Annotated in this window: 50 protein-coding genes and 1 tRNA gene (2 of these 51 cut by a window edge); 13 read left to right on the top strand and 38 right to left on the bottom strand. The window is 37.7% G+C overall.

Annotated features, from left to right (window positions below; all coding sequences use genetic code 11):
* The 3 genes from ACYVM0_RS11650 to purB form a co-directional block, all read right to left on the bottom strand.
* Positions 1 to 2,900 carry the 5' portion of a PKD domain-containing protein gene (locus ACYVM0_RS11650; RefSeq protein WP_460557199.1) on the bottom strand. Its footprint begins 2,614 nt before the window's first position, so the window shows 2,900 of its 5,514 coding nt (coding positions 1-2,900); it begins with the start codon at positions 2,898 to 2,900; its stop codon lies beyond the left edge, outside the window.
* Between the two features lie 175 nt (positions 2,901 to 3,075).
* Positions 3,076 to 4,251 carry a LamG domain-containing protein gene (locus ACYVM0_RS11645; protein ID WP_460557197.1) on the bottom strand — a complete coding sequence of 392 codons (1,176 nt, stop codon included), beginning with the start codon at positions 4,249 to 4,251 and terminating at the stop codon, positions 3,076 to 3,078.
* A gap of 34 nt (positions 4,252 to 4,285) precedes the next feature.
* Positions 4,286 to 5,620 (bottom strand): adenylosuccinate lyase, encoded by a 1,335-nt coding sequence (gene purB, locus ACYVM0_RS11640; RefSeq protein WP_460557195.1) that lies wholly within the window; start codon positions 5,618 to 5,620, stop codon positions 4,286 to 4,288.
* Positions 5,621 to 5,655: 35 nt separating this feature from the next.
* Here purB and ACYVM0_RS11635 point away from each other — a divergent pair, with 35 nt between their 5' ends.
* Positions 5,656 to 6,393, top strand: coding sequence for a menaquinone biosynthetic enzyme MqnA/MqnD family protein (locus ACYVM0_RS11635; RefSeq protein WP_460557193.1), 738 nt, complete (start codon positions 5,656 to 5,658; stop codon positions 6,391 to 6,393).
* Here the strand turns inward: ACYVM0_RS11635 and ACYVM0_RS11630 are convergent.
* Both ACYVM0_RS11630 and ACYVM0_RS11625 read right to left on the bottom strand, forming a co-directional pair.
* Positions 6,380 to 7,882: a lipopolysaccharide biosynthesis protein gene (locus ACYVM0_RS11630; RefSeq protein ID WP_460557191.1), complete on the bottom strand. Its 1,503-nt coding sequence runs from the start codon at positions 7,880 to 7,882 to the stop codon at positions 6,380 to 6,382. The two genes, ACYVM0_RS11635 and ACYVM0_RS11630, sit on opposite strands and share 14 nt — an antisense overlap.
* Entirely contained in the window at positions 7,879 to 9,012 is a 1,134-nt protein-coding gene (locus ACYVM0_RS11625; RefSeq protein WP_460557189.1) for a glycosyltransferase family 9 protein, read from the bottom strand. Before ACYVM0_RS11625 ends, ACYVM0_RS11630 begins: the two co-directional genes overlap by 4 nt.
* 83 nt (positions 9,013 to 9,095) lie before the next feature.
* Here ACYVM0_RS11625 and ACYVM0_RS11620 point away from each other — a divergent pair, with 83 nt between their 5' ends.
* Entirely contained in the window at positions 9,096 to 9,815 is a 720-nt protein-coding gene (locus ACYVM0_RS11620; protein WP_460557187.1) for a class I SAM-dependent methyltransferase, read from the top strand.
* A gap of 29 nt (positions 9,816 to 9,844) precedes the next feature.
* Positions 9,845 to 10,753 (top strand): hypothetical protein, encoded by a 909-nt coding sequence (locus tag ACYVM0_RS11615; RefSeq protein ID WP_460557186.1) that lies wholly within the window; start codon positions 9,845 to 9,847, stop codon positions 10,751 to 10,753.
* Here ACYVM0_RS11615 and ACYVM0_RS11610 read toward each other — a convergent pair.
* From ACYVM0_RS11610 to ACYVM0_RS11570, 9 genes are all read right to left on the bottom strand, one after another.
* Positions 10,750 to 11,640 (bottom strand): hypothetical protein, encoded by an 891-nt coding sequence (locus tag ACYVM0_RS11610; protein ID WP_460557184.1) that lies wholly within the window; start codon positions 11,638 to 11,640, stop codon positions 10,750 to 10,752. The two genes, ACYVM0_RS11615 and ACYVM0_RS11610, sit on opposite strands and share 4 nt — an antisense overlap.
* A complete protein-coding gene (locus ACYVM0_RS11605) occupies positions 11,634 to 12,311 on the bottom strand; it encodes an FkbM family methyltransferase (protein WP_460557182.1) in 678 nt (225 codons plus the stop codon). The genes ACYVM0_RS11610 and ACYVM0_RS11605 overlap by 7 nt, the downstream gene beginning before the upstream one ends.
* Before the next feature lie 21 nt (positions 12,312 to 12,332).
* The gene (locus tag ACYVM0_RS11600) at positions 12,333 to 13,289 is read right to left on the bottom strand and encodes a Rossmann-fold NAD(P)-binding domain-containing protein (protein WP_460557180.1); all 957 of its coding nucleotides are present in this window, start codon (positions 13,287 to 13,289) and stop codon (positions 12,333 to 12,335) included.
* 10 nt (positions 13,290 to 13,299) lie between these two features.
* Positions 13,300 to 14,436 carry a glycosyltransferase gene (locus ACYVM0_RS11595; protein WP_460557178.1) on the bottom strand — a complete coding sequence of 379 codons (1,137 nt, stop codon included), beginning with the start codon at positions 14,434 to 14,436 and terminating at the stop codon, positions 13,300 to 13,302.
* A complete protein-coding gene (locus ACYVM0_RS11590) occupies positions 14,429 to 17,098 on the bottom strand; it encodes a hypothetical protein (protein WP_460557176.1) in 2,670 nt (889 codons plus the stop codon). Before ACYVM0_RS11590 ends, ACYVM0_RS11595 begins: the two co-directional genes overlap by 8 nt.
* A gap of 34 nt (positions 17,099 to 17,132) precedes the next feature.
* Positions 17,133 to 18,068 (bottom strand): GDP-L-fucose synthase family protein, encoded by a 936-nt coding sequence (gene fcl / locus ACYVM0_RS11585; RefSeq protein ID WP_460557174.1) that lies wholly within the window; start codon positions 18,066 to 18,068, stop codon positions 17,133 to 17,135.
* A gap of 75 nt (positions 18,069 to 18,143) precedes the next feature.
* Entirely contained in the window at positions 18,144 to 18,935 is a 792-nt protein-coding gene (locus ACYVM0_RS11580) for a glycosyltransferase family protein (RefSeq protein WP_460557172.1), read from the bottom strand.
* A 135-nt stretch (positions 18,936 to 19,070) separates the two neighbouring features.
* Positions 19,071 to 21,749, bottom strand: a complete 2,679-nt coding sequence (locus ACYVM0_RS11575; protein WP_460557170.1) for a TonB-dependent receptor — start codon at positions 21,747 to 21,749, stop codon at positions 19,071 to 19,073.
* A gap of 163 nt (positions 21,750 to 21,912) precedes the next feature.
* Entirely contained in the window at positions 21,913 to 22,521 is a 609-nt protein-coding gene (locus ACYVM0_RS11570) for a DUF445 domain-containing protein (protein ID WP_460557168.1), read from the bottom strand.
* Positions 22,522 to 22,626: 105 nt separating this feature from the next.
* On the opposite strand from ACYVM0_RS11570, the gene ACYVM0_RS11565 reads away from it, so the two are divergent.
* A tRNA-His gene (locus tag ACYVM0_RS11565) sits at positions 22,627 to 22,705 on the top strand.
* On the opposite strand, the gene ACYVM0_RS11560 is transcribed toward ACYVM0_RS11565, so the two are convergent.
* From ACYVM0_RS11560 to ACYVM0_RS11475, 18 genes are all read right to left on the bottom strand, one after another.
* Positions 22,697 to 24,205: a recombinase family protein gene (locus ACYVM0_RS11560; RefSeq protein ID WP_460557166.1), complete on the bottom strand. Its 1,509-nt coding sequence runs from the start codon at positions 24,203 to 24,205 to the stop codon at positions 22,697 to 22,699. The two genes, ACYVM0_RS11565 and ACYVM0_RS11560, sit on opposite strands and share 9 nt — an antisense overlap.
* Positions 24,206 to 24,376: 171 nt before the next feature.
* Entirely contained in the window at positions 24,377 to 24,646 is a 270-nt protein-coding gene (locus ACYVM0_RS11555; RefSeq protein WP_460557164.1) for a hypothetical protein, read from the bottom strand.
* A 34-nt stretch (positions 24,647 to 24,680) separates the two neighbouring features.
* Entirely contained in the window at positions 24,681 to 25,439 is a 759-nt protein-coding gene (locus ACYVM0_RS11550) for a hypothetical protein (RefSeq protein ID WP_460557162.1), read from the bottom strand.
* 37 nt (positions 25,440 to 25,476) lie between these two features.
* Positions 25,477 to 26,703, bottom strand: coding sequence for a hypothetical protein (locus ACYVM0_RS11545; protein ID WP_460557160.1), 1,227 nt, complete (start codon positions 26,701 to 26,703; stop codon positions 25,477 to 25,479).
* Positions 26,700 to 27,461 (bottom strand): DUF4138 domain-containing protein, encoded by a 762-nt coding sequence (locus ACYVM0_RS11540; protein WP_460557158.1) that lies wholly within the window; start codon positions 27,459 to 27,461, stop codon positions 26,700 to 26,702. Before ACYVM0_RS11540 ends, ACYVM0_RS11545 begins: the two co-directional genes overlap by 4 nt.
* A 25-nt stretch (positions 27,462 to 27,486) precedes the next feature.
* A complete protein-coding gene (traM, locus tag ACYVM0_RS11535; RefSeq protein ID WP_460557156.1) occupies positions 27,487 to 28,761 on the bottom strand; it encodes a conjugative transposon protein TraM in 1,275 nt (424 codons plus the stop codon).
* Positions 28,762 to 28,764: 3 nt separating this feature from the next.
* Entirely contained in the window at positions 28,765 to 29,262 is a 498-nt protein-coding gene (locus ACYVM0_RS11530) for a hypothetical protein (RefSeq protein WP_460557154.1), read from the bottom strand.
* A gap of 2 nt (positions 29,263 to 29,264) precedes the next feature.
* Positions 29,265 to 29,882, bottom strand: a complete 618-nt coding sequence (gene traK / locus ACYVM0_RS11525) for a conjugative transposon protein TraK (protein WP_460557152.1) — start codon at positions 29,880 to 29,882, stop codon at positions 29,265 to 29,267.
* Positions 29,883 to 29,906: 24 nt separating this feature from the next.
* A complete protein-coding gene (traJ, locus tag ACYVM0_RS11520) occupies positions 29,907 to 31,061 on the bottom strand; it encodes a conjugative transposon protein TraJ (RefSeq protein ID WP_460557150.1) in 1,155 nt (384 codons plus the stop codon).
* Positions 31,062 to 31,075: 14 nt separating this feature from the next.
* Positions 31,076 to 31,699: a TerB family tellurite resistance protein gene (locus ACYVM0_RS11515; protein ID WP_460557148.1), complete on the bottom strand. Its 624-nt coding sequence runs from the start codon at positions 31,697 to 31,699 to the stop codon at positions 31,076 to 31,078.
* Between the two features lie 29 nt (positions 31,700 to 31,728).
* Positions 31,729 to 32,346 (bottom strand): hypothetical protein, encoded by a 618-nt coding sequence (locus ACYVM0_RS11510; RefSeq protein ID WP_460557146.1) that lies wholly within the window; start codon positions 32,344 to 32,346, stop codon positions 31,729 to 31,731.
* A 6-nt stretch (positions 32,347 to 32,352) separates the two neighbouring features.
* Positions 32,353 to 33,021 (bottom strand): conjugal transfer protein TraI, encoded by a 669-nt coding sequence (locus ACYVM0_RS11505; protein ID WP_460557144.1) that lies wholly within the window; start codon positions 33,019 to 33,021, stop codon positions 32,353 to 32,355.
* A 52-nt stretch (positions 33,022 to 33,073) separates the two neighbouring features.
* Positions 33,074 to 33,466, bottom strand: coding sequence for a hypothetical protein (locus ACYVM0_RS11500; RefSeq protein WP_460557142.1), 393 nt, complete (start codon positions 33,464 to 33,466; stop codon positions 33,074 to 33,076).
* A 17-nt stretch (positions 33,467 to 33,483) separates the two neighbouring features.
* Positions 33,484 to 35,919 (bottom strand): TraG family conjugative transposon ATPase, encoded by a 2,436-nt coding sequence (locus ACYVM0_RS11495; protein WP_460557140.1) that lies wholly within the window; start codon positions 35,917 to 35,919, stop codon positions 33,484 to 33,486.
* A complete protein-coding gene (locus ACYVM0_RS11490) occupies positions 35,903 to 36,238 on the bottom strand; it encodes a DUF4133 domain-containing protein (protein ID WP_460557138.1) in 336 nt (111 codons plus the stop codon). The genes ACYVM0_RS11495 and ACYVM0_RS11490 overlap by 17 nt, the downstream gene beginning before the upstream one ends.
* A gap of 68 nt (positions 36,239 to 36,306) precedes the next feature.
* Positions 36,307 to 36,642, bottom strand: a complete 336-nt coding sequence (locus ACYVM0_RS11485; protein ID WP_460557136.1) for a DUF4134 domain-containing protein — start codon at positions 36,640 to 36,642, stop codon at positions 36,307 to 36,309.
* 98 nt (positions 36,643 to 36,740) lie between these two features.
* Positions 36,741 to 37,001 (bottom strand): hypothetical protein, encoded by a 261-nt coding sequence (locus ACYVM0_RS11480; RefSeq protein ID WP_460557134.1) that lies wholly within the window; start codon positions 36,999 to 37,001, stop codon positions 36,741 to 36,743.
* 299 nt (positions 37,002 to 37,300) lie between these two features.
* A complete protein-coding gene (locus tag ACYVM0_RS11475; RefSeq protein ID WP_460557132.1) occupies positions 37,301 to 38,455 on the bottom strand; it encodes a hypothetical protein in 1,155 nt (384 codons plus the stop codon).
* 329 nt (positions 38,456 to 38,784) lie between these two features.
* On the opposite strand from ACYVM0_RS11475, the gene ACYVM0_RS11470 reads away from it, so the two are divergent.
* From ACYVM0_RS11470 to ACYVM0_RS11460, 3 genes are all read left to right on the top strand, one after another.
* Entirely contained in the window at positions 38,785 to 39,789 is a 1,005-nt protein-coding gene (locus ACYVM0_RS11470) for a type IV toxin-antitoxin system AbiEi family antitoxin (RefSeq protein WP_460557130.1), read from the top strand.
* Positions 39,776 to 40,609 (top strand): nucleotidyl transferase AbiEii/AbiGii toxin family protein, encoded by an 834-nt coding sequence (locus ACYVM0_RS11465; RefSeq protein WP_460557128.1) that lies wholly within the window; start codon positions 39,776 to 39,778, stop codon positions 40,607 to 40,609. The genes ACYVM0_RS11470 and ACYVM0_RS11465 overlap by 14 nt, the downstream gene beginning before the upstream one ends.
* 478 nt (positions 40,610 to 41,087) lie before the next feature.
* On the top strand, positions 41,088 to 45,770 hold the full coding sequence (locus ACYVM0_RS11460; RefSeq protein ID WP_460557126.1) for an AAA domain-containing protein: 4,683 nt from the start codon (positions 41,088 to 41,090) through the stop codon (positions 45,768 to 45,770).
* 119 nt (positions 45,771 to 45,889) lie between these two features.
* Here ACYVM0_RS11460 and ACYVM0_RS11455 read toward each other — a convergent pair whose 3' ends face one another.
* Positions 45,890 to 46,225: a helix-turn-helix domain-containing protein gene (locus tag ACYVM0_RS11455; RefSeq protein ID WP_460557124.1), complete on the bottom strand. Its 336-nt coding sequence runs from the start codon at positions 46,223 to 46,225 to the stop codon at positions 45,890 to 45,892.
* Between the two features lie 361 nt (positions 46,226 to 46,586).
* Between ACYVM0_RS11455 and ACYVM0_RS11450 the strand changes: the two genes are divergently transcribed.
* The 4 genes from ACYVM0_RS11450 to ACYVM0_RS11435 all read left to right on the top strand — a co-directional run bounded on the left by ACYVM0_RS11450 (position 46,587) and on the right by ACYVM0_RS11435 (position 52,825).
* Positions 46,587 to 46,844, top strand: coding sequence for a hypothetical protein (locus ACYVM0_RS11450; protein WP_460557122.1), 258 nt, complete (start codon positions 46,587 to 46,589; stop codon positions 46,842 to 46,844).
* A gap of 139 nt (positions 46,845 to 46,983) precedes the next feature.
* Positions 46,984 to 48,261, top strand: coding sequence for a TlpA family protein disulfide reductase (locus tag ACYVM0_RS11445; protein WP_460557120.1), 1,278 nt, complete (start codon positions 46,984 to 46,986; stop codon positions 48,259 to 48,261).
* A gap of 5 nt (positions 48,262 to 48,266) precedes the next feature.
* Complete coding sequence (locus ACYVM0_RS11440; RefSeq protein ID WP_460557118.1) at positions 48,267 to 51,452, top strand: SusC/RagA family TonB-linked outer membrane protein; 3,186 nt, start codon at positions 48,267 to 48,269, stop codon at positions 51,450 to 51,452.
* Positions 51,453 to 51,469: 17 nt separating this feature from the next.
* Positions 51,470 to 52,825, top strand: a complete 1,356-nt coding sequence (locus ACYVM0_RS11435; protein WP_460557116.1) for a RagB/SusD family nutrient uptake outer membrane protein — start codon at positions 51,470 to 51,472, stop codon at positions 52,823 to 52,825.
* A 66-nt stretch (positions 52,826 to 52,891) separates the two neighbouring features.
* Here ACYVM0_RS11435 and ACYVM0_RS11430 read toward each other — a convergent pair whose 3' ends face one another.
* The 5 genes from ACYVM0_RS11430 to ACYVM0_RS11410 all read right to left on the bottom strand — a co-directional run bounded on the left by ACYVM0_RS11430 (position 52,892) and on the right by ACYVM0_RS11410 (position 57,072).
* On the bottom strand, positions 52,892 to 53,197 hold the full coding sequence (locus ACYVM0_RS11430) for a hypothetical protein (protein ID WP_460557114.1): 306 nt from the start codon (positions 53,195 to 53,197) through the stop codon (positions 52,892 to 52,894).
* 97 nt (positions 53,198 to 53,294) lie between these two features.
* Complete coding sequence (locus tag ACYVM0_RS11425) at positions 53,295 to 53,723, bottom strand: DoxX family protein (RefSeq protein WP_460557112.1); 429 nt, start codon at positions 53,721 to 53,723, stop codon at positions 53,295 to 53,297.
* A 59-nt stretch (positions 53,724 to 53,782) separates the two neighbouring features.
* The gene (locus ACYVM0_RS11420; RefSeq protein WP_460557110.1) at positions 53,783 to 54,106 is read right to left on the bottom strand and encodes a helix-turn-helix domain-containing protein; all 324 of its coding nucleotides are present in this window, start codon (positions 54,104 to 54,106) and stop codon (positions 53,783 to 53,785) included.
* Positions 54,107 to 54,145: 39 nt separating this feature from the next.
* Entirely contained in the window at positions 54,146 to 54,529 is a 384-nt protein-coding gene (locus tag ACYVM0_RS11415) for a helix-turn-helix domain-containing protein (RefSeq protein ID WP_460557108.1), read from the bottom strand.
* A gap of 74 nt (positions 54,530 to 54,603) precedes the next feature.
* Positions 54,604 to 57,072: an aminotransferase class I/II-fold pyridoxal phosphate-dependent enzyme gene (locus ACYVM0_RS11410; protein WP_460557106.1), complete on the bottom strand. Its 2,469-nt coding sequence runs from the start codon at positions 57,070 to 57,072 to the stop codon at positions 54,604 to 54,606.
* A 157-nt stretch (positions 57,073 to 57,229) separates the two neighbouring features.
* On the opposite strand from ACYVM0_RS11410, the gene ACYVM0_RS11405 reads away from it, so the two are divergent.
* Together ACYVM0_RS11405 and ACYVM0_RS11400 are read left to right on the top strand one after the other, a co-directional pair.
* On the top strand, positions 57,230 to 57,604 hold the full coding sequence (locus tag ACYVM0_RS11405; protein ID WP_460557104.1) for a DUF7793 family protein: 375 nt from the start codon (positions 57,230 to 57,232) through the stop codon (positions 57,602 to 57,604).
* Between the two features lie 16 nt (positions 57,605 to 57,620).
* Positions 57,621 to 57,671, top strand: the beginning of a protein-coding gene (locus ACYVM0_RS11400; RefSeq protein WP_460557102.1) for a PAS domain-containing sensor histidine kinase. Its footprint extends 1,095 nt past the window's final position; the window shows 51 of its 1,146 coding nt (coding positions 1-51); its start codon is at positions 57,621 to 57,623; its stop codon lies beyond the right edge, outside the window.

Below are 57,671 nucleotides of genomic sequence, written 5' to 3'. Positions count from 1 at the left end.
GTACCACCTGCAATGGGGCCGGTCATGTCGGCACCTTTGCCACCCTTTTCTTCAACAATAGTACTGTTTAAAACCTGGGTTACATTCAGCAAAACTGTTCCTCCTGCACCACCGCCACCCATTCCATCATGACAAGTAATACCAGCGCCTTGAGTACAAATATTGGCGCTATCTCCGCTGGCAATTATTTTAAACCCATTATTTTTTATTTTTTGTGCATTGATCATAATAATGCCGCCGCCATTTCCTCCCGCCGGTACAGTACCGGGATTATTGGCGTGGCCACTACCGCCGCCGCCGCCCATAAAAATTTTATTTGCAGTATTGTTATATGTTAAAGCCCTGCCACCAATGCCCCTGTTATCAAAAGGATCGTTGCCGCATTCCTTTAATTGATAACCTCCAAAACCGCCGGCACCTCCATTGGCACCACCACCACCACCACCATTATGATCCAGGCCGGCACCGCCGGCAGATGCCAATGCTCCTTTTCCCCCGGTAATATTATTGCTGATAGAGGTAATACTCTCTCCCTTATTGCCGGAATATATACTTCCTAACGGGTATACATATTCGTTTTGAAAACAGTTTGACGTGCTGCCCAGGTTATTATTAAAACCTGCACCACCCCTGAAGCCTTTTCCTTTTACATCTATATCAGCATTTAACGTAACACTATCTGCGGCATTTAAAACCAATACGCCACCGGTACTGCCATTCCATGGAGGGCAGGTGAGGGTAGAGGCAATAGTAGCATTCTGGTAATAAGGCACCCTTATCAATTGCACTTTGCCATTGGGCAGATCATAATTCCTGGTAACAACATTTTTTAATTCAATGGTATTACCTGTTTTTGACTTTACGTAATTGAATTCATAATTACCCGAGTTTTTATAATCGGTTATTGTGCCAAAAGCAGCAGTGTTGGTACTGTCAATAACAGCTCCTTTCATTTGAATTACCAAAACTGTATCGCCGGGGTTAAAAGCTGTGGCATCGCCAACCGTTAAAATATTTTTGCAGGGATCAAAAGCAAGCACAGGGGTGTAATCATTAATGATGTTACCAATGCCGCTGCAACCGGTGGGAGATACTGTAATTACAACCGTGTCTTTGCCAATACAACCCAGAGCTGTTGTACCTGTAACAATATATTGTGTGGTTACAGATGGGTTGGCTATTGGGTTGGCTATATTAGGATTAGATAATCCGGTTGCAGGTGTCCAGCTATAAGTTACAGCTCCTGTTGTATTCAACTGTATTGAATTACTCAAGCAGGTAGTGGTATTATTGTTGGTTACAACTGAAGGAAAATCAACTGTAACTAAAATGGAATCTTTTACAATACCACAGGTCGCATCAGTGATAGTTGCCTTGTAATACCCGAGGTCATTTATGGAGTTAATGAATTTTTTAGGATTGGCTGCCGTACTTGTAAATCCATTAGGCCCTGTCCATTGAATAATTGTATTGGTAATTGAATCGGCATGCAGCCGTAAAGTATCAGGTGCACAAAATAGTGTTTTATTGGCAGTGATGTTTGCTTTAAAGATGTTGTAATCTGAGAAGTAACCAAAGCGGCAACCACCGGCAGTTGTTCCATGTATTACTCCCATTTGAAATCTTTTATCAGTATTGGTAACTGAAAAATTTGCACCACCAGGGGTAGTGGCAAGGGAAATACTTTTACTTGCAAAGTAATATGCTCCTGCTGTGCCTGGAACTACCGAAAAATCTGATCCTGAAATAATGCCTGTTAAGCCATTGTATTTAAAAGAATTTTGTCCACCTGCCGGTACCAGTAGATTGAGAAAAAGAGGGTCAGGTGTAGACCTGGTGACACTTAAGTTTGCGGAGCCGGTACATTCAATTGCGGGTAAAACATCAAGCCCAGCTTCACAACCGAATCCGCTTAAATGAAGTACATAAACAGGGTTTGAAGTTTCAATATAAGCAACAGGGTTATTCATGGTAAGCATATAGCTATTACCACTATTTAGTGTAGCCGTTACAATACCATCTATTGTTACTTGTGTATTATTTGATACTGCCATGATAAAAACTTTATCATATGGGGCATTTAAATATCCTCTAATGGGAATATATTTTGTACCTAATAATGTGATAGGAATAATCTGGTCGCCGCCAAGATCAGAGCAGGTACCATAAGAACTATTTGACATCAGGTCGTCCTTGATAGTAACAGCAATTTTTTTTGAAGCTGTAACAATAGAGCCTCCTAAATGCTCAGCAGCCAGTTCACTTGCTGCAGTAGAAGAAAATGTTTGTCCTTTATTTAACGTTATTGTGAATAAGTTTCCAGCGGTATGACCCACAATATTCTTAGTTGGTGTTATTGAAATAGTTGTGTTGTCCTCTGTTGCAATGATGTCAAAAGCGGATCTTGGCGCAGGAGAATAATTTTGACTATTATAAAAAATATTTTGTGATGGGATAAAGAAATTTGTACCTAACGCATTAGCTCCTTTTAAGGTAAAAATCTCCGGATTGCAAAAACCGCAACCGGCGCTACTGACTTCATAATAAGCCGTTATTTTACTTGAAGATTTTATTAAAATACCTGTATTTAAAACCTGGTTGGCAGGTTTTGTTTCTAATAAGTCTATCCATGTTGTAAGGTCAATTAGAGCTGTAGAATTTGCCGCTACGGTTTGTGTAATTGGAGAAAAGCTGGTATTCGCAGGTAAACTTATAGTAACAGTACTGGCACTATTACCGGTAGTAATATGCAATTCTACTGGCCTGTCTAAGCCGGTTAATGTACCACCATTTGATGCAACCTCTGGTGCAGCAAACCAAAATGTTGTATCTGATTGAGCAAAAAGAGCATTCGACAAAAAAAGCCCGCAAATTGCGACGTATAATTTTAATGTTTTCATGTGTGCAGTTTAGAGTAGGCGGTAGTTATATTTTTTAGGGTTAAAGGCTTCTGCAGCCAGTTTTGCTATAGTAAATATATGTATTTTTATTAGATATAACTGCTCTGGCGGCAGAATTAGCTAGGTATTTAAAAAAGAATCGGGCATCAGATAACTGACGAGATGGTTTCTGAAGTTATTCCTTTAACCTGAACGCCACCACACCATTACTATCCTTTGTACTGCTGATATTTAATTCATAACGTTTTTTACCATCGTAAATTACCATCAGTGCCGTATTGGGAGGAATGCTGCCCAAATTCTCTGCATACATCACTAATTCATTGCTGTTATTACCAGCTTCAACTTTAAGTGTAAATGCAATAGGCTTATCGGATAATCTTTGGTGTGTTGTAATTACCTTGTTATTGTAGATCAAGGTAACACTGTCGCCATCAATGTCTCCATTATCATACAATGTTACAGTAACCGAATCATGTTCTACAGCAATCTGTTTTACCAATTCGTTATTTCTTTTTTCTAAAGGAGTTTCTTTGGGTGTTGACGGAGCAATTGTTTTAATGGTATCTGCCAAAGGAACTTTTACCGGTTCAGTAACCTTACCGGTATCTTTTTTCTTTTCTTCTTTACACAATGCAGCTATCTCGTTTAGGTTAAGTGCACGGTCGTAAATTCTTACGTCATCAATATCTGCGTTTAACCAAAACGGGAATACAGGATCGTTTGTTTTTCCAAGCAACAGGTCGTCGTTATTAGTAAAACTCTCTTTAAATTTTATTGCATATTTTAATTCGCAATCCACATACAATTTAGCTGTAGTGCCGTCGTTGGTATATACCAACGAATACCATTGATTTTTCTTAATGTATGGTGTATAGGGTATTTGCGATGTACCGGTTCCCCGGAAATTTAAATGAACCGAATCTGTAAGCGGATCGCCACTGCAACCTTTGCTGCCTGTAAATAAAGCATCATCAAAACGAAGTGCATAATTACCCGGGTAATAATCTGCTGTACCTTTTAGTATGATAGAACTGGCATGGCAGATATCGTAATAAAAACCTGTTGGCCTTACCCAAACAGCTAAGGTTACCTGGTTGCCAAAATTCAGTGAAGGATTATTCGGAACTTGTATGTAAGTATTTATTCCATTAAAATGATAAGCGCTGTTGGCATTGCCTGCCCTGTCGCTGGTTAATGTGGCATTATTAAAAACAGGATTATTATTATTGCCACTTGCATCATTTGCGTTGCCATTAAAAGGATAATAGGCTTTAAGGCCTTTGGTAATATTTACCTGGGCAATGCCTGTGTTACATAATAGCAGTAAAACAAAAAATAAGTTCTTCATAAATTATAATAACAGGTATGCCCCATGTAAAGTACTAAACACCGGTATAATTACCCGGAGTGATCGCCTTTAATTCTTTCTTTAATGCAGCAGAAATTTTTAAACCACTGATGAACTGGTGTATTGCTTTTTTATCAATAGCCGTCTTACCTCTTGTAAGATCTTTCAAGGCTTCGTAAGGATTAGGATAGTTTTCCCTGCGTAAAATAGTTTGAATGGCTTCTGCAACAACAGCCCAGTTATTTTCCAGGTCCTCCTTTAATTTATTTTCATTGAGAACTAATTTACCCAAACCTTTTTCTATTGATTTTACAGATAAAATAGTATGCGCAATAGGGGTTCCTATATTTCTTAATACCGTGCTGTCTGTTAAATCTCTTTGTAAACGGGAAATAGGCAGTTTAGCTGAAAGATGCTCCAGCAAAGCATTGGCTATACCTAAATTACCTTCCGCATTTTCAAAATCAATCGGGTTTACTTTATGCGGCATAGCACTGCTGCCAATTTCGCCTTTTACTGTTTTTTGTTTAAAATAATCAATGCTGATATAATTCCATATATCCCTGCAAAAATCAATAAGTATAGTGTTGATCCTTTTTATCGCATCAAAATGAGCTGCCAATACATCGTAATGTTCAATTTGCGTGGTGTATTGCTGGCGTTGCAGGCCTAATTTACTTTCCACAAAATCGTTGGCAAATTTTACCCAGTTGTATTTAGGATATGCCACATGATGGGCATTGAAATTTCCGGTGGCGCCACCAAATTTGGCAGTAAAAGGAATGTAGCTGAACAATTGTATCTGGTTCTCCAGGCGTTCTACATATACCATCAGCTCTTTACCCAGGCGTGTGGGTGATGCCGGTTGCCCGTGTGTACGTGCCAGCATGGAAACGTTTTTGTACGCTACTGCTAATTTGCCAATAGCGGCCTGCAGATTGATTACTGCCGGCAGGTATTCCTGCTCAATACTATCTTTCCAGAGCAGCGGAATAGAAGTGTTGTTGATATCCTGTGAGGTTAACCCAAAATGCACCCATTCTTTTAAATCAGCTGCACCCAGTTTATCCAGTTTTGCCTTTAAAAAATATTCCACTGCTTTTACATCATGATTGGTGATGGCTTCTGTTTTTTTGATTTCAGCCGCATCTTCTAAGGAAAAACCGGACACTACCTCGAGTAATTTTTTTTTTAACTTTGCATCCACTTTTAAAAACTTCTTTTCAGCCAAAAACAAAAAATATTCCACTTCTACCAACACACGGTATTTGATCAGGGCGTATTCGCTGAAATATTCATCTAAATGCTGCAGTTGCTTACGATAGCGGCCATCAATTGGAGAGATGGCAGTTAATTGGTTTAAATCCATGACGTTGCTGTAAATTTGCAGCAAAAATACAGGAATTGACACAGAAGATTAAAGTTGGGGCAGTAAGTTATTTAAATACAAAGCCCCTTATCTACGGATTTGAAAACGGAATGATGCAGGATGAAACGGAACTGGTATTTGATTTTCCCGCCAATATTGCACAGAAATTACTCCACAACGAAATAGATATAGGATTGGTTCCTGTGGCGGTTTTGCCACTGATGAAGGAATATTACATTGTTGCTGACTATGGTATTGGTTGTGATGGTGAAGTGGCGAGTGTTTGCCTGTTTAGCGATGTGCCGCTTGCTGAAATAAAAACAGTTTTGCTGGACTATCAAAGCCGTACCTCGGTAGCATTATTAAAAATACTGCTGAAAGAACATTGGAAAATAGCACCCGGACTGGTAGCGGCAGAAAAAGGCTTTGAGCAAAATATTGGCGGCACAACAGCTGGTCTTGTTATTGGTGACAGGGCCTTTAAACAAATCCCTTTATCTAAGTATCATTTCGATCTTGGTCTTGCCTGGAAAGAAATGACCGGCCTGCCTTTTTTATTTGCGGCATGGGTGAGTAATAAACCAATGACAGCTGAATTCACTGCGGCATTTAATAAAGCCACCTCTTTTGGTTTAGCTTATGTTGATACTATAGTAAAGGCAGTAGCTTATAAAGAAGCAGACCTGGATGATTATTATAAAAACAAGATCAGTTTTTTGCTGGATGAAAAAAAGAGAACAGCGCTGGAATTATTTTTATCTAAGATTCGGTAGTTTTTATACCCAGTCTTTTTTTGATGCTGTTAACTACTGGTTCCATATCAGGTGTTAATTTTAAAAAATACACTGTAACCATAAACAAAAGAGAGAATAATGTAGACCTGATGATCATTGCAGGTAAGCCCGACAGCGTTTGCGATACAAAATACACCAGGCCATATATTGCCGCAGCAACTACTACACTTTTTAAAGAATTCATAGTAAAAGGTTGCATTTTAAATTTATAATAGATAAACCACAACCTGATTATATTGTATACCGTAAGGCTGATAAAGCTGGCCAGACCTGCACCTACCATATCATATTTTTGTGTGAGCCAGTAATTAAGTGGGATAGTTAAAAATAATAACACCACACCCGTAATAAATTCAAATTTCCAGAAGTTACTGGTGTGCAACATCTGGGCATTTACACCAGTGCCCATATCAATAATAAATTTCAGGCCTAAAATAAAAATTACGTACTTACCTGCAATAAAGGTCGGGTTTATTTTAAGAAAAATATAAGCATCATCAATATTAAGCCAGATGTTTAAAAAAATAAATAAGGATATAATTAAAAGGTTGATGGAACTGCGGCTGTAGATACGGGAAATTTCCTTTAAATTTTTTTCTTTCCATGCTGTGGCAATATGAGGGCTGGTAATTGCAACGATGCTTCTTTGAGGTACCGATATAATACTTGCAATATACATAGATAATGTAAAGATGCCTGATTTTTCCAGCCCCCCCTGGCGTGTAAGATTGATGCTGTCGAAATTTAAACCCAGGTAAAATATGATCCCTCCTGTATATACAAACAACATCATTTTTAAAATTTCTTTATAATGCGCTTTTGTAACAGAACTGATTTTAAAAGTAAAATTTAACGAGTTGTTTTTTATTAAAAATGCCGCCAGAAAAAGCATTAGCAGCGCATAGCTAAAAGCATAGGATTTAACCATTTCGTCAAAATTGATCACCTTAAAAATAAACAACACAATTAAAAAAGTTACAATCAGGCGGTGTACAGTCTCTCTTAAAAAACTTGGGGCTACTGCTTTTTTACTGATATAACTTTGCACTTCAAGAATATAGTAAACAGTATAAAAAAAAGTGTAGGGTAGTATCCAATAGTAATATTGTATCAGCAAAGATGAAGTGGCCTGGAATTTACGCACCACCAATGGTTGAAAAAAATAGGCGAGTAAGCAAAGAATAATAAATCCAACAAATGAGGACAGCAAAACAAAAGTAAAAAGATCATTTTGTTTTTTAGGCAACTCATCATAATAGGGGAAAAAACGACTCATCATTGCGGGAGCGCCTAGCGTGCATATAGAAAAGAATACCAGGTTGATATTGATAATGGCTTGTATCAAACCATATTCTTCTGGTTTAAAAAGACCTTGCCTCGTAAAAAAGTAAGTATTAAGGGCGCCAAATACAAAGCCCATATAAATTAATAAAGAAGAGAAGATGCTCTGGCGCCTGATATTACTCATTGGGTTGTTTGATTAAATAGTTGTATAGCCCTTATTAGCTGTTCGGCACTTACATCGTTATAATTGCCGGCTACAATTTCGTCGTTCTTATTGCGAAGTAATTGCTTTTCCACTTCATCGGGATAAATAGGATAAATATTTTTTTTCAGCTCGGCAGGATAAGGCGCAAAACGGCCATAATGAATACCATTGTACACTGCAAATGCAGGCACGTTGCAGGCTGCAGATAAATGTACAGAGCCTGTATCAATACTCACTGTAAAACGACAATTTTGAATCAATTCAATCACCTGTATCATGTTGGTCTTGCCGCAATAATCGGTTACATCACCGGTAAAATTATTGATGAAGTTTATGGCATGCGGTACATCAGCTTTTGATCCGCACAGGCAAATATGAAAGCCGGTTGTGTTGGTAATAAAATTGGCCACTGTAATAAATTTATCTGTTGACCATATTTTCTCCGGCTTACCCGATCCGGGGAAAATCAATACGTAAGGTTTGGGGGGAATTGAAAAATCCTGGTTGCCAATTGTTGGAATTTCCAATGAGGGAGCTTCAATATTTTTTCCTGTTAACTGCTGCAGGAATAACCGGTGCTTAAAAAAATCATGTAGTTTATCTGGAACAGCAATCAGTTGCGTATACAGTTTTTTATTCAACAACTTTTCAACCGGTAATGCATTGTCAGCATTGCCGGTATAGGCTATTTTTGTTGTAGCAATTGCAGCGCTAACTATGGCATCCTCATAGCGCCTGGTCCTGGAATATACCATATTGATGGCAATGCCTGCATTCAGCCTGTTGATCTGTTTAAGCAGTCTGTACCGGTACCACATCTTTCTTTTAAAATTTGCTTTATCTACCCAATAAGTAGTAATAATGGAAGGATGCTGGTCAAAATTGTCAAACAGGTTTTTCCACATCTGGTTGCCTACAAAAATTATTCTTTTATTGGTTCCGTAAGCGGCTGCAATAAGGGTAATATAATTTCTGAACAGGATATAATCGCCTAGTTCATCTGTTTTGATCAATAAAATAGTATCCTTATCTGTGGATTGGTTTCTAAGCTTTATTTTTGCCAGCAACAAAATCACCTCATAAATCATTAATTTAGCGGTATTCAACATGAGTGGAATGCGGAATTTTAGTAATAAGCAAAAATATGGTTATATTATTTTATAAAAGGCAAGTTAAATAAAGTTCAATTTTTATGCAGACAGATGACAAAATTAAAGAGTCCAAATATTTCTCGTCCAGAAATGTCGATGTAAGTTTCTATGAGACTTACAAAATTCCAAATTACCTGGCGAAAGTACTTCCTGCAGATAAGGAAGCTAATATACTGGATATCGGCTGTGGGTTAGGGCAATACCTCAATGAGGTTAATAAATTAGGGTATAAAAAAACGCTGGGTATCGACATTTCAGATGAATCTATAAAGGCATGTAAGGATAAAGGCATTAATGTATTGAAAATAGAAGACGTAATAAGTTTCTCAAAATCAATAACTGAAAAGTTTGATTTTATAACTATGAGTCACGTTTTAGAACACGTTGACAAAGATAAAATCATTGATACTTTAATAGCAATAAAAACCTCTTTATTAAAGCCGGGTGGAGCATTTGTTGTAATGATACCTAACGGGCAATCAAATACGGGTGGCTATTGGATGTATGAAGACTTTACTCATTCTACGCTATTTACTGCAGGAAGCATCATCTACGTGTTGAAATCTGCTGGGTTTGAAGAAATAGATTTTTTAAATCCCGATGGAACAGACGATATGTCTTTTATTAAGAAGTTCATTATTAAAACCCTGTTGAGATGGTATAAATTTAAAGAAGACTTCTGGAATACAGTTACTCAAAGTTCTTTTCATAAGCCAAGCCCAAGAATATATACTTTTGAACTTAAGGTTTTGGCCAGGTAAAACTTAAGAAACTATAATTATTTGTTAGTATGTTGAAGTATTTCCGAAAAAAAATTTCTCAGTATAGGTATAGCTTATTTGACCGGAGTTTTAATGAATTAAAAATTCTTGCCGCTAAAAAATTAGTGTACCAGAATAATCAGCTTGAAAGAATTAAAGAACTTTGGGAAGTCGAGTTTAATGCATTTTCACAATCAGGAGATGACGGGATAATACAATACCTGATAAGTAAGTATCAGGTATCAAATAAAACCTTTGTTGAGTTTGGGGTTGAAAATTACCGGGAATCTAATACAAGATTCCTGTTAGTGAACAATAATTGGGCAGGTTTGGTGATAGATGGCTCGAAGCGCAATATTGACTATATAAAACAAGACCCCATTTATATTTTTTTTGAGTTACATGCTTTTGAGGCCTTTATTACTAAAGACAATATCAATGATATAATAGGTAAAGTGTTTTCAGGGAATATTGGACTTTTAAGCGTTGATATTGACGGGAATGATTATTGGATATTGGATGCTATAACAGTTGTAAGTCCTGATATTCTTGTGGTAGAGTATAATGCAATTTTTGGAGCACAAAGAGCAATTACTGTTCCGTATGATGATGCATTTGTGAGAACAGAAAAGCATTATTCAAATCTTTATTGGGGAGCTTCAATAAATGCGGTTGTTAACCTGGCTAGTAAAAAAGGTTATGTTTTTGTAGGATGCAACAATACCTGTAATAATGCTTATTTTATTAAAAAAGAAGTTTTTGGCCGCTTTAAGGGAATTGAAGAGAAAACAAGCAAGCAGGATTATGTGAAATATAAGTTCAGGCAGTCGCGGAACGAACAAGGCCATCTTAATTATCTTAATCCTTTAGAGTCATTCGAGGTAATTAAAGGAATGCCGGTTGTAAATATCCTTACCGGGCTTGAAGAAAAAATTTAATTAAATAGCCTTTTCAAAAATCTTTTCAGGCGATGTGAAACACCTCGTTTAATAACTTTCTTATACACAAGATCATCGTTAGCCTTATTTAAAATAAATTCTTCAGGGTGTTTTATTTCTTTGATCTCATGAACCACTCCTTTATACCAATTTGGCGTTTTATTATGGTGACTACCACTATTTTCATCAAAGCCTAAATTTTTTACAAGATTGTAATTAGGAATTACAGACACTCCTTTATTCATTAAAATTGTATAAGCCCATTGAGAATCCCATGTGTCAATTTCATGAGATTTTGTTTTTTCAAATAATTCCTGGTCGTAGTATTTAATAAACTCCGGCAAACGTTTGAATTTTTCAAATTTTTTCATTTCAAAATCATATTTACTCCATGCCCTTCTCCAGCTTGCCCAGCCCCATATATGAGGATAAATGGAAAAATAATAACTCTCATTATTCACTTTCATTTCCGGCTCAATAAAATTACTGCCACCAATATGCATGATGCGGTCATCATCTTTATATTGGTACAGCAGGGTATTGCAAAATGTAAAAAAAGATTGATTTGGCAAACAATCATCTTCTAAAATAATGCCCATTTCTTCATTGTTAAAAAACCAGCTGATGGCCGTGCTGACCCCCCGGCCACAACCAAGATTTTCAGGTTGGTATAATGTTTTGACTTCTACAGCAGGATTGTTTTTTTTCCAGTTGTTTACCAGTTCATGTACTGCGGCGCATTTTGCAGCATCAGTGGTATTGTCTTTTCTTACCCCGTCTGTAGCTACATACAAAACAGGTGGCTGGTATATTGCAATAGCGTCCAGCACCTGTTGTGTTGTGGCAGGCCTGTTGAATGCAATTAATAAAACAGGGGCTTTTAGCATTTTTTATAGATGTAAGAATAATAGGTCTTGCCTACCAGTTGGTAGTTTAATTTTTCCATAAAAATATTCACTTCTGAGGAAAAGTGTTTTTTTATCTCGACTGTATGCGCCTCCAGTATAACAAATGTTGGCTTATATTTATTCCAGTCATTCGATTGTAAAACCTCCATTTCCAGGCCTTCAGTATCGATAGTTAAAAAATCGATTGTGGTATTTGGAGCCAGATTGTCTTCAAGTATTTTAGATAAAGGAACTGTATCAATAGTAAGCTTTTTTATCAGCTGCAAATTTGCCTGCGTATACTCATTTGCTTTTTCTTCACTAAAGGTATTTAAAGCAGTTTCTTCAAATACATAATAGGTCAACTGTTCTTCTTTTAATGAAACTCCTTTTTGAATATTAATATCTTTTGACCGGAATCTTTTAAATAAATGTGCTACTTCAGGCATGGGTTCAATATTGATACCCGTCCAGCCTTTTCTGTAAAAAAAATTAGTGTTAGAAAAACGGAAAGGATGGTGTGCACCCACATCAACATAAACACCTTTTTTCTGGTGTTCAAAAAAACGGTTTAATATCATGTCTTCACCTTCCTGTGAGTAAGAAATATTGGCATGCCTGTATATTGGCAATAGCCTTTTGATTACTTTTTCAAAAAAAACAAGGATCATTTTTAAGGATTAATTGGTCAGCTATTTTTTCTGCCAGTAACTGATAATATCAGCAAGGCTTTGTTCTAATGATATCTCAGGTTCCCAGCCAAAATCTTTTTTCATTTTTTGGTAAGAGCCGGTGATTGTCCGGTTTTCATTGGGGCGTATCAGCTGCGGATTTACTTCGGTATGGATAGTAATGTTCAGCAACTCACTCATTTTAACAATGATATCTTTAAGCATAATACCACGGCCCGAACAAATATTGTAAACCGAATTACTCTTGCCTTGTTTCAATAAAATATAATAGGCTTTGGCAACATCTCGTACATCTAAAAAATCACGGGTAATAGACAGGTCGCCGGTAATGATCTTTTTTTCTTTAGTGTCATCTGCGGCTAAGGCTACCAGTTGTTTAGCAAAAGAAGAGATTACAAATTTATCTTTTTGCCCCGGGCCAATATGGTTGAAAGACCTGGTGATGATGATGTCTAAATTAAATCCTTCGGCATAAATGGTAGACAACATTTCCTGAGATACCCTGGCTACAGCATAAGGGCTAACCGGGTTCAATTGGTGTTCTTCTGTTAAGGGTAATTGTGCTTCTGATACTTCACCATATTCTTCAGAAGAACCTACTGATAAAATGCGGCATTTTATTTTATACAACCTTACTTCTTCAACCAGGTTTAAAAAAATGTTGGTATTGTTTACAAAACTTTCCAAAGGCGTTTTCCAGCTTAAGGCTACGCTGCTTACTGATGCCAGGTGTAAAATATATTCAGGCTCAAAATCGCTGAGGATGATACCAACAGCATCTTTATTCAATAAATCAATCAGCTTTATGGTAATGTGCAGATTGGGATAGCGGCTTTTATCAAACTCTTCAATATCTCTTGCAATACCCATTACCTGGGAGCCTGGTTCTACCGTGTTGAGGTAATCCAAGAAATGGGCACTTACAAAACCTGTTATACCTGTAATTAATATCTTCATTACGCTACATTTATTTTTGTTGCAGTATGGCAGCTGCTTTTTCTGCAATTTTTCCCCAGTAAAAATGATCAAAGAATGCAGCAGGAATGCTTGATGATGTATTACTGCTGATCACTGCAGTTGCAAAATTATTCCAGCAATCGTCTTCAATTATTTTCATTTTTTCGCCGGTGATCGCCAGCGGCACACCAATTGCACCGCTTGTTGTAGTCACCACATTCAAATCATATCCCAATGCCTCTACTAATTTAGTCTTTATGCCTCCGCCATCCATTACCGGGTTGATAAGCATATCTGCACCTTTATAGTACAAAGTTATATCATCCACAAAGCCTGCATAAATAATATTTTTATCATTGTACTGTTTTAATTCGTTGTAAGAAGAGTTTAGATTACTGCCGCATACAATTATCCTGTATTTAAAACCAGTTTGTTGTAACAACAATGGATTAATATGATTCAGGATGGTATCCAAAGCATCAGTATTGGGCTTGTAATTTAAAGAGCCATTGAATAAAATTATTCTTTCGTCCTTTTTAATATTATATAAAGCCGAAATGGTTTCTTTTGCAGCCTCCCTGTCATCCTTTGTGGGCGGGCCTGTAAGCTCAAATCCATAAGTGATGATGAAGCATTTATCAGGATTCAGCTTGTACCTGGAAATGCCATACTGCTCATCATCCTGCTGAATAAAAAAATTATAATCGGCAAAACGATGAGTAGTCCTTTCGTAATTCCATAAAATCCCCCACCACCATTTGCCAATACTTTTAAATCTTTCGGCTTCAATATTCTGAGAGCGGATCACTAACTTAACCTTGCAAAACATTTTTAATAAAATACCCAGCCAGCCATAGTAAGGATGTTCTATCATTAAGTGTGTTATCTTTTTATCTTTAATGATCTTTCTTAAAGTAAAAAAATACAAAGGGTTGGCATAGCGCAATTTGCCATTCTCTATAATGTTTAAAACTTCATACTCTTTTACCTGGGATATATCATTATCCTTTACACTGATACAAGTAGTAGGTATAAGAGAAGAAAAAAACTTAAAGAATAAAGCAAAATGCTTTTGCCCGCCGAGTTTTGCAGGTAAAAATTTGTAAGGCATTAACGCTAAAACCTTTATTTCTTCAGTATTACCCATTAGTTGTAGCAGTCTTATTTCCCAGTGTTTTCTTTATTTCCCAACCAATGGTTCCGATTAACAATGCAATCATTAACCAGGTAAAAAATACGCCTAGTTTTGATCCGTTAATATAAGCAGCAGGCTCCAACTTAAATTCAATACTATGTTTACCTGCAGGCAACATCAAAGCTCTTAAAACATAATCGGTTTTAATGATGTCTGTTTTCTTACCATCGATATAAGCATTCCAGTCTTTATAAAATATTTCACTGAATACGGCAAGTTGTGGTGCGGCTGAATTGCTTTCGTATTTTATGGCATCGTTATCAAATGCAGTCTGTTTAATGTATGCAGCACTATCCGGTGCAGTAAAACTGCCGATTTTTGCCTGGTAACTTTTATCTACAATGGCAGTATCCTTCGGATTAAAATCATTCAGTGCTTTCATCTCTTCAACTGCTCCGTTTACATAGGTAACCGCTTTTACAAACCAGCAATTACCTAAAGCACCAGGGTTTTGTACTTTTATGGCCTCTCCCTGGTTTTGTCCGGGTTGAATAATGTATTTGGTGTTCAGCATATTGAGCACATTGGCATTTGGAGTACCGCCGGTGAGCTGGTAAGTAATAAGATCATCATAAATAGCCAGCTTGGCAGCCGAGTATCCTCCGATTGTTTTGTGATAATAAGATGACCTCGATTGCTGGTAAGGATCTCCTTTACTCATATCCAGCACACGGTAATTCGGGTCTTTATCCTGCAGTATTTCCTGGTCAGCCTTACTCATAGGAAATTCTGCTGCTTCAAAATCAGCCTTGCTGGCAAAGCTTTTATCATTCAGGTATTTAATATCAAAACTGAATAACTCGATAAATGCAACTAAGGTTACTCCTGCAATTACAACTGTCGCATTTAGTTTATTCTTTAAATACAAAACCAAAAATGCAGCCGCAAGTAACACATACACTAACGATACCAGGATGTCTTTTCCTAAAAACGAAGCCCTGTCTTTTCTTAATGCAGATAAAATACCTTTGGCTTCAGTATCCTCTAACCGGTTGTTTAATACCTGTTGCTCATAAACACTATTATCAACTAAAGGCTGCAGATTTTTATCACTGTTAATGGTATTGTATTTCTCTTGCATCTCCTGTTGCGATTTACTTTGCAACATTTCGTTAATAGCTTTTGTACGGTTTTTATTTTCTGCACTAAAATCGCTGGTAAAGTAAATGCCAATAACGATAATAAAAATACCTGCAGTAGCTATTGCTCCTAATTTAAATTTCTTCCAGGTTTCAGCTTCTGCCTGGTGTGTGATAAGATAATCCAGGGTTAAAGCCGCAAGTATGGGCACTACTATCTGCGGTATTACTAACGTCATAGTAGGCACCCTGAATTTATTGTACAAAGGAAGGTGTTCGAATAAGAAGCCATTAAAGCCAGGTAGATTTTTTCCCATGGCCATCATTATGCCCAATATGGTACAGGCCAATATCCACCATTTGTGTTTGTTATCTAATAAAAACAATCCTAAAATACCCAAAAAGCAAATGATAGCACCAAGGTAAACGGGGCCAACTGTGAATGGCTGATCGCCCCAGTAAATACTCTGAGAAAGACTTAATGCATATTTTTCTGCATCATAGCGGGGTTGCGGTGCATTTATTTTTTCATCAACCTGTTTGTACACATGTGATTTGTCATCCAGTTTCGGAAATATTTCCTGCTCTCCGTCACGTTCGGAAACATGCATCCCGTAACCTTTTATTCCAGGGAACATGAGGCTGAAACTTTCCATTTTTCCATAACTCCACTGAAAGGCATAATCTATCTGTAAGCCTGTTGTTTTAGAATCTTTGGTAACATTATCCTTGGCTGCATCCTTTTTATCCATTACCAGCATACCACCACGTTTGCTGGAAGCGGTGTAATCGGCATTCACCCATAAGTTTAAAATATTAACACCAACACCAATTGCAGCAGCAACTGCTACAAGGCCAATGGCCTTACCGGCATGCGCTAATTGTTTTTGCTTTACCCAATTTATAAAATAGGCAATCGTCATTATTACTGCTATAATAAAAAAGTAGTAACTGATTTGCTGGTGATTCATACCCAGCTGCATCATGGTAAATAATGCAGTTAGTGTAAAGCCCCATAAATATTTTTTCTCATAAACAAGCAGCATACCCGCAAGCGTGGCGGGTACATAAGCCAGCGTAAGCATCTGCGTATCGTGGCCGGCAACAGTGGCCATTGCAGTAAAACTGCTGAAGGCAAATCCTAAAGCTCCGATGATGGCTGTCCACGGCCTGAGTTTAATAACAGACAATAGTAAATACATGCTGATGCACATCAAAAAGAAAAAATTGATGGGCTTAGGTAACCAAAGTGTAAAAATGTGATGGATAAGATCAATCGGGTTCCATGGAGTAGGGTAGGTGATCTGGTAACTGGGCATACCCGAAAACATATTGGTTGCCCACAGTGCACCACGGCCCTCTGCTTTTGTTTTTTCCATCAACTGATGGCTCATACCCTGCCATTGGGTGATATCACTTTGTTGCATGGTAAGGCTGCTGTCTAATGCAGGCTTGCAAAAAATAACTGATACCAATAAAAAAATACCAATTGCAATAAGATGGGGTAAGGCTTTTTTAAACCAGGTTGACTTCATTGTTTACTATTTTTAAAGCTCTAAGATAATTGATTTATTTCGGGTTGATTGTTTCCAGGAAAGATTCGTAAGCCAGTTGTATTCCTTTGGGTAATTCAACAGCATGTTTCCACCCGGTTTGATTGATGCGGCTCACATCCATTAATTTTCTTGGGGTACCATCGGGCTTGGAATCGTCCCAAACCAGTTCGCCCTGGTAGCCAACAATATTTTTTACAAGACGGGCCAGTTCTGCAATGCTCATATCTTCCCCGGTACCAATATTTACAAATAATTTTTCATTATAATGCAGCATCAGGTGGTAACAGGCATTGGCCAGGTCATCCACATATAAAAATTCACGTTTGGGAGTACCGGTGCCCCATAAAGTAACAGCAGGGTGGCCTGCAATTTTTGCTTCATGAAACCGGCGTATCAATGCCGGCATTACATGAGATTGCTGCAGGTCGTAATTATCGTTTGGACCATATAAATTAGTGGGCATTGCCGAAATAAAATTGCAGCCATACTGGTCCCTGTAAGCTTCACAAAGCTTAATACCCGCAATTTTTGCAATGGCGTAAGGTTCATTGGTGCTTTCTAATAAACCGGTTAAAAGATACTCCTCTTTTAATGGCTGCGGTGCCATTTTAGGATAGATGCAGGACGAACCCAGGAACAATAATTTCTTTACGTAATTTTTATAGGCAGCATGAATGATATTGGTTTCAATCACCAGGTTGTCATAAATAAATTCGGCCCGGTAGGTATTATTGGCCATAATGCCACCCACTTTTGCTGCGGCAAGAAAAACATAGGCAGGTTTTTCTGTGGAAAAAAAATCATTTACGGCCTGCTGGTTGCGCAGGTCCAGTTGGGCAGATGTTTGGGTGATAATATTATTAAAACCTTCTGCTGTTAATTTTCTTACCAGCGCACTACCCACCATTCCACGATGGCCGGCGATATAAATTTTATCTGTTTTAAGCATATCTGATTTGTAACTATTACAGTATTGTTAATAATGATAAGGAATTGTTGAATGAAGTAACTACAAAATTGCAAACTACAAATTTTCAAGCTTTAACCGGGTTTTAATTTTGTACAAAAAATTACCAACAGGGGAGTGCAGTAAATGAAATAATGTTTTCAATCTTATTTGCCATAAGTTCAGCCAAAGGCTTTTTCCAAAATGCCTTTCATAAACTTTTTTTATTTCTGCAAGAGAATGAAAATACCCGCTGCTGCTGATCCCTGAAGGAGCAAAATTTACCAATGGGATTTCTAAAAAAATAAATTTCTCCTCTGCAATACGGCAAAGAAAATCATAATCCGCCGCAATTTTTTCGGTGGTGCTGTACAAGCCGTATTGATCATGTAATTGCTTTTTTACAAACATGGTCTGATGGCAGATACTCCTCATACCACGGTATAATTTACTTTTCTCAAAAGGTTTACCGATGATCACCCATTGATTGCCTCTCAGCAGTTTGTATTTACTGTGCAGCCATTGTAACGAGGGATCGGTATCAAAAGCCGCAACTGCATGAGCAATAGCTTTAGCATCAAAAAAAGTGTCCCCTGAATTAAGCATCACTAAAATATTGCCCGAAGCATGTTGAATACCTTTGTTGATGGCATCGTAAATACCATTATCGGGTTCACATAGCCATTTACGGTAAGCCGGCTGTGGATTATTTTCAAGAAAGTTTTTTATTTCGGCGGTGCTTGACCCATCAATGACATAATGTTCAAACGGTTGCTGCTCCTGCATATCCACCGATTGGCAGGTGGCAATTACATCCTGCAGGTTATTGAAACAAATGGTGATTACCGTAATGGTGTTTGGCAAAGGCATATTCCGGCAAATTTATTTAATATGCTGCATTAAATAAATTAAAAAGAGCAACATTCAAAATGTTGCTCTTTTTAATTTGTAGTATTGATTATTTACAGGCCTCCATTCACATGTCACTATTGACGATTCACGTTATTAGTTCCCCATTCCCTGCTGTGCATTTTGCATGCTGTCCATTTCACCTTTCATATTTTTACGTTTAAACAACGATACATCAACCTTTCCAAAACGCCAGTTAAAGCTTAACCTTGCTACCTGCGAATCACGGCGGCGCTCTGTGTCATATATCAGGAAAGAGCTTTCAGCATGGGTGGCACTCAGTTTTGTTCTGAATACATCACTCATTTGTAATGTTAATGAGGCAGCATTATTTTTCATGAAATCTTTTTTAATGGCAATATCAACACCATAGTTGGGTTTAATATAGCCCTGTGCACCTGGTGAAGCCTGGCCAAAACCACCGCCACCCATCATGCCACCGCCGCCACGGCCACCCATACCACCGCCACTGCTGCTGGCCGGTACCAGTGTTTTGGCCTGGTAATCGCCGCTTAGCTGGATAGAATAATTTTTAGGGAGTTTAAAACTGTTATTGATCTTGGCAAACCAGCTTACCTGCGATTGATTTGTACTGCCCGGAATATTACCTGCTTTCAGTTCTGTTTTATATAAATTTAAATTGGTCGACAGATCCCACCAGCTGATAAATTTATCCCTTACTGTTAACTCAAGGCCGTAGGTGAAGCTGCTGTTGGCATTGGCATAGGTATTAAATGTAGCACTGTCTGATATTGCCGGGTTAGGATTGGCATCACGGTATTGATAACGGGTGATGAGATCGTTGGTATTACGGAAATACAAGGTGGTTAAAAAAGAATGCTTATTCGATAACTGGTTCTGGTAAGATAATTCTGCCAGGTTGGTGAATTCAGGTATCAGGTCAGGATTACCTTTTGAAATATTCAACGGATCAGTTACATCAACAAAAGGGATCAACTGGAAAAAGTTAGGCCTGTTGATCTTCCTGGAATAATTCAGCTGCATATCCTGCTTATCGGTAAGTTTATAGGTAAAGAATGCACTGGGGAATAAACTGAAAGGATAACTGTTGCTGAACTTCTGATTTTTAGTGATCAGGTTACCATTGTATTCACTGCTTTCCAATCTTAAACCTAACTGGTAAGTAAATTTATTGAGCTGCTGCGAAAAAGTGGTATAGCCTGCATAAACGGCATCTGTAAATTTATAATTGGAAATGGTATTGCTGCCAAATAGAATTTGTCCGTTACTGTAATCCTTATAAATATTGGTGATGGTATTAAAGCTGGTAAAATCCCTGAACGACGCCCTTGCACCAAATTCAATTTTCATTTTTTCAGTAATAGGGTTACTGTAATCTGTTTGTACAGTAAGAAATTTTGTAGTTCCTCCACCAGTGGTATTTTGAAAAAGATTCAACCCTTTCAGGCTATTGGCAGAAGTATATTGTTTCTGATCATTGTCAGATTCATTATCATTCTTACTGTAGTTAAAATTCACATCAGCTGTTAATTCTTTGCCGGCTTTTGCATAATTGTGTTTATAACTGAAAGTGCTGCCATAATTCCTGAAATTACCAATGCTGTTAGAAGCACGGGTAGCAGTTTCATGTACCGAACCGGAAGAGTAAGTAGTATCATTAACACTGTTTAAAAAATCCTTTGTCTTAAACTGTCCTCTTACAATATTACCACCAATGGTAAAAGTATTCCTGTTGTTTAAAAAATAATCCATACCAATTCTGCCGAATGAAAAGAAACCCTTGTTAACGGGGTTGTTCATCTGTAGCGAGTGGGCAGTACTGTTAGTGAAAAAATCAGTACGCTCAGTTGTTACATCACTTAACGACTTGCGCACACCCAGCATTCCTGCTGCAAAAAAGTTTACCTTTTCCTGCTTTACATTAATATCGCCACCAAAGCCGGGCCTTCCACGGCTATCAATGCTGGCCCTTACATTACCATTATAACCAGCTTTGCGATTCTTCTTTAATACAATATTCAATATACCTGCCCCACCGCCGCTGGCATCATATTTTGCACTGGGGTTGGTGATCAGTTCTACAGATGCAATGGCATCAGCAGGTATCTGGTCCAACGTCATGGTGGTAGGCCTGCCGTCAACAAATATCTGGGGTGCAGCATTACGCATGGTTACATTACCATCAATATCCACATTTACGCTGGGTACATTCTTCATTACATCTACCGCAGTTCCGCCAACACTGGTAAGATTTTTTTCTACATTAAAAACCTTACGGTCAATACTCATGGTAAGTAATGGCTTATTAGAAACTACAGTTACATTTTGCAGTTGCAGTGCATCCACTTCCAGCTTAATATTACCAAGGTCTTTATCCACGCTATTTAACATTCCGCTCATATCACCATTCTTCATGCCCGACATATTCAGGGCAAAGGCAACTTTTCTTTCGATGGTTTTATAGCCAATGGCGGTAATTTTTAATTTATACTGCGCCATGATATTTAAATTCTCCAGGCTGAATTCGCCCTTTTTAGTTGTAAGCATACCGCTAACCACCACATCTCTTCTTTTTTTAGTCATTGTATCCAGCTTATTCTGGATCAGCTGTACCGAAGCCGCATCAATTGGTTTATTTGTAGCAGAATCGATGATCTTGCCATAAAAATGCCCCAGATTCATATTCTGCCCGCTGCCCATTTGCCCACGGCCGGCTCCTGATGGCATTTGTGCCTGTACATTCGTGACTAAAGAAATCAATACCAGGCTAAAACAAATTCTAAAAAAGTTCATATTGTAGTTTTAATGTTAGATGTAGTTTAGACGCTTTTCTGTTAAAAAACTGTCGGTTTGGCAATAAAACGCAAAGGTGCTCTCAAAAGTTCAGTTGCAATACCCTTACATGATGAATGGTAGTATAACTTGTGGAGTTGCAGATGGCGTCGGGGAATTATTATCAGTTACTCAGCACCTGTATCAGTACCTGTAAAAGGCCAATCAAAAGGCCAAAAAAACCACCGATCACTTCTAAAAACTGGAATTCTCTTTTTGTGATCTGGTTCAATATATCCTCCAGTTTTTCAGAGGAAAAGCTGGCAACTTTATCGGTAACAATTTTTTCCAGGTCAAGGTCTTTTTCCAATTTGGTCATATAACTTTTCATCAGAACGGGAAAAAGATGCTCCAGCTCCATTAAAAAAGCGTCCTTAAGCTGGGTAATGGTCTTTTCTCCAATTAACATAGAAAGCATAGGGAAAACCTCTTTTAATTTTTCTCTTAAAAACTTGTCAATATGCGCCTCAATCTCTGGTTTCAAAAGCTGGATATTTTCGGGGTTGGTCACTTTGGCTTCAATTTCGGCAAAGGATAAAAACTCTTTACTCACCACCTGGCCCAGCTTTTGGGCTATCAGTTGCTGGTTCTTGGGAAAAATTCCCTGTAGTTTAAATCCGAAAATATTGATCGGGTTACGTGGGTGAAACAACATTTTAATAGCGATCCATGTGGTAACCCAACCGGTAAATGCCGATAAAAGAACAGGAATAATATAATGAGTCCACTGCATGATTTGCTTATTTTGGGTGCAAAGAAAGCATTTTTACACCGCTTACTCAAAATGTAATTTTGGGGGAGAAAAGTTTTTCATTATTTTTGCCGTCCAATAAAAAACGGTAGTCGTAGCTCAGTTGGTTAGAGCATCAGATTGTGATTCTGAGGGTCGGGGGTTCGAGCCCCCTCGATTACCCCCAAGAGGACAAAGCAGAAAATTCCTGTTTTTGTCCTCTTTTATTTTGGCTGAAAGCCATGCCCACATTGTATATTAGCTTGACAGCTTCGTTCACTCTGGTGGTTCGAAAGTGTTCTCCGTCAAATTCCAATTTTTCAGGAAACATCGAACCAACTATATTTCTTTTAACCTCTGCATTGCCGGAAGTATATAATGAATCAATAGTCTCCAGAACAACCAGTGATTTCTCTATAAGCGGTTGAATATTAGTGAAGGTATTCATATCAGCTATTTGTTGTTCGGCCTTAATTATTCCTTGTTCACATTCCTTTTTAATGGTTCGAAAATCGTCCGCTTCGATGCTGTCGCTCAACATTAATTCTCGGGCCTTAGATTCCCTGGAGTTGAGGCGGTTTATTTCTTCTTTGAGGGAATTGATGGTCTTATTTCTGTCATTGCCGGCTTGGTCATATACATCTTTCAATGTCAATTTGTACAATTCCTTTACAGCCGGATCCGGTTTATATTTTTGTAATTCTTTTATCATGGCATTATTGACAATTTCTGCCTTAAAACGAACACCGCAGGCACTGCTACAATGATAATAATCGTAATATTGTTTTCTTCCACGACTACTGCTTGCTGTTAGCAGCCGGCCGTCTTTAGAGCATATAATGCTTCCTCTAAGCGGGAATTTTTCAGGGGCTCCGATAGATACTACCTGGTACCTGCGACGACCATCTAAAAACGCCTGGACATCATAAAACAACGCCTCGCTGATGATTGCGGTATGAAGTCCTTGCACCATTTGAGCCGCTTCAGTTTTATAAGCCTTTACTATTATTTTCCCCATATAAATGGGGTTTCTTAAAAGAGTCCAAAACCCATTTTTCTGGAGATTAAAACCACGCTCTTGCGCCTTTTTTAAAATACTTTCAGATGTATATTTTCCGGTCGCCAGTTGTTCAAAGATCCATTTGGCCATTGGCGCATCTTTATTCGGCGCAATATATCTTCTGCCGTCAGGAGTTGTCAGATTATCATAACCAAACGGGGCCTTACCCATACAACGGCCTTCTTTTTGTGCACGGCGTTGCCCCGCAATTACATTCAAAGCACGGCGGTCATTTTCCACCTCAGGTGAAGCGAGATAAAATGCAAGCATTATTTTGTTTTCCGGAATTTCAAGATCAAGTGGCTGTTCTACTGCCTGCGGCTCAGCACCAAGATTATTGAGTAGTTTTATCATCTGATATGCATCAGCAGCATTCCTGCTGAATCTATCCCATTTTGTAAAAAGAATCAGGTTAGCTGAATGCTTAAACTTCCTCAACTGAAGCAACATTTTATTGAACTGTGGTCGTTCAAAAGTTTTAGCACTGGCATCTTCAATATAGGTGGCAAGAACATGGTAGTTGTTAATGCTGCAATAGCGTAGTAAGGTTTCTTCCTGGCTACGCTGGCTATATCCTTTTGTTTGCTCCTCTGTGCTTACCCGTACATAGAGAATTGCTTTTTTCATAAAAAACCGTTTTCGTTAGGTATGCTAAATTATACAAAAAATCGAGCATAATTTTCGCCTCATTTTCATTAACAAATAATCCGTTGTCTGCCAAAACTTTGCGGGCTTGTGAAGGTGATATTTTTTGTATAATTGGAGAGTGGAACATCGATTTAAATGAAATTACATTTACTACAGGCCTTTTAAATAGACTTTACTATTGTCAAAACAATTATGCGATGGATAATAATAAATGTAGCCAAATTCATGTAAATTATTCATACACTTGTTATAAGTATAACGGGCATTTATTTTGGCAAACTTCATTATACTTCTTCTTAAAATAATTACAGGATTGACACCTCCACTTAAATTCCATTGTTGCAATAAAGCCATATAAAGGCTAATGTGTGTGGTTCCGATCCTTACATCATCTTCAATAGCTTCATAGAATTTAGTCATTGCTGGAAAAAGTTCCATCACTTAAATATTAATTTCAAACTGAAATATTGCGTTTAGAATATTTGGAATTCACGCCACGCTTTTTTTTAAGTAATCCTTTGCTATCTGAACCCTGAGACTCATTTTCTGTTTCATCAGCTTCCTGGTTGTTCGTGTGTTTTCTTTTTAAGTGAATTTGTTTTTCTAACAAACGGTTCTTTAAGAAGCGATAAGCTTCATCCACAGATATGCCAACCTGTCCCTCAAAAAGATAAAAGCGCTGGCTTATATCAGATTTGTTTTTTACAGGATTGATGTTACCAAATAATTCCTGGTATGGGGCGCCTCGCCAATATCTCAGTTTAAGGCCAGCAGCAATTGCGAAACCTTCTTCAGTTATTTCCAGTCTGGATATATTTTCCATAACTGCTTCCAATTGCAGTTCTTTTTCCCAACTTGCCTTGTCATTCCAGTTCAATTGCTTTTTGGAAGAAAAGTCAAATGCATTTTTCCAATCAACTTCTTTCATCAAATTTTCAAGATTGATTATATCAATATTATTGATAATTGAATTGTTTGCACTCAATCCTGCTTGAAGAGTTGCGTCATAGTACTTTAATAGATAAGCATCTTGTTTGATGTCCTTTTCAATGAAAAATTGAAAAACTAATTGCTCATTATCTTTCTCAATTTTTTGCGGCAGAAAAAAATGATCAGGCTTAAAACAAATTCTTTTTAATAAAAAATTCCCGGTGTTTTCAAAACCCAGAGAGTGCAACTGTTTCTCTAATGAAATGATATTTTCGATGTTCATGATAATGCTTTTTAGTAAAAGGAGTGAGGAGTATTTTTTAAGATACTCCTAAACCTTTTTTATGGCTTTCTCTTTTTTTGGGCAATAGCGTGTTGTCTTTTTGTTTGCCCAATAGTTCTTTACCCGGCTTCACTTCCTTGCTCAGCTCTTTTTTTTTATCATTGCCCATATCTTCCTTTACAGCTTTGCCGGCTTCTGTTTTACCAACGGATTGATATTTCTCTACTGATTCCTTTGCAACCATTTTCATGTTGGAATCATACAGGTTAACCTTTTTAAACTGGGGATCAGCTTCAATAAACATTTTGTGACTGCTGCCATCCTTTTCAATGGTTACAGATTGCACGTTTCCTTTCTGTAATGATTGCATTAATGCTTTTTCTTTTTCGGGATCCTTTAATTCTGCAATGGCAAATTTCCCAACCGCTGTTTTCAAATCAAAACCATAGTTTTCATGGTACTGCTTTACTTCAAAGTTGTTTTTGTTGTCCTTATTGCCTAAGTCCAGTTGCAACCAGGCTTTATAAGGCTGGTTTTCCTTAGTTACAAGGTCTTTGTGCACGGCACGGCCATCCAGTAAATTGAAGGCCTCCTTTGAGGTAATGCCTTTGCCCTTATTGATGTAAAAGGTTTGTTCCATTTTTTCACCATTGTTTTTTTGCAGGGAGGCATTATAACTGTTGAAAAAATACATGTCTGTTTGATCAGACTTTTTAAAATTCAATGTGGCTTCAAATGGTTTTTTGTTGATCTCCGCATTGTACTTCAATTGAAATTCAGGCTTGCCTTCAAACATGTTTTTTTCAAGGGCATCTTTAAGATTTTCACCAAAGCCCATGTATTTGATATTATCTGTCAAATACTTTAAATTCTCGTTGTTCATAATACTTATTTTTATTTGTGAATTAAATTTTATTGATTGTTGTTCCATGTTTTCAATCAATGCATCAGTAAACTTGTTGCCTTCATAATTGTATAAACCATTAGCGTCAGGGTTATTTGAAAGTCCGGAAGTAGTTGTGCCATAAGGAATTTTATTAAATACATCCCAGAGTGATTCAAAATGAATGACTGCGTAATGGTCACGGTCACTATGATTATAAAATGCAAATTCTTGGGCATCAGTTTGCGATTTAAAAAATTGTATATCATCCTTTTCAATGAAATACAGGGAGCCATTATAGGCCATCCAGTTTTCGCCTCTTACCAATGCATCATTGCATAGTTCCAGCACTTCATCTGAAATAACATGTTCATTATTCATTGCAAATCCGGAAGTGTAATGGCTTTAATAATTTTGTTATTATGTACCCTGAGCAGTAAATGCCTGCCACCATTTTTTTCGTTGATCTCAATGGCTAAATATTTGGCATCCGGAATGGTGAATTTTTCCAGTGCAACCACGATACTGTTTTTACTATTTGCTTTCACTTGTTTAATATTGCCTGCAATGAATAATGACTGCAACTCATTCTCCTGGGTGGCAGTCCTTTTGCTTTTATGCTTGTCCCTGATATAAAAGCGCAGAAAATCTATATCATAATTAAGCGGACTATTATTGCTTATCCAGAGCTGATAATAAATAGTATTGTCTTTTATGTAAATTCCTGCAACCTGCCCTTCAACATCCCAGCTGTGGGTACGGATACCACGAAGCGTTAAAGGATTATCTGCAATACCTCTGGCATATTCCGATAGGGGAACCTGCTGTTGTACCGGAACCTGGTAAATCCAAATGGCCGGTGTTTCGGCATATTGAACAGGGAAGGCATATACGCTGCCATCAGTAGTAACTACACTTAAATTGGTAAACTGGAAATCCTTGGTGGCTGCTTTTACCAGTAGAATATTGTCTGCATCTTTTACAGGTTGTATTAATATATCCTTCGTGCCCCGGTCCACATGACGGATGGCGAATGGAAATACAAGGGTGGTGGTCTTATCAGTGCTGATTTGTACCGTTTGTGCATTGCCCAATAATTGTAACAGGCAACTGGTGAGAATGATGATTAAATATTTCATGATGATGATTTTTAATTTTCAAAAATTATTGTTGTTTATCTTTTAATAAGATCCGATAACCTGCTTTCACCTGCACCTTAACCAGTTTAACTTTTTTACTTAACAGGTTTTTTGCGGTTTCAATTCCTGCGCCTGCAGCCTGCGCTCCAATTGAGGGATCGAGACTTCCCAGTGCCACAGACTGCAGGGCATTATCAGTTGATTGTTTGGCCACATCACGGCTGATAGCACCAGGTATATAAATACCCGCCAATCCATCCATATCATATACTTCCATCTTAACCGGGAAAAGAGAATTGCCTTCTCTTATGGAATTGATATTGATTTCCAAACGCTCATTATTTAGTGTTACGTTGCCGAATACAAAATTCCCTTTTGGAATACAATGCTCACTGATATATACCGGCGAACATAGCCTGAGTTTGATCACAGCTCCTGATACCAATGTTTGGGTTTCATGCACGACAGCTTCGATCGCATTCTGTGTAGTATTTTCGTTGGCTTCTGTAGTTCCAAAGAAGCTTTCAGCGGGAGAGGGGAGTTGCTGAGTGACTGGAGTATCCAATAAACTGAAAGTAGATTTGTATACTTCTTTATTTACTGAGAAAATGGTTTCTTTATTTACCGGCGCATTCACTTTTAATTTTTCAGTTACTCTTTCCGGGTGTTGAATGTCCAGTATCTTTTCCAGCATGCCACTCAACTGTTTCATTTCCGGATCTTCGGATTTATTGCCGGTCGCAGATTGCAGCATTTGTTCCAGCCTGTCGACATCGATTGACCCTGCTCCCGTTTGATTGTACAGATTTGTATTGTCTGTTTGACTTGCAGTAGTGTTGCCATTTGATTTTAGTGCTGCATTTAATTGTGCCAGTTTTTGATATACCTTGGTTTCATTGGGGTCTGTATATGGGCTATTGGTATAGCCATTACTGTATCCCTGATTTGAATTTCTGTTAGCAGTGACAGAAGGATTTCTTTCAGAAAAAGCCGCCAGAATACTGTCCGCTGCCACAGGAGGTTTAACAAAATAAGGATCATCCTTCATCTGTTGCATGATCTTTTCCGAATCTGATTGTGCCTTATCATAATAAGCCATCTTGTCCATTGACTTGTCATCTTTGAGTGCAGCTCCCGGTAATTCCAGGTTTAATCCTGTTGTTGTTTTGACGGTTTCGTTTTGTCCATCTTTGCCACCACCCAGTGCCCAGAAAGCCATAGTGATGAATGGAAGCACTAGTGCCGGTAAGATCAGCAGCATTTTTCTTTGCCGCAGCATTTTTGTTGTCAGCTGTTTCATAATTTACTTTTTTAATGTTTGTTGTAATTCATATAATTTTTTGAGTTGAAATGTACTGTCCATTAATCCCGGTCTTTTTAGCAGGATGCTGTCAGCAATTCTCTTTCCTTTTGTAGTTTGATTAAGGCTATCTATATACAGATGGAAGCATATTATTTTATTGTATTCCTTTTCAGGGATGAGATTATTACTAAATAATTTTTCCTCGCCGGTTTTGGTAGCGTATGCAGGGATATGAATTGTAGCAATTCGGTATGCTTTTTTTGGTTTCTGAATAATACTTGATGCAATAATGTATAGGCTATACAACGAGCCAAGTAATACCACTATCGCAGTGACGTATTTTTTAGCCCTGACCGAAAAACGCTCACTGCTTCGCTGCATAAATGAAGCCCATCTTAACTGGAAAGTGGTAACCTTTCCAACGATTCCATTTACCATCTTATCCTGTAATGGACTAGCTTCCGGAATTTTCTTTTTTCTTTTAAATAAATTAAACATGATTACCTGTTTTGAACTTTAATGTCTTTATTTAAAATAGTTGCCCATCGCTCAATTAAAAATCCATGTGGATTATTATCAGAACGGGAAATGTTTCGCAGGTATCCTTCTGTGATTAAACTGCGTGTTACGGTACTGGTGGTACGAACAATAGACTGCGTGCCATAGCACCGGAAATAATAAGGCGATTGATTAAGGTCCACCATAACACTGTCGATACTGATAGTCTGGCTGATATTCCCTGAAATGATATTGGTGAAGTATCCGCTCTCTTTTAAATTATCATACTGCCGCTTCGCTGAAATGTCAGCTAGGTATAATGCTTTGGTAATATTTGCCTGGATCAGTTTTTCATCCGGGTCAAGGGTGAAAAAATACTGGTGAAAGGTCTTAATATGATCCTTTGCTTCCACCGGGATATTATCTTTTCGTTCACCCATACTGGCTTCCAGTGCCTTGCCATTGGATAGAATATAGATCTTGGATTGGATATGGCTGACCAACTGAAAACTTTTATATACCGAGAAGCAGCAAATACCGACACAGGCAATGATCAGGAGCATACTAAACGTTCTTACATATTTAAAAGCACTGTCAATATTTTTCATTTGTTTAAACATCTTCGTTTCTTTTTATCCGTTAACTTATTTGCCTGATAACCTGTTTTTCATATACTCGCTGCTACCATTACCATTGCCAGATGAAAAACTATTGGAAACACTATTCACTATTGCACCACCTGCAGCAATGGTGTTGTTGGTTACACTTCTTGAAGTGGCATTAAAGCCGGATGTTACTTTATGCAGGAAACTGTTCTGACTCCCTGCCTGAATAATATAATTGGCTACGCTGGGAATAGTAAAATACCCTGCAATACCAATGATCATAAATACCAGGTAGGCCATATCGGTAGAAGAGAAGAACGTGTCGCCTTGTGTTTCGATTTGGGAAATATCCAGCTTGAGCATATTCTCCTGGATCTTACCCATGATGGCTCCAAAAATATTGGCTACCGGTAGCCAGAGGAAAAAATTTAAATAACGGGCAAGCCACGAAGTGAGGGTATGCTGGAATCCATCAAAGACCGCAATGCCAAATACAAGGGGACCTAATATTGCCAGTACAACCAGGTTAAAAGTGCGGATGGTATTAATGCACAAGGCAGCCGCCTCATAAAAAACTTTTAAGATTTCAGATAACCATTCCTTAATGGAGTTCTTAAAATTGTAATAGAATTTACTCATGGCAAATTGTACCGAATTGCCCACGCCTGCAATCCAACCTTCTTTTGATGGATCCTCATCATCGTGTGTGTATCTGTACCATTGATCTCGATCCCCTTCACCAGTAGATCCGACATACATTTGCCAATAAATGGTTTTCTTGATGGCGGCTTCCTTTGCTTTTAATAAAGCTGCGATGGCCTTGTCTGAATTTTCCACCATGCCTTCTGTTGCGGTAACGGTGGGTTTCATTACCCCATTGATCATTGCTATTACAGATGGGAAGATGAGGACTGCAAAACCCAGAACAAATGGCCGGAACAATGGATAAAAGTCGATGGGCTCTGCATTACTGATATGCCGCCATACTCTGGTTGCAATATACCAGGTAGCTGCAAATCCTGCAATGCCACGACCCACACCAATCAATTGACTGCACATGGGCATCATATCATCATATAATGCATCCAGCACCGAATGCAGGCTGTGAATTTCTGTGGCGACTTGCGCCTGTAATAAACATGGAATCATCATTCCCACTGTTGCTATTACAGCAACCCTCACGCACTTTCTCATAAAATTTGTTTTACTTATTTCACATGATGTAGTTTTTGCATTATGTCCACGTCTGATTTTTCTTTGGAACGCTGGATGCCCAGTATGGAAGTATTGCTATTAAAATATCGCAGAAAAACTATCTTATCCTGCATGCCGGAAAAAATCTGATCAATGCGGTTCAGCCGCTCGTCATCGGACATCCGCAATTGATTGGCAGTTAAAACTTTTGCCAGGTCATCCAAATGTTGCAGACTTTTTTTAAACAGGTTGCTATATACTTTGCTGATATAATCAATCTCTTCCGGTCTGAACCAGTTATTGTTTTTAAACCGGGTGAAGGCTGCTTTGTACTCTTTGACTAATTGTATCTGAAGACTGATAATATCTGCTACCTTTTTATATTTCTGAACCGCAGGACTTACTTTCAGTAAGCCATCCAAAAATGTTTGATGCAAGTTGAAGTTACCTTCGGAAATATTTTTGATGGTGGTATAACCTCCATATAAGATTTCATACGCCTTTTTAAGGTCACTTAAGATTTGTTTGAACTGGGCCAGCTTTTCAATATTCAAAGCCAGCTGCTGCAATTCTTCCGCCTGAGCACTTGCTTTTATGGTACTTACGGATAAGAAGAGTATGATGATTATCTTTTTCATGGTGCATCATTTGATTTTAAAAAATGCTTTTATTTGATTCCATACCAATCCCTGCTTTGTTTTACTTCATTGCCTTCTTTCATTCGCTGCATAGCCATCACCAGTGTTTCCTTAATGAAGTGTTGGGTAAACACGTAACTGTTTTGCATTTGAATATACAGTTCATCAATACGTTTTATCCTCTCATCGTCAGTCATTTGGTATTGGTCTGCAGCCAATACATTATACAGTTCTTCCAGGTTATTGCCTGTATCGTCAAGAAGCCTGCTGAATACTGAATAGATATATTTGATTTCAGTATTGGTGAACTGCTGGCTGGCCTTTATTTGTTTATAACTGCTTTGATAATGTTTAATGATCTGAACCTGTAGGGTAACAATGTCTGCTACTTTTGCCAGTTTTTTTATTTTTGGATTGACGGCTTTTAGTTTATCAAAGAAAATACGGTGAAGGCTAAACTCACCATTCTTAATATCGCCAATAGTAGTGAGTCCGAACTTAGCGATTGCCATTGCCTTTTTCAGGTAGCTGATCAGTACTTCGTTCAATCCAATTTGTTTCAGGTATAATTTTACCTGCTTGGATTGTCCATAAGAGGACATTAAAGAAGCGAATATAATGGTGACCGTAATGAATAACTTTTTCATAACTTTTTATTTAATGCCATACAATGCCCTTACCACATCAATGTCCTGCTGATCTTTTGCCCGGTGCAGGCTGAGTAATTTATTCTGGGTATTAAATTGTACCAGGTCGGCATAGTTTTTATCTACATGTTCTGCAGCCCCGTCTATAATTTCTAACCGCTTGGCATCGGACATTTGTGTGCTGAATGAATTGATCACTATGAAAATCTGGTCAATGTTTTTAGCGCTTTGTTCCAGAATGCCTGCATACACTTTTTCCATATAAGCAATTTCAGCCGCAGTAAAATGCTGATCTTTTTTAAATAAGGCAAAGGCTTTTTTGTAGGCATCTACCAGTAATATATTTTTCTGTGTGAGGTCTTTGATACGCTGGTAATAAGCAATGATGTTTTTCACTTTCTGCAATTCTTCAAAATAATCCTTATACAACTTACGTTGCTTTTCCACCCAGTCGGTGATTTCATCCAGCTTTAATTTAGACATGACATTCTCCAGCTTTTTCTGAGCATTCTGTAACCAGATGGTTTTATTCTGTACTTTCTGTACGGCCAGGTCTATCGCTTTAATAATTTTAATTAATATTTCTTTTATGATGCCAATCTGAGCATGGCTTTGCTGTATAGGAGTCATACTTAATCCAAAACTCAATATCAACATGACTGCAATCTTTTTCATAGCTGTATATTTAAAATAAAATTTATTTTCTTATAGTTTGCTGAACATTAAATCAATGGGATAATTTTATATAACGGGTAGTACCCCACAATAAAACTTTTTTATTTGTATCAAAGGAAAGCGTTGAGCCTGTATTGCTAATGAATACAGTTTTAGTATTCCTGTTATAATTTCCTGTCCAATTTTCCATTTTGTATTCTGGTGGCCTTTTTTTTAATTCATTAAGGAATATTATTTCTACTCTTCTTGTTATTTGATAGGTCTCACTGCCATCAGGAGTCAGCAACTTTATCTCCAGAGTATCTTTTGCTTGCTTAAATTCATTTTGCCATTCTGAAAAATATATCCCTGGTATAAACTCTTTAACTTTATCAGAATTTGAAATCACGTTGCAACCATGCAATAGTATTGCTGAACTTAACAGAAATAAAAATATAGGCTTCATAAATTTTATTTTTGTCTTTAATTATTTTTCATTTCTGCAGCCATTGCGGCAATTCCTTTTTGAATGCTACCATATTTTTGGGCGTAAGCCTGCATTTTAACTTTTTCTGTTTCTTCTGTGGTATAAGCCAGGTATTCTTCTAGCGAAACTTCAGTTCTGTACACACGGGAAAGAATACCACCAAGAGAAATAAAAACCTCTTTATATTTTTTAGTGGGATCATTCGCTTTATTGACAGAGAGGACTAAGGCCTTTTCTTTTTCGGTTAAACCCAGTAATTCCTGAATCTGGTCGAACTTATTCTGATACTTACTCTGATCCAGTAATATCTTGCAATCACTATTATTGATAATGGCCTGTTTTACTACAGGAGAGGAGATGATATCTTCAACCTCTTGAGTTACCACAATTGCCTCTCCAAAAAATTTGCGTACCGTTTTAAAAAGGTATTTGATGTATTCTGCCATGCCTTCTTTAGCGATGGCTTTCCATGCTTCTTCAATCAATATCATTTTACGAATGCCTTTCAGTTTACGCATTTTTGAAATGAAGACTTCCATGATAATGATGGTAACTACCGGAAATAATATCGGGTGATCTTTAATATTGTCCAGTTCAAAAACTATAAAAGGTTGCTGTAATAAATCGAGGTTCTCCTTAGCATTAAGTAGGTAATCAAATTCACCACCGTTATAATAAGGTCGTAATACGTAAAGGAAATTGCTTACATCAAAATCCTTATCCTTTACATTATCTCCCAGCAATACGGTGACAAATTCATCTTTCAAAAATTCATAAAAGCTGTCAAAACAGGGAAACAAATCAGGTTTTTTCTCCAGCTTATCAAAATATAATTGCAGTGCATTGGAGAGCGCCACATATTCACTACGGTTATACGTTTCATTATCTTTTTTCCATAATGCCAGTAACAATGTTTTAATACTTTCTTTTTTTTCTGTATCCAACACATCACCATAGCCAATGTAGAATGGGTTAAAACGAATAGGATCCTTTTCCGAATAGGTGAAATAATAACCATGCACCATATCGCATAAACCTTTGTAAGAATGTCCTACATCTACCAGCACCACATGAGTACCTTGCTCGTAATAGGAACGCACCATATGATTGGTGAAAAAAGATTTGCCACTACCGGAAGGGCCAAGAATAAATTTATTACGATTGGTACAGATGCCTTTATTCATAGGCTCATCAGAAATGTCAACATGGACCGGCCTTCCAGTTAAGCGGTCTCCTAACCGTATGCCAATGGGAGAGAGCGATGACTTGTAATTGGTTTCCATATTAAAGAAGCAACAGGCCTGCGGTGAGAAAGTGTCGAAAGTGTCATTCATAGGAAAGTCGGCTGCATTACCTGGAATGCCTGCCCAGAATATTTGTGGTGCCCCTTCGGTCTCAATTTTAGGAGTGGCATCCATTTGCGTTAGCGCCGAAGAACAGAGATTGCGAATTACTTTTAATTCATTTCTGTTAGATGTCCATGCCAGGATATTAAAATGTGCTTTCACCGGAAGCCTTTGCTCAGCAATCGCTTCATTTAAAAACTGGTCGGTGGCTTCCTTTGCAATACTGTTTTCCCTGCTGTAAGCGGATAGTGATTGTAAACGCAGGCGCTTGCTTTCCAGTTTCTGCAAGGTCTTTGGACTGTCTTCAATAAATACATACTGGTTATAGATATGATTGCAGGAAAGCAGTTGTCCTACCGGTGAAGCAAACCCTACACTGAATTTTGTTTTGTCCGTAGAATATTTATCATAGTTGATCCTTGAACCACATAGCGACGGAACAAACTGGGCATCAGCCATGGTGTATAATTGGCAATGGTTTTCGCCGATCATCCATTCCGGATGAAAGACAATATCCCTTAAGGTTTCATCATCAGATTGCAGGTTGATATACTGGCTGACAATATTAATAAGTTCATCATTGTTTAATTTTTTTAAGATCACAAATCCACTGTCCGATAATATCTTTTCAAACTGTCCGATATGGTTCATGAAATCATGGAAGTGTTTCGGCGGGATCGTCTCTTCCGGCACCATACTTCTTTTTAATAAACTGGAGAATACTGAAGTAGATACTTTTCGGTTAGCAGGTTTTTTAGTCAGGAAAATATACGCCTGGTGATCAAGGAATGGCCGTTCATTAAAAAACCGGTCACTGCTGCGGCTAAGAAAACTATTATCTTCTTTTATGAATTGTGGCTTAAAACTGTTTTCTGTAAACCAGTCTTGTTTGTGTAATATAGAATGTGGAGGTAATACTTTTATGGCCTTAATCCATGCATGATGCAGGGCTTCGTATTCTTCATTGCTTAAAGTAAACAGTTCCGGTAATTCAATTTTAAAAGCGGCCGTAATATCCCCCATTTTAGAAAGCAGTGCATCATTTTCTGCACCATACAACGGTAACAGATCAAAAATATTTTTCATGACGCAATGCTTTTTTAAGTAATTGAATGGAATAATTCTTTATGACTTTTGGAACAGCTTTACGGGCTACTTTTTTCATTAGACCAAATTCGCCGTAACGGTGACTAAGCCTATATACATAGAGGAATAATGCTGTGCCGAGTGCAACGATTACAAAAAGGCAGAAGAAAATATTGATACCACAGATATACATGATAGCAAAGATGATCAGCAGCGTGACCAGTCCTCCTCCGAGATACCAGATATATTGAGCCTTTAACCCCCGGAATTCAACGGGTTTATTGATACCTTTATTAATTTGATAGACACTATTATTCACGATGCTGACCCTCCTTTCCTCTTTATGTCCTGTTTATAACTCTTAATTCATTTTCTCTAATGGATGAATTAAATGCCAAAGAAGCTTTTAATTACGGTGGCAACCACCACTAAAAAAACACAACTTCCAAACCAGGCAGCAGCCACTTTACCCGTATCATGATCACCGCTATTCCATTTCTGGTACACTTTAACTGCACCAATTAAACCTACAACGGCACCTACTGCGTACATCAGGTTCGTGCCTGCTGCAAAATAGCCACGCACTTTGGTGTTGGCTTCATTGATACCAGCATTACCGTCCTGTGCCTTTACTACCAGATTTAAAAAGATCAACACCACTACGGCAAATAATGCTCTTGATTTTTTAGCAACCATCTTAAATATTTTCATCGTCTTTTTCATATTGCACAATTTTTAATGATAAATAATTTAGAAAGCTCCATCCCCGTTTTCCCTTCACTAACCCATCTGCATCTACAGGGATGGAGCAACATAAACCCTCAACCATTCCACAACATACCTGCCTCTTCATCACTTAATACGATGGAACAATTATTTTCACATTCACTGATAATAGTTTTTGTTATGTCTGGTTGCATCTCGGAGTTTTTTAAAACAGCATATTTTTTTAAGAGTAATTGCAATCCATATTGCAGTTCTGTTTTGTTGTATTGATTGCCTGCTGAAGCAGCGAATGCTTTTACTTCATCTTTCAGGTTTGATCCCAACGCATCAATGTCACTTCCTTCTTGTATTTGCATTGTTTGGTTTGATGGGAGGGGTGTACCTTGTTTTCTGAAGGCAATTTGCTGGCGGAATATCAGAGCCAAATCCTGCCTGTAATAAAGGAATAAAATAGCGCTGTAATAGATTGCCAGTAATATCGCACATACAGTTAAATATGTCTGCCAGGAAATTGATTGTAACATGGTGAATCTTTTTATTAATTTAAATGCTTAAACAAAAATAGTATCTCAAATTACCTTTTTCACTCCCAGCCCTCCATGTAGCCCTGTTAACTAACTGATACTTATAGAAGATAAATTTTAAAATATTTTTCCTAACCAATTTTTCTGCTCAAATGCAATAACTTCATTAATATATCATACACGGTACGCTTAGTATTGGCTTCGATTTTATAATATTTGCCGTGAAGATGTCCGTAAGAAAAATTTTCTTTGTGCATCGTAGTGAAATTATTAGCGACTACTTTTAATAATTCTGACTGGTTGGTATTGGTGATGAGTTGTTCTTCTTTCAGCAGGCGGAACAGCAAAGCCAGTTGAGGTACTGAAAGAGAAGTATGTATCTTGGTTTCCGTTCCATTTGCTGCCGGGCTTGCTGCAATAATCGTTTGTTCCATTTCATGAAAATAAATTTCTTCACTCAGCCAGTTGACGATTTGCTCTTTTAGCCCGGGCAGTTCTGAATATAAAATATGATCAGGTTTCACCATTACCTGGTTAGCTTCCTTTAATTGGTATTTTAATATCCTTAGTTTTCCCTGTACTGATTCTTCTTCCGCTACAAGCAAGTCCAGTTCATTTATATAATACAGGCTGATATCAGGGAGATTATAATCCAGGCTCACCAGTATTTTTTTTATTGTTACTGCAATATCTTCGGGTGCAGCTGTAACATCAAAGGCTAAAAATTCATTCGTCGCAGTTTTGATATACTGCGCCTGTTCGTAAGAAATGCTGTCAGTGGTTACAAAATGTTCAAGTGGTTGAAGGATTAATTTTATCAACTTATCATTAATGATGGTGCGCTTTAATGCTGCTGTAATCGTTTCAATTTTTGGTTGTATCTCTTTACTGATATGCTCTATTTTTATGCAGGGCATTTTTTGTTCCATGTTAAAATACCTGGCATAATGAACCTGCAAAAAGCAAAGCAATTCATTGAGGTGATCAAAAAGGTATTTGGATAGTTCCCAATATTCATCCTGTTTTTTTATTCCTTTCCTGTACACATACAACTGATCCATCAGGCGGATAAATACAGACTGGTATTTATCAATCAATAACTGCAATGCTTTTTCTTCGCTGGCATTAAATACTTCCTCCATAATGTGCAGCCTGATCTTTTCTTTTTCTTCATTACATTCCAGGATGATGCTGCCGATAGCATCTTTCTTGATGGTATTGTTCAGTTTATTGCAGGAAGAAATAGAAGTAATAATCTGGTCAAATTTTTCTATTGTGTAATTCATAGACTCCTTTTTACATATTCTAAAATTGCCTTTGATTGATGAGCCGGGTTGCTGCGGTAGGAAGAGTTGACCACAAATTATCAGGTATGGCCTTTTTTTAGTTTAGCAAACGGGAGTTTATTTATTCCTGCAAAAGCTTTTATAGGACACAGTAAGATTATCCAGCCTGTCATTTACTAAATCATTGATAATTAATAATATAAATCTATGTAAATGTATTTTATTCTGTTCACGTTACGTGAACAGAATAAAAAAGTGAACAAAACTTGCAGTAATTAATAAATGTTCACTAAATTTGCTTGTTCACGTTACGTGAACTAATTCTATTTATGAACGAAACTGAAATTACATATAAGGCACTAGAACGGCTGACTGAACAAACTGGCATCACCGGAGAGTTTACACCAAAGGGAAATGGGGTGGATGGAGAGTTGGATTTATACATCAATCTTAAAGGGCAGCACCTGTTTGTAGAAGCAAAGAGGGAACTCAGGCAATACCAGTTACCCGCAATACTTGAACTGGCCAAACAATACCAGCCGTTGCTAATAGTGGCAGAGAATATTTTTCCTGCGCTCAAAAAAATACTGCGGGATAATAAAATTGGATACCTTGATACCGCCGGTAATATCTATTTACACACGGAAGATAATTATGTATGGATTGATGGTAACAAACCTGTTGGGGAAAAGAAAAAGGTAACCAACAGGGCTTTTACCAAAACAGGGTTAAAAACGGTGTTCTATTTATTATTGCACCAGGATGCAGTTAATATGCCGTATCGCAGGTTGGCAGAAGCCACAGATGTAGCATTGGGGAATATTAAAAACGTTATTGAAGGACTGAAGGAAGCAGGATTTATTTTACAAATAAACGACAACACTTTAGCATTACAGAATAAAAAAGTACTGCTGGAAAGATGGGTTACAGGATACCGGGAAACTTTAAAACCAACTTTGTTACTGGGCACGTACCGCTTTTGGGATGAGAAGAAATTATTGAATTGGAAAGCGCTGCCGTTACCCGATAAAATTGCAGCAACTCAATGGGGTGGGGAACCTGCGGCCGAAATTTTAACTAATTACCTGCGGCCACAAACACTAACGCTTTATACGGAGCAGAAAACAGTATTTATAACGAAATGGACATTAATGCCCGATGAAAACGGGCCGGTACAGTTTTACAAAAAATTCTGGAAGGATGAATTGCCGGACAAAGAAAACTATGCACCACCCTTACTGGTATACGCAGATCTTTTAATCACTGATGATCCCCGCTGCAGAGAAACTGCACAAATGATTTACGATAAATATTTACAGCATGAATTTGAATAATATTAGGGAAGGAGAGTTGAAAGATTTGTTTGATGCACTGGAAGAGGCGTTTGAGGCTACCGGTACAGACTATTATATCATTGGCGCATTAGCAAGGGATGTATGGTATTCAAGAGGCAATAAAACATTCCGGCAGACTAAAGATGTTGATCTGGCCATACTGGTAGGCAGCCAGGAAGATTACAATGCCATAAAACAATATCTTTCCCAAAACAAAGGTTTTACCGCTACAAAGAATAATTCATTTGTGATGCTCACCCCCGCAGGTGTGCAGGTGGATATTCTTCCCTTTGGTGAAATTGAAATTGATGACGGCGTAACCATAACCGGTACAGGACTATCCAATATAAAAGTGAATGGGTTTATGGAAGTGTACAAGTTTGGTACCGAGGAGATTGAAATGCAAACTGGCCATCAGTTTAAGATTGCCACCTTGCCGGCAATTGTTTTGTTGAAATTGATTGCTTTTGATGACCGGCCAGAAATGCGCTCAAAAGATGCCAGGGATATTGCGAATATTGTGGCACATTTTTTTGATCTACAGGCTGATTTTATTTACAGGGAACATGTGAATTTGTTTACCGAAGAAGAAAGTTACCGCACTCTTGAGCAAATTGCTGCCATTGTAATAGGAAGGGAGATCAGTAAAATTGTAGCATCAAACAAAACTATTAAAGAACGGTTGCAGCGCATATTAAAAACACATATTGAACTTGGTGCCGATAGCTTGTTTGTAAGAAATATGGTGACGGAAACTGGCAGTACAGTAGAAGGGAATGTGCAGGTTTTGCAAAATATGCTTTTGGCACTGAATGGCTAACCTGATAAAACAGTTGTCGGGGAACCTAATTAAACTCTACACAAAATTGCTAAAACAAATGCCTTCTTAAATTAAGATAAGAAAACTTTTAGGATATCCCGGATAGCAGATCATCACCCTAATTGAAGATGATGCCACATAAATCCCACATAATTGCGATATTACTACCATTGCTTATAAGTTACAGGTAATAATAAATACTTGACAATCAATAGTATTTTAATGATTCATTATTGTTTTAGTTCCCACAAATAGCCACATAAGCTTGGTCAGATGACGTTGGGAATAGGCTTTGGATATCGGTATATGGATTTCATTGATGACACGGTTACGACCCTCAGGTTGACAGTATATCTATACATTCTTAAACGAAGCAATTTGCTCACTAAATTGTTAATTTTCGATGTTAAAAAAATGAAATATAGCGTGCAATATCATATATATTTGTAAAAGGGGTATTTAACCCGACTACTCTAATATGCCAGATCAGGAAACGAAACACAATACCCCTTTACAGAATCTGTTTTATTACATTCGGGACTTATATAACACGTCTGACCCTTGCTATGACTTTGAAAAGGAAACCAGTAACACCAAGACAGAAGACGGAAATTATTGGAAGGTTTCAAAACTCATATCACTTGCCAAACAATGCGAACAAAAAAAGATTAATGAATTTTCTTTTGCAGTCGGTACTAAAATAAATGTAGGTGATTATATCCTGAAAGTAAAACGTATTCCAATTCCAGCAGAACCCAAAATCCCATTTGAAATAACTGATTGGACTTTATTAAATCGGTCTTTAAATGTTCCAGCTGTTTCATTTAAAAAGGAATTAGAAGTAGTTGAAAAATTTGAACAATCTGAACAACGAATAAAGGATTTAGAAAAATACAAACAACAATCGCAAAGTGCATTATTCAATTTGACACTTCCACCATCTTTAGACGGTTGGATAGATTTGTCTGACAATAAAATTTTACGAAAGACTGAAAAGAAAGTAATTGTTTTATTTACAGACAATGAAAACAGAGTAAGAACGGCAAACAATTTTCAAAAAGAATTTACTGAATATCATACCAAGTACGAAACGCCTTTAAAGACAAACAAAGTTTATGATGCTTTGCATACACTTCATTATGAACTTAAAGGAAAAGATACCAAACGACTTTATATTTCTTTTGGCTTAGTGTGCGGAAAAATTGGAAATCAAAATTATCGCAACTTCCTTTTTAATGTTCCATTAAAGCTAAGTTTGAGAAGCCAAGAAATAACTTTAGAAACTGACACATTTTCAAGTAAGATATTTAGTGAGCAGTATTTTGTTGAATTACTTGACAGTCATTTCAAAAACGAACACACTACAATAGTTGAACAAAGGAAAAGAGAAGTATTATTATCAATTGACAACTTCAACTCAAAACAAAAAGAGTTTCTTTTTGATACGGACTTTGTAAGAACAGAATTTTATAACAAAGGCTTAGAAACATTGGGTGTATTTGCTCAAAAAGAAGATACTTTCTTCAAAAATGAAGAACTAAACTTTGAATTTGAAAATTCACCAATAACCACCCAGATAACTTTTAGCTTCTCACCTATCATTCAAACTAAAGTAGTTGAAAGCCAAATTGCAATTTCAAAAGACGCAAACAACATCATTAATAAAATAAATGAACTACAAGCCAGCGGCTTGTTGCATTTAATTCCTGACTTTTTCAAAAAACTCTTTTTAATTGACGGTTTAGAAATAGAAACGAAACAACGTTCAGAAGATAATAACTATTCAAACGACACCAATAAACGTTCAGGAGATTTTAGCGAAAAAAATCATCGTTCATTATTTCCATTACCATACAACGATGAACAGTTTGAAATTGCAAAACGATTAAACGAGCAAGATGCCGTTACCGTAAAAGGTCCACCAGGAACAGGCAAGAGCCATACAATTGCAAATCTTATTTCCCATTTCGTAGCACAAGGAAAATCTATACTTGTTGTTTCTCATAACGCAAAAGCATTAAGCGTATTAAAAGACAAATTACCAAGAGCAATTCAAGACCTTGCAGTTTCATTAGTAAACGAAGGAAAAGGCAATGAAAGCCTTAAAGGTTCGGTTAATGCAATCATTCGCAATTTGGCACAACGATATGAAGAAAGCAAAGTAACAGAGTTGGAAATGCAATTGACCAGCCTAGAAAAAAGGTATGCTGACACCTTAAATGAAATTTACAAAGTTGTTCAAGCCAATGCAAAAAGCTACAAAGTTTTCAATCCATTTAACAACAACATAGAAGAAAAAACGGCTTATGAATGGGCAGTTTTTCATTTTGAACAAAGCAACTATCAAACAGAATTTATCAAAGATGTTGTTGCTCATAATACCGACACAAACGGATTAATTGAAAAATTAATTTCACTTGCATCAATTGGCAACAACTTAAAACAAGACGACTTTGAGTTAATTAATTTCCAGTTTTTATCCGATGACAAGTTTTTAGAATTAACCGAGTTACGAAAAATAGAAATACAGCTAACAGAAATAAACGAAAAAATTAATGTTGCTGATTACAACGCAATACAACCAAATACACTAACCGAAAAGCTAAAGAAAGAAATTGCCGAATTTGAAACACAATATGAAAAATTTGAAATACAACCAATTCCAAGTATAATCTATAAACATTCAAATTATAATAGTGGGTTACTCAAAAATATTTTAAAGCAAAATGAAAATTTAAGAGAGCAAGTTCAATCAGCAGAAGATAAACTACTTTCCTTTCAACTTGATTTATCAGCAATAGAAGATACAGACCCCGATATTTTACATCAACAAATCAACCAATTGATTGTAAAATTTGCGGGAAACAAAACCATTGGTTGGCTTACTAAAAGTTTGTTAGACAAAAATCTAAAACGCTTTTTTGATTGCAAAGTAAATTTCATTCCTGCAAATGAAGTTGAGCACTTCAAAATAATGGAAACAGAAATAAATAAAAGGAAATGCTTAAAACAACTTTCAATTACTTTCAATAATTACCTAAATACTTTTGGCTTACCCACCCAAACAAATATTCAAGAAGCGTTAAAAGAACTTGACTTTGCAGTTGATTTCGCTGAAAAGGTTTCAGTTTTCAATAACGAGTTAAGAGAGAAAAACCTACCACAAGTTTCTATCAATTCAACAGATGTAAAAAGCAAATTAACCTACTTAAAAAACATAAAATATTATTCAGACCATAAAGATGCTACGAACTTTTTAAAGGAAACAAAACATAAACTAACCAGTTATAGCAAAGCCCATCATCTAATTTACAAAATAGCTGATGCTATTGAAAACGTTGATAGAGCTTCCTATGAATTGTACTTAGATGAATATAGAAGCAGAAGAGAAAAACAAACCCATTCTTTGGAATTTGACAGACTTTTTAAAGAAACTGCTATCGTTCTTCCCTTAACTACAAATGCTATTAAAAGCCTTTGTAGTTCAGGCACTTCATTTATTGTAAACAAAGAAGTAAGTGAAATAGATATTTTCTTTTTGAAAATTAATGACTTCCTGACTGCCGTGACAAATCAAACAAAAGGTTCTGACAAATTGCTGTCAAACCTTCAAACTATTAAAAGAAGTATTGAAAAGCAAACAGCAGATATTATTTCATACAAAACGTGGTATCACAAATCAAAGAATGTTAGCGACACACAAAAAGCTGCTTTAAATGCGTGGCTTAATGACCTTATAAATATTGGCAAAGGATATGGAAAAAACACAGCAAGAAATATTGCATCTGCAATTACAAATATGCAAGTTGCAAAAGGTGCAGTTCCTATTTGGATTATGCCACAGGACACAGCCGTAACCTTTTTTCCAGATGCTGCACCAGAGCAATTTGATTTACTAATCATTGACGAGGCAAGCCAATGTGATATTAGCAGCCTTAATCTTGTTTTTCGTTGTAAAAAGTGTTTGATAGTTGGCGATGAAAACCAAACTTCAGTCGTTGCCGACAGAAGTATTTTTACAATTGAGCGAACCAATGAAATGCTTGATAAATACTTAATTTCTCACAGGTTCAAAACGCAGTTTGACGTAAACAATAAGAACAATAGTATTTACACAATCAGCGGTGTTATCTATCCCAACATTGTAACACTAACCGAACATTTTAGATGCTTACCTGAAATTATTGGTTACTCAAATCAATACGTTTATAATTCGGACATTGTTCCTCTCAAAACTGCAACAGAGAAAACATTTGGCGAACCTGTAGCTATTCACTATGTTGAAGATAATTACCTTGATGAACAAAAACCATTGATTGTTCAAAAAGTAATTGAACAAATTGAAAGTTATATTATTGACTTCCAAGAAGAACGATTAAAGACACTTCCAACTATTGGTATCTTGACATTGGACAGTTCTAATATTAAGCACCAAACTTTATTAATCAGACAAATATCACAGAACGAATTAATCAAACAGTACGAAGATAAGTTGGAGTTGCTAATCGGCACTTCAAGAGAGTTTCAAGGCGATGAAAGAGATATTATGTTTATGACAATAACTGCAAGTCATAGTTTCAGCGAAAAAAATAATTTTGACATCAGACCGCCTCGTTCAGCAGGTACAGAAGAATATATGCGGATTTTTAATGTTGCAGCAAGCAGAGCAAAAGAAAAGTCGGTTGTTATTCACAGTATTCACCCTGACGCAGTTAGTATTATGAACCCTGACTGTTACAGGAAAAAACTTATTGACTATTACACAAACAGCCAAAATAAAACTAACAAACAAACCGCAGTTATAAACTTGCAGACACTTCTTAACAAGACAGATGCAAATTCAGGCGACTTTGAAAAAAGTGTTTGCAAACTTCTTTACAATAATGGTTTGGGTGACTTTATATTTCCACAGTTTGAAGTTGGTAAGTATTGTATTGACTTCGGACTTATTAAAAACAATAAAAAATTAGCAATAGAGTGTGACGGCTTTACATATCATTCAGGGGTTGTAAAAATACAAGAAGACATAAACAGACAACTCATTTTAGAAAGAGCTGGTTGGCGTTTCTATCGAATACAAAGTACAGATTGGTTTTACCGTAACTCCGAAGTAAGTTCTGATCTAATAAATTGGGTTGCTGACAATTCTACTGACAAATAAATTATTGCTGACAAATTTTTAAGTTTCAAATTTTTTTAAATTGGATTTAAAAACTTTAGTATTTAATAAAGCTAAAAATTAAATAAATAAGTTTTCCAATAAATTTTGGTTTTACAAATTTAAAACTCGACTAATTTGGAAGGTTTTATTTCTAATGCATTTGCTAAGGCAATTACCATTGTTATTGAGGGATTACTTTCTCCTTTTTCTATTCTATGTATCTGGCTAAAATCAACATCCGCAATATCACTTAGCTTTCGAATACTTAATTTTTTACTTTTTCTAAGTAATTTTAAATTTTGACCAAATTCTTTCAAATATTTGTCATCTCTTGTGTTATTCATTAGGGAAAGATGGCAGAAAATTAAATTTTTATTGTAGGATAGTATCCATACATATAAAAAATCAATTATCTTCACTAAAGTAATTATTTTAATAAATTTGCGATACTTCATAAAATAATTTGAAGCATTCGCTTTGAGTCTCATCCTGAAATCTGGTAAATTAAAGCACATGAGACAATAAGTAGAATGCCCACGTTAAGGCGTGGGCTCTCTTATTCGTGTGCAAGGCTTACCAGAGCCTCAGGACGGTAAGTTGGGTCTACGCCATTTTTGTTTAGCCTAAAGCTACACTGAATAGCTCGACTCCTGGTAAAGCAGAAGCACCATTCGAACACATCCCACCAGATAACTTCAGACTCTTTTTAGATTATTGTTATTGACTTGTATCGCTTTATTGCTGTTATATCCTTTGAAATCTCATCCTTGTAATAACAATATTCCAATTGAATAGGCTTAAACAAACTTTATGCAAATGGTTAGTAAGGAAAATACTGCTGCCTGGTTATACTATCATCCGCTGCTGGTGCGCTATGCCAGGAGAATTGTTAATGATCAGGAAGCTGCTGCAGTGCTGGTAAAAAAGGTATTGGCAGATCAGTTTGTACTGGATGGTTTGCAGGAAACTGAACGGTTGCGCCAGTTGTTAAAAACAGATACGCTTCACAGTTGCTGCTGCTATACACAAGTCCAGATATTTGATCGTTCACCGGTAAAATTGCCGTTCAGATAATTATTCCTATGAGAAATGTATACTATAACCCTTTTATTAGTTGGCTCAAAACCCTATATGAGCGCAAACCCAAGAACCCCACCTGATATAGCCCTGACCATAGTATTTTAATTTATTAACTCAAGTAAAAACGATTGCAATGAAATGCTTCTATTGCTTAATACTATTGTTATGCCCATTCGGCAGCTTTGCTGCAAATCCCCCCTTTAAAGCTTTAAAGGTTGGCGATAAAGTACCGGATATTTATTTTGAAAATATTATACATAGTACTGCTCATAAAGCCAATTTATACAGTTTTAAAAAGAAACTGATGATTCTTAATTTCTGGGCCACTACCTGCGGCACCTGCATTCATAAATTGCCCCTGCTGGATTCGATGCAGGCGCAGTATCCGGCAGACCTTTCGGTTTTGCTAATTAATTCTTCTGTATCGGATTCAAAGGAAAAAGTAGAAAAATTATTTAAGCGCATCACCAATGGGGATGCAAGAGGTTTCGGGTTGCCTGTGATAATAGGGGACACGATTGCTAACCAACTCTTCCGGCATAAATATGTACCTCATTATGCATGGCTAAATGCCGACTTCACCATTGCGGCCATAACTGGTTCCGAAGACTTGGTGGCTGAAAAAATCCAGTCCTTTATTGAGGGCAAAAAAGTGACTTTTTTCAATAAAGAGGATATGGAAGATTTTAAACCCGGCAATCCATTATTCATTGCAGGAAATGGAGGTAATGGAAGTCAGGTGATGGCACGTACCACATGGAGCAATTTTATCAGTGGGCTTCCTACTGGTACCTATGTTGGTAAGGATAAGGACAGCAAAATTAACAAGCTGCTCTTTACTAATTATCCACTATTGAATTTGATCCTTTATGCTTATGATATAAAATCCGGTGGATTTAATATTCAGATGGAACCAGATGTCAGCAGGAATTTATCATTGGAAGGGCAACCAGATGACTGGATAGCAGCGCACAGTTTTACCTATGAACTGATCACGCCGCCAGTGTCACTGCACACTGCAAAACAATGGATGCAGCAGGACCTGCTGCGCCAATTTGGTTACAGCGTCAGCTGCAAAATTGTTCCGGTTAATTGCTGGGTGATTCAAACTGATACTTTGCTGTTAAAAGCCTACAAATCAAAGGGTGGTAACAAAACAAATAATCTGGCAGATTCTGACAGGCCTTTTTTGCACAACCGTCCCGTGAGTGATATCATGGAGTTCTTTCAACGGCAAGTTTCCATACCAGTGGTGAATGAAGCAGCACCGCTACTGATAGATATTGAACTGCCTGCCTACAACTCATTTAATGTAAAAACATTTGCTGCTCTTCTTGCACGCTTTGGTATTTACCTGAGGGAAGAACAGCGCAATCTTACTCAGTATTTTATTTTTCATCAACCAAACTAATGCACATGAATAAATTATTTTTAAGCAGCTTCCTGTTTTTTTGCTGCAACCTGCTGTTTGCACAAGATGCAATCATTCAGGGCAAAGTGCTTGCCTACGGCAACGGTGAGCCATTGGGAAATATCGTGATAAAATTAAAAAATAGTAAACGGGTAATGGTGACTAATCCGTCCGGCGCTTTTAGTTTCCGGCTTTCCGGCCTTGACACCATGGAAATCGATAATATGAATTACCAGCGGTTTCGCATAACTGTTAGTAGCAGTACTCAGGTGCCGCTAATTATCCGGTTGATACCTATGGAGAAAATGATGGATGAGGTAGTAGTGAATACCGGCTACCAATCTGTTCCAAAAGAGCGGGCAACCGGGTCCTTTGTTGCCATCAATAAAGATTTATTTAATCAGCAATCTGGAACTACAGTTTTAGACCGTCTGGAAAACATCAGCAACGGATTGTATGTAGATCGAAAAACAAATGGGAATAGCAAAATTGTGATCAGGGGCTTAAGTACTATCCAGGGGCCAAGGGCGCCACTGATTGTACTGGATGATTTTCCTTACGAAGGTGACCTGCAGAATATTAAACCGGAAGATGTAGAGAGTATCAGCATTTTAAAAGATGCCGCTGCCGCCTCCATTTGGGGTACCAGGGCAGGTAATGGTGTAATTGTAATCACTACAAAGAAGGGTAAATACAATCAGCCTATCCGGGTTGAACTGAGTAGTAATGTTCTGATTACTGATGCACCTGATTTGTCGACCCAGCAAACTATTCGTCCAGCTGACTTTGCTTCAGTGGAACAATTTCTCTATGCAAAAGGATTTTATAACAGCCAGTTAAATTCGACACCATGGCTGGCGGTATCACCTGTAGTGGAATTATTAAGGCAAAGAGATAAAGGCATTATTACGCCTGCACAGGCAGATGCTGCGATTAATATACTCGCTTCCCATGACCTTAAGGACGATTTTAATAAGTACGTGTATCAACGGGGGATTAATTTTCAGCAGGCAATTACTGTAAAGGGAGGAACGAAGAATATGAACTGGAATCTTTCTGGTGGCTGGGACAAAAATTCAGGAGTACTAGATAATCAATACAACAGAATAAACCTACGCAGCAGTCAATCATTCCGGCTGACCGATCAACTGGAGTTAACTACCGGAATAGATTATACGCAGAGTACTACGCAAAGCGGACGTTTGGGCTTTGGACAGTTACGTCCTTTTAATGGTTTACTTCCCGCTTATACCAGCCTCGCCGATGCCAACGGAAATGCGGTGCCTGTAATGTACCAGTACCGTAAAACCTATACTGATACGGTGGGTGGCGGAGTCCTGCCAGACTGGAACTGGTATCCCCTCACAGATTATGCCAATACCAGGAGTACTGGTAAACTCCAGGCAATGATGGCTAATACAGGGCTTTCCTATAAGATGAGCAAAACATTTTCACTGAATCTGAAATATCAATATGGCCGGCAACAAAATACAGATGCTGTGTTATATAGCCCGGACAGTTATTTTGCCCGGAATTTTGTGAACAGCTATACTGTGATCAACCGAGCCAACGGCAAACTCACCTATAATGTACCGCAGGGAGGTATACTGGACCAGGGTAATGGAACACTGGAAACACAAAATGTAAGAGGGATGCTGAACTATAGTAAAAGTTCGGCTAAGAACGATATTACAGCCATTGCCGGGGCTGAATACAGGCAGGTAAAAAACAACTACAGCAGTTACAGGTTTTACGGCTATGATCCTGATCTGCTCACCTATGGTACGGTGGATTATAAAACGGCATTTCCCAATTTGCTCACCCGCAGCAGTAGTCAAATACCGGCAAACATGAGCGTATCACAAACACTAAACCGGTACATTTCATTTTTCGCCAACGGGGTTTATACGTTTAAAAAAAAGTATACGGTTTCAGCAAGTGCAAGGCGTGATGCTTCTAATCTTTTTGGTGTTTCAGCCAATAACCGCTGGTCACCCTTATGGTCAACTGGTGCATCGTGGGACATAGGAAAGGAGACATTTTTCAGGGTGCCTGTAAGCAACTCATTAAAGCTACGGGTAAGCTATGGGGTGAGTGGTAATGCTGACCCTTCTAAATCTGCTGTTACTACGCTATTGGTAACAGGAAATTCTGCATATACCCAAACGCAGGAGGCGAGGATCACACAGTTCAAAAATGCTGAACTGGGCTGGGAAAAGGTAAAAATGCTCAACCTGGGTATTGATTTCGGCCTTTGGAATAACCGTCTTCGTGGAACGGTGGAATATTATTATAAAAAAGGCCTTGACCTGTTTGGAACGCAACCCATCGATTATACGGGACTGGCATTTGACAGGGTAACAAAAAATGTAGCTGCAATTTCGGGGCATGGATGGGATATTAGTTTGAACAGTCAGAATATTAAAGGTGTATTGTCATGGAACACCATGCTCAACCTGAACTTTAATAAAGACCGGGTAGTCAAAAACTACCTGGTCAACCAACAAGGCAGTAACTATACTTTGGGGGGTGCTATATCTGCCGTAGAAGGCCATCCTGTATTTGCACTGTACGATTATAAATGGGCAGGGCTGGACCCTGCTACCGGCGACCCGATGGGTGTATACCAGGGCGCATCCAGTAAAAATTACACGGCTATTACAGGGAGCGGTACACTAATTGCAGATATGCAGTATATCGGCCCTAGTTTACCCACTGCCGTTATTTCACTGGGCAATACTTTTATTTGGAAAAACTTTTCATTGAATGTTAATATCACCGGAAAGTTTGGTGCCTGGTTCCAGCGCAGCTCTGTTAACTATGGCAATCTTTTTAATAACAGGGATGGCCATACAGATTATTCATTAAGATGGCAACAGCCGGGAGATGAGTTGCACACGACCATTCCTTCCATGATTTATCCATTCAATCTGCGGCGTGATAATTTTTATACTTACTCCTCCGTTCTTGCCACCAGGGGAGATTTTATCAGGTTACAGTATATCACCCTGGGGTATGACCTCAAAAGAAAACAGGGAAATAAGTCTCCTTTTGAAAGCATACAATTCTACATGAATGCCAATAACCTGGGCTTGCTTTGGAGGGCTAATCAATTTAATATAGATCCTGAATACAGCAACACCATTCCTCCTTCGATGAATCTGGCGATTGGTGTAAGGGCTGCTTTTTAACCATTAAAAATTTTATTATGCACTTTTATAAAATAAAAATTATAGGAATGTTTTTGCTGATATCGTTGCTAATATTATCCTGCAAAAAACAACTGGAGGTAAAGCCGGATGCCAAATTGGTAACACCGCAAAAATTATCTGATCTGCAAGCCTTGCTCGACTATGATCCATACATGGTGCAGGATATGGGCATGGATGAATCCAGTGCGGATAACTATTACCTTACTGATGATGATTATGATGGTATGAATGAAACCGACCAGCGGATTTATAGCTGGCAAAAAGATAATTTATTCTCAGGCCCAAATTGTGATTGGGGCAGGGGCTACCGGAGGGTCTATTATGCTAATACGGTGCTGGATTTTCTTCCACAAATCACTCAAACGGCTGCAAATACAACTAGCTGGAATGATGTAAAAGGACAGGCATTATTTGTGCGAGGTACTTCATTTTTCAAATTGGTCAATGGCTGGTCGCCTGCATATGATGTAACAGACGAAGGTACTGGCCTAGGAATTCCATTACGGCTCACTGCGGATTTTAATGAAAAATCTGTTCGGTCCACTGTTCATCAGTGCTATGACCGAATATTGGCAGACCTTAAAGGTGCTGCTGGTTTGTTGCCTGTGCAAAATATATTGAAAACAAGGCCCTCAAAAGCTTCAGCCTGTGCTTATTTGTCAAGGGTGTTTATTGCTATGCACCAGTACGAGAATGCTTTAAAATATGCGGATTCTGCTATTTTAATATCTGGCGCCCTCATGGATTTCAATAGCCTGAATGTTGCCGATAATTTTCCCATCCCCAGGTTTAATGTAGAAACTATCTTTTATAATTTTTCTGGAGCGGCATTAATTGATCCTTACTATGTAAAGATCGATTCAGTACTGTACAATTCCTACGACAACAACGACCTGAGAAAGCAGGTATATTTTACTTCATTGCCAAATAATCGTATAGGGTTTAAAGGAAGCTACAGTAATTATGAAGGCGAGTTTTCGGGTATTGCAACAGACGAAGTATACCTGAACAGGGCAGAATGTTATGCGAGAGCCGGTAATATGACTGGTGCACTGAATGATCTGAATACCTTACTTGCCAAAAGATATAAGACGGGCACTTTTGTGCCATTGACGGCTTCAACAACGTCTGCTGTATTATCGCTGGTTCTACAGGAAAGGAGAAAGGAACTGGTAATGCGTTTTACAAGATGGATGGATATTAAAAGACTGAATAAAGAAGGCGCCTCAATAACGATCAGGCGTTTGGTACATGGGCAACAGTACAACCTTTTTCCGAATGATTTGCGTTATTCCTTACCCATTCCGGAAGATGTAATTGCGTTGTCAGGAATGCAACAGAATCCCCGTTAATTTTCAGACCACTGAACCATCCTAATAAAGGCTGCCCATGGGCAGCCTTTATACAATTAGACAGTGTCAATTTCTCAATGTGGCACTTTCACTAACAACAGTGGGGATGTCAGGAAATGCTGCAACATGTGTATCAAACTCTGCCCGGGTGCCAACCCAGTTAATAGTGCATGGTTTGTTAGCCCCTGAACAGGCCGTGCCGCTGTTCAACCAGTTGTTGGGATCCTGCATCTGTGCCAGGGTATTGTTTCCAACATAATAATAAGTGGCATCGAAGTTTTTCGGTGCCACTGTTTTTACATTAGCAGCCATGGCGCCAAAGATGGCAATACCCATCGCCAGCAGTAAAACAGGAAATTTAAAACGTTTCATAATGATAAATTTTTGTGATGAAAAAATGTTGCCCGTGCTGTCCTGGGACAGTTTTTACGGTTGATAATATTGCTTACTCTTTTGATAGGTTTTCAGCTTACTCCCTTTTTTCGGATACCCGTATTTTTATTGTAAACCATGCCAGCACCATAAAGAAAATATTGAAATACAGATGTTGCTTCCAGCTCATCGTTTTGATTACACCTCCACAACTGCAGGGTAGTTTTGTGCTGTCTGATAATAACATCAGTGCAACATAAAACGTAAATAAAGTCATCAGTATAGCAGCAGCATACAGACCATATTTTTGAGTCGGCTTGAATATGATCGTTAATCCTGTGGTTAATTCTAAAATCGGCAGTAGTATGGATAAGGGTTGAGAAAAAGCTTTTAAATAACTGATCTGGCTAAGCTGCTCCCGGAACAACTGGTATCCTATCAACTTACTGGTGCCCGTATACATAAATAATAATACCAGAAGGAAACAGCCTAATTCTCTTACCCATTTATAATTACTTATTTGCATATTGTAAAGCTCCAATACAAAAATTATTATGCTGGTCGCAATGATTATGCAAATGGGTTTTATTTTTTATCTTTAGTTTGCCGGTAGAGAGCAGGGGAGATATGATGAAAAGAAGTAAAAGCTGTTGTAAAATTGCTCGCATATTGGAAACCGGTAGCCTTTGCAATTTGCTTGATGGTCTTATTGGTATCAGTTAACAGGCTGGCTGCATATTGCATCCGTTGCCTGCGCAGATAAACAAAGACAGGATAACCGAATTGTTCCTTAAATCCTCGTTTTAATTTGGTGCACCCAATGCCCGATGCGGCGGCTATTTCGGCGATGGGAAGATGACGACTCAGGTCTTTTTCAATCAAGACTTTTGCTTTTTGCAGGCATTCCATATCATAGGTTGATAACGCCATACAAGATGGATTAAATAATCAATTGCATGTATTATTCAGATGAAATTTTCTTAATTCCCCGGGTGGCTTGCCGAAATGTTTTCGAAAGGCTGTTACAAAACCTGCCAAGGTTTCATAACCACATTCGGCCGCAATGTCTTTTTGTTTGAGAGAGGGGTTGCGTAACAACTCGTATGCTTTTTTCATTCTGCATTGCAACAGGTACTGGTAAATTGAAGTATTGAATATCTCCCTGAATCCCTTTTTCAGCAGGCATTCATTAGTGCCGGATTGTTTGGCTAATTGCTTTACAACGATATGGTTGCTGATATCTGCATTGATAATATGATAAGCTGTATACACAGGCCTGGTAAGAGCAGTGGGATGTGTTTGTACTTCTTGTATTGATTCGCTTGATTCCATACGCAAACTTGCGGATTAGTATTGTTGAATTAATCCTGTTTTAAACTGATTTTATTTTTAGTTAGCATGTTTTTCTAACTAAGTATTTTAACGGGTAATTTGGTGGTATTATCAAGTATCGAATAGGCATTCAATTCTTCTATGTTAAAGCTGTCTGTGGTATGCATATATGCATATGTTTTTATAGCTACTGCGCCCAATTTTTGTTTTTCTATTCCTGCAGAAAATCCGAGTAAGATTTTCTGTTTGCCTGTTTTTCTGGCTCTCAATACAATCTGGTAAAGTGCCTGGCGGTATATGCCAAATTCATGGTTATGGGTATAATCTATGCCTATGATCATCGGAACATAAGTGCTGGCCGATTTATAACTGAATACTACACAGCAGGGTTTCTTTTCATTGCTACTGTTTTGGTCTCGGAGTGTTAATTGTAAGGTTTCCCAGTTTTCATCTAAGGCCAGTTGCCGGAATAATTTAAAAGGCAGGGAAAAAGTATTTAACTCAAGGCTCTTTTCTTTTACACTTTGATATAAATCATACCAGTATTCTATTTCCTCCTGCCAGCTGGACACATTGATTACTTCTACTTCAAATACCTGACTGTGCCGTAACACTTTTTTGCGTAAATGATTGCGGTTATTTAGTGAGAGTGATTCATACAAATCTTGTGGAGTATTCCAGTTCAGTGATGGGATTAAAAATGAGTCTGGCATCTGTATTCTGAAAAATCCATTGTCTACCATAAGGCTATCCAGCTCTTCGTGTATACCATGAAAATCCCTGAGAACTATATGTTCAGCTTTGTAATAATCCTGTAAATTGTAAATTCTTTTAAGTACCAGTTGCATTCCTTTTTCCCATAGCGGGGATTTATAATTGATAAACAAATGTTCTCCTTCTGTAAGTAACGAACCGCTGCAAAGCACTTTACTGGTTAAATAATACGGATTGTCTTTTCTTCGGTTTTCTATTTGTGCGGAGATGCCGGCTGCAGATAACATATCATCTTTCCATAAACCGGAGGTAAGAAATGTTGCAACTACTGGATTGTTCTCGTGATCTTTTACAATTAAATAATCAAAATTCCAGTTGTCTTCCGGCAACGCATTGTTTTTAAAAACGTCTTCTAATATTTTTATGCCCTCCCAGTCAAAACTTCCTTTCCCTTCAAATAATACATCCCATTCTTTCTTTTCAATATTTTTTATACTGGCATAATGCTCCAGTTTCAATGAAGGAATTAGTGTTTTTTCTTTTTCAATGGAAGTTGTCATTAAGCTTTGTTCAGGCACAGTTAACTTAAATGCTTTATAGATATCTGTTAGTGTAATACCTTCTTCATTCATAGCTGCCGGGAGTATTACTGCAAGGCTGGCAATCATTTGTTGGATTTCTTCTTTTGTATGCAGCCTGGTAATAGTAAATCGTATGCCGGTTTGTTTCATGGGAACGGTAGGGAATACTCCAAGATTTACATAAAAACCTTTATCAAGCATTTGTTGCACTATTTTATGTCCTAATTTGGGGAGACTAACACCTATAAAGAAAATAGCTGCACCGGTCTCGGAAACCACAGGAAGTTTATATTGGTCTAACAGTAGTTTGGTATAACGGATATTCTCCTGCAATGCAGCCTGCATTTCGGTTATTTCATTACTGAGATGGATCTTTGAAACAGCGATTGCAGCGCCCAGCCCTGAAGGCTGCATGGGTCCTGAACTTAATAATGGGCCACCCACTGTACCTACTTTTCTGGCCAGTTCTGGATCTCCAAAAATCAGCGCGCCGCCACCTGATGCAAAGGCTTTATTTAATGAGGTCACCAACGCCATTTTTGGATGAATGCTATGCTTACTTAAAACAAAACCTCTTCCGTTAGGTCCATGGATACTCATGCCGTGCGCATCATCAACATAGTAGTGTAGCTCTGGGTATTGATCCATCATTTCAAAAATTCTGTCTACCGGGCTGCAATCTCCAAACATAGAATAAATGCCATCCGCCATGTACCATATTTTCTTGTATTTATGCCGCAATACTTTTATTCTTTCTTCCAGCAAGTCCATTCTGTTATGTCTTACAATCTCAACATGCACGCCTGAGGTTTTAACCAGGTTAACGGCTGTTTGAACGGAATTATGCACCTGTTGATCCATAATTACAGCATGGTCATCCTCTACCAAAACCGGGATATTGGCCATATGTCCAAGCGTAGTAGTAGGTACTATAACTACTTTGGCTTTAAATATTTCTTCCAATAGATGTTCCAGCTCCCTGTACAATCCTAAGGATATATAAGCCCTGGAAGCAGAAAACTGGGTGCCATATTCGTTAATCGCTTCGCAGGCTGCTGCTTTAACCCTTGGATCAAATTCAAGACCCAGGTAACTGCAACTGCCAAAATTGATGATAGGTTTGTTGTTGACTATGATTGCTGTACCATCAAAGCTTTTGCTGCCCGTATACAGGTGTAGAATGCCTTTATCAATACCATAAGTTACAATTTGATCAACTGTGTCGTGGAAGGAATGGTGCTTGTTCATATCGTTTCTGTTGAGGGTTAAAAATTTTTCTCAAACTTGAAAAATTTAATAACGGGGTTCCTGCGGTTTAAAACTGGTTTTGTAGTAAAAATTCTAAAATTATTTTCTACGTATAAAGACGTATTATTTTTTCAAAATATATGGGTAATTTTATACCATGGAGCTGGATACACCATATGTTCATCTCTGTATAAAAAATAAAATTTTAGTAGGCACTTATAAGAAGAACCTTCGAATTGATCTGGAAGTTGCCAAAGAGATAGTTAGTGCCCGCCAAACTTTTACAGGGACAGAAAAATTTGCCACGCTGATCATTAGTCAGGGAGTTATCAGTATAAACAGGGAGGCAAGGGAATACCTTGCTTCGCCAGAAGCAACAGTTGGATTATCTGCCTCGGCAATTGTAGTAAACACGCTGTTCTCCAGTTTTCTGGGTAATTTTTTTCTTGCCGTAAATCAAGCTACAATACCAGTGAAAATATTTGCAAACACTATTGATGCCGAAAAATGGCTACAACAGTTTATTACATAAAAGAAATGCTTATTTTATGGATAAGCGATTAAATGAGATTAATTACCGTTTGAGTGAATATTCAAAA

This window comes from Ferruginibacter profundus, assembly GCF_054783275.1.
This window is presented reverse-complemented; position numbering and strand designations above follow the sequence as displayed.

Coding starts and splice junctions, on each gene's coding strand:
- ACYVM0_RS11410 (WP_460557106.1), bottom strand. CDS start 57,072: ATGAACAAGCACCATTCCTTCCACGACACAGTTGATCAAATTGTAACT.
- ACYVM0_RS11450 (WP_460557122.1), top strand. CDS start 46,587: ATGGTTAGTAAGGAAAATACTGCTGCCTGGTTATACTATCATCCGCTG.
- ACYVM0_RS11500 (WP_460557142.1), bottom strand. CDS start 33,466: ATGAAGCCTATATTTTTATTTCTGTTAAGTTCAGCAATACTATTGCAT.
- ACYVM0_RS11630 (WP_460557191.1), bottom strand. CDS start 7,882: ATGAGTAATATCAGGCGCCAGAGCATCTTCTCTTCTTTATTAATTTAT.
- ACYVM0_RS11580 (WP_460557172.1), bottom strand. CDS start 18,935: ATGCCTTTGCCAAACACCATTACGGTAATCACCATTTGTTTCAATAAC.
- ACYVM0_RS11605 (WP_460557182.1), bottom strand. CDS start 12,311: ATGATCCTTGTTTTTTTTGAAAAAGTAATCAAAAGGCTATTGCCAATA.
- ACYVM0_RS11510 (WP_460557146.1), bottom strand. CDS start 32,346: ATGAAAAAGTTATTCATTACGGTCACCATTATATTCGCTTCTTTAATG.
- ACYVM0_RS11425 (WP_460557112.1), bottom strand. CDS start 53,723: ATGCAAATAAGTAATTATAAATGGGTAAGAGAATTAGGCTGTTTCCTT.
- ACYVM0_RS11445 (WP_460557120.1), top strand. CDS start 46,984: ATGAAATGCTTCTATTGCTTAATACTATTGTTATGCCCATTCGGCAGC.
- ACYVM0_RS11435 (WP_460557116.1), top strand. CDS start 51,470: ATGCACTTTTATAAAATAAAAATTATAGGAATGTTTTTGCTGATATCG.
- ACYVM0_RS11560 (WP_460557166.1), bottom strand. CDS start 24,205: ATGAAAAAAGCAATTCTCTATGTACGGGTAAGCACAGAGGAGCAAACA.
- ACYVM0_RS11625 (WP_460557189.1), bottom strand. CDS start 9,012: ATGTTGAATACCGCTAAATTAATGATTTATGAGGTGATTTTGTTGCTG.
- ACYVM0_RS11420 (WP_460557110.1), bottom strand. CDS start 54,106: ATGGAATGCCTGCAAAAAGCAAAAGTCTTGATTGAAAAAGACCTGAGT.
- ACYVM0_RS11540 (WP_460557158.1), bottom strand. CDS start 27,461: ATGAAATATTTAATCATCATTCTCACCAGTTGCCTGTTACAATTATTG.
- ACYVM0_RS11415 (WP_460557108.1), bottom strand. CDS start 54,529: ATGGAATCAAGCGAATCAATACAAGAAGTACAAACACATCCCACTGCT.
- fcl (WP_460557174.1), bottom strand. CDS start 18,068: ATGCTTAAAACAGATAAAATTTATATCGCCGGCCATCGTGGAATGGTG.
- traK (WP_460557152.1), bottom strand. CDS start 29,882: ATGTTTAAACAAATGAAAAATATTGACAGTGCTTTTAAATATGTAAGA.
- ACYVM0_RS11555 (WP_460557164.1), bottom strand. CDS start 24,646: ATGACTAAATTCTATGAAGCTATTGAAGATGATGTAAGGATCGGAACC.
- ACYVM0_RS11440 (WP_460557118.1), top strand. CDS start 48,267: ATGAATAAATTATTTTTAAGCAGCTTCCTGTTTTTTTGCTGCAACCTG.
- ACYVM0_RS11465 (WP_460557128.1), top strand. CDS start 39,776: ATGAATTTGAATAATATTAGGGAAGGAGAGTTGAAAGATTTGTTTGAT.
- ACYVM0_RS11480 (WP_460557134.1), bottom strand. CDS start 37,001: ATGCAAATACAAGAAGGAAGTGACATTGATGCGTTGGGATCAAACCTG.
- ACYVM0_RS11570 (WP_460557168.1), bottom strand. CDS start 22,521: ATGCAGTGGACTCATTATATTATTCCTGTTCTTTTATCGGCATTTACC.
- ACYVM0_RS11590 (WP_460557176.1), bottom strand. CDS start 17,098: ATGAAGTCAACCTGGTTTAAAAAAGCCTTACCCCATCTTATTGCAATT.
- ACYVM0_RS11615 (WP_460557186.1), top strand. CDS start 9,845: ATGTTGAAGTATTTCCGAAAAAAAATTTCTCAGTATAGGTATAGCTTA.
- ACYVM0_RS11495 (WP_460557140.1), bottom strand. CDS start 35,919: ATGAAAAATATTTTTGATCTGTTACCGTTGTATGGTGCAGAAAATGAT.
- ACYVM0_RS11575 (WP_460557170.1), bottom strand. CDS start 21,749: ATGAACTTTTTTAGAATTTGTTTTAGCCTGGTATTGATTTCTTTAGTC.
- ACYVM0_RS11515 (WP_460557148.1), bottom strand. CDS start 31,699: ATGAAAAAGATAATCATCATACTCTTCTTATCCGTAAGTACCATAAAA.
- traJ (WP_460557150.1), bottom strand. CDS start 31,061: ATGAGAAAGTGCGTGAGGGTTGCTGTAATAGCAACAGTGGGAATGATG.
- ACYVM0_RS11485 (WP_460557136.1), bottom strand. CDS start 36,642: ATGAAAAAGACGATGAAAATATTTAAGATGGTTGCTAAAAAATCAAGA.
- ACYVM0_RS11595 (WP_460557178.1), bottom strand. CDS start 14,436: ATGGGTAATACTGAAGAAATAAAGGTTTTAGCGTTAATGCCTTACAAA.
- traM (WP_460557156.1), bottom strand. CDS start 28,761: ATGAAACAGCTGACAACAAAAATGCTGCGGCAAAGAAAAATGCTGCTG.
- ACYVM0_RS11475 (WP_460557132.1), bottom strand. CDS start 38,455: ATGAATTACACAATAGAAAAATTTGACCAGATTATTACTTCTATTTCT.
- ACYVM0_RS11620 (WP_460557187.1), top strand. CDS start 9,096: ATGCAGACAGATGACAAAATTAAAGAGTCCAAATATTTCTCGTCCAGA.
- ACYVM0_RS11455 (WP_460557124.1), bottom strand. CDS start 46,225: ATGAAGTATCGCAAATTTATTAAAATAATTACTTTAGTGAAGATAATT.
- ACYVM0_RS11530 (WP_460557154.1), bottom strand. CDS start 29,262: ATGTTTAATTTATTTAAAAGAAAAAAGAAAATTCCGGAAGCTAGTCCA.
- purB (WP_460557195.1), bottom strand. CDS start 5,620: ATGGATTTAAACCAATTAACTGCCATCTCTCCAATTGATGGCCGCTAT.
- ACYVM0_RS11545 (WP_460557160.1), bottom strand. CDS start 26,703: ATGAATAATGAACATGTTATTTCAGATGAAGTGCTGGAACTATGCAAT.
- ACYVM0_RS11600 (WP_460557180.1), bottom strand. CDS start 13,289: ATGAAGATATTAATTACAGGTATAACAGGTTTTGTAAGTGCCCATTTC.
- ACYVM0_RS11550 (WP_460557162.1), bottom strand. CDS start 25,439: ATGAACATCGAAAATATCATTTCATTAGAGAAACAGTTGCACTCTCTG.
- ACYVM0_RS11460 (WP_460557126.1), top strand. CDS start 41,088: ATGCCAGATCAGGAAACGAAACACAATACCCCTTTACAGAATCTGTTT.
- ACYVM0_RS11405 (WP_460557104.1), top strand. CDS start 57,230: ATGGAGCTGGATACACCATATGTTCATCTCTGTATAAAAAATAAAATT.
- ACYVM0_RS11430 (WP_460557114.1), bottom strand. CDS start 53,197: ATGAAACGTTTTAAATTTCCTGTTTTACTGCTGGCGATGGGTATTGCC.
- ACYVM0_RS11505 (WP_460557144.1), bottom strand. CDS start 33,021: ATGAAAAAGATTGCAGTCATGTTGATATTGAGTTTTGGATTAAGTATG.
- ACYVM0_RS11470 (WP_460557130.1), top strand. CDS start 38,785: ATGAACGAAACTGAAATTACATATAAGGCACTAGAACGGCTGACTGAA.
- ACYVM0_RS11610 (WP_460557184.1), bottom strand. CDS start 11,640: ATGCTAAAAGCCCCTGTTTTATTAATTGCATTCAACAGGCCTGCCACA.
- ACYVM0_RS11645 (WP_460557197.1), bottom strand. CDS start 4,251: ATGAAGAACTTATTTTTTGTTTTACTGCTATTATGTAACACAGGCATT.